Below are 57,671 nucleotides of genomic sequence, written 5' to 3' on the forward strand. Positions count from 1 at the left end.
GGCGGGCTCACAAGGTTGGCACTTCGTGCCTTTATTTTTTTTAATGTCAAGCTATCGCTTGACGTTTTTGTTTGTTTGTTTTTAGAATCTAATTTCGCTTTTCTGGATTCTATGTTTTGATTTTCTATGTTTTTTATAGAATCTTTGCTGTCATTGCAAGAATTTTCGTGGCAATCCACGCTTTTTATAGTTTTAGATTCTATAATTTTTTTAGAATCTAAATTATAAAATTTGATATTTTTATAGAATCTAGATTCTAAGTTTTCTGTCATGTTGAGCGTAAGCGAAACATCTACGTCAATTTTCTTAGAATCCACATTTTTAGATTCTATATTTTCATCGACGTTACTAGCAAAATTCGCAGTTGCAAGATTTGTTTTAATCTTATAAATGGGTGGCTCTTTGGGAATAGATTTATAGAAATCTTGCAACTGCGAATTTTGCGTTTTAGAATCTAACTTTTTAAAATTTTGCAAATTAGATTCCATAACTATTTTAGAATCTAAATTATTAAATTTGATATTTTGATAGAATCTAGATTCTAAAGTTGCTAATTTTATAGAATCTTGTTTTATAGATTCTGTGGAATCTAGTTTTCTAAAGTCGCTATTTTTCAACAAAACGTTTTTTATTTCTTGCGAGTCTTTTGCGCAAAAAAGTGCAAATCCCCCACCTTGCGCCCCCCAAAAATTTCTTTTGTGGCAAAAAAAGTAGCCGCTTTTGTCTTCAAAGGGGGAGAGCCCCGCTAATCTGTCGCTTTGCAAAAAAAGCGGCGAATGCACTTCTGCATTCGCTATTTCGCTTTTTTCGCGACTAGCGACAGGCGGGCTCACAAGGTTGGCACTTCGTGCCTTTATTTTTTTTAATGTCAAGCTATCGCTTGACGTTTTTGTTTGTTTGTTTTTAGAATCTAATTTCGCTTTTCTAGATTCTACGTTTTGAATTTTTATATTTCTAGATTCTATGTTTTTTATAGAATCTTTGTTATTGTCATTGAGAGAAAATTCACAAGAATTTTCGTGGCAATCCACGTTTTTTATAATTTTAGATTCTATAACTTTTTTAGAATCTAAGTTGCTAGATTCAATACTTTTATAAAATCTAGATTCCATATTCCCTAACTTTTTAGAATTAAAACTACGATTTTTAGAATCTAGATTCTGTAATATTTTATTTCTCATTATTTTACCTTAATACTAATCATAAGTTTAACGCGGAATTTTATCATATTTACGCCCTTTTTGCGATTAAAAAATAATAAAAAACAAGTGCCAAAAACACGATAAATGCGCACACTAAAAACATCGCTCCATACCCAAAACCAGACTGCACAAAGCCCAAAAAGAAAGGTCCCACGCCCATTCCAAAGTCTAGGGCGATGTAGTAGCTGCTTGTGGCTAATCCCACTTTGTCCTTTGGAGCGACCTTTATTGCGTAGCTTTGCCCTGATGAGAAAAAGTTGCCATAGCCTAGCCCTGTGAAAACTGCCGCTAAAATTAGCATCCATGAATTTTTTGCAAATGCGATTAAAATTAGTGCTAAAATAAAAAAAACAAGTGCGGAAATTAGGACAATATTATGCCCTTTTTTATCAAAAATGCGTCCCGCAATAGGTCTCCCAAATAGCGAAGTTACCGCATACACGACAAAGAAAATCGAGCCAGCAAACACCAAATCTCGCTGCATACTAAAATCGCCGATAAAACTCAAAACCGCGCCAAAACAAGCCGCAATAAGGCAAATTATAAGGCAGATTCTAGCGCTACTTGGTTCAAAAAAGTCGAATATTTTATGAAAAAAGTTAGCCTTTGAATTTGGAATCTTTATATTTACTCCCCTTTTAATTTCCCTAACTTTCATAGTAAAAATTGCTAATATTGCTAATATTGTAATTATACACATTATAAAAAAGCTAAGTTTATAAAGATTTTGTTGTGCTAAATAAATCGCTAAAAATGGCGCAAGAGCAGAAGCCAAAACAATGCTTAAGGCATAATATCCAATGCCCTCCCCACGCCTAAAACTAGGAATAAGTCTCGTAGCGATAACAGCGCAAATACTAGAGCAGATTCCATAGCTAAAACCATGCAAAAAGCGAGTAATTATTAGAATCCAAAAGTTATAACTTATGAAATATAATAGCGAAATAATTAGATATATAATAAGTGAAAAAAATAGCCACTTCTTTAAATTGATATTATCAAGGCTTTTACCGATTGATAGACGCGCCGCCATTGTGCCGATGATAAACATACCGCTTGCAAGCCCCGCATTACTCGTGCTTTCACCCAAAATATCAATCGCAAAACCCGTGCTAATCACAATGCTAAGGTAAAAACAAAACGAAATGCAAAAATTAATAAACGCAATACAGAAAAAATAAAAATTCAAAATATTGTAATTTTTTTGCATAAAACTTAGCCTTTTATTCATATTTTAAATATTAATTTATTTACAAATAAAATTATAATTTTACTAAATTTATACCTTTAGATTCTATAAACATACAACATTATCTAAAATAAAATATCCATGATAATATAATAACCACATCAATAGTAAGTTAAAAGCCATAGATTTTTCGGGCAGATTCTAAGTCTTCTTGCGTATCAATACCTATGCTTTGGCTCTCTACTATGGCGACTTTTATTTTTTTATTGTAGTAAATAGCGCGGAGTTGCTCTAGCTTTTCGATATTTTCTAACTCGCATTCTTTCAAATTTGAAATTTCCTCCAAACTCTCTTTAAAGTAGCCATAAAGCCCTAAATGCCCTAAAAAGTTAGGCGTATTTTTAGAATCTAAATTGTTAGAATCTAAGGAATTTTTAGAATCTATTTTTGGAGTCTGAAAACTAGATTCTATAAGATTTTTAGAATCTAAAAGAGCCTCAAAATCGCGGTGGTGCGGGATTAAAGCGCGCGAAAAATATATAGCGTTTGAATTAGAATCTAACACGACTTTTACGATATTTGGACTTAACGCAGATTTATAATCAATCACTTTAGCACAAGTCGCCATAAACACGTCCTTTTGCATACAATCCTGCAGGGCTTGTATCACGCTAGATTCTAAAAACGGCTCATCAGCCTGCAAATTTATGATAATTTCATCGCTTTTTAAGCCCAAAATCCTACTTGCCTCAAGGCAGCGAAGAGAGCCATTTGGGATATTTGGGTTAGTTAGCACGGCTTTTATGCCAAATTTTTCCGCGATTTTCATCGTTTCATTAGAATCTAGGGCGAGGACTACATCTCCCACTTTTGCGGCGTTTTGTGCGGATTTGATAAACATCGGCACACCGCCTATATCACTTAGAATCTTGCTTGGGAATCGCGTACTAGCAAGCCTCGCTGGGATTATTATCATTTTAAAGTCCTTGAAATTAGATGCTAATATTCTAGCTAAATTTTAATAAAATCAAAAATAATGCAAATATTTACGCCTTAAAATGTTCGCCAAGATAGTATTTTCTAACAAGTGGGTTGCTATAAATTTCATCTGCATTGCCACTTGCAAAAAGGCTGCCAGAGCGAATAACATACGCGCGGTGGCACACGCCAAGCGTTTCTCGCACATTGTGGTCGGTGATTAGCACGCCGATATTCATCCCCACAAGCGTCTCGATAATTCGCTGAATATCAAGCACCGCGATGGGGTCAACCCCCGCAAAAGGCTCATCTAGCAGGACAAATTTTGGATTTTTGACGAGTGCGCGCGCAATCTCCACACGTCGCCGCTCCCCACCACTAAGGCTAATGCCGCGTCTATCGCGTATCGCCTCAATGTTGAATGCCTCTAGCATTTGCTCAATTCGCGTCTGCATTTCCTTTTTGCTTTTAAACGCCTTTTGCGCGGCAAGGAGCAGATTATCCTCCACGCTTAAGTCCTTGAAAATGCTTGATTCTTGTGGCAGATAGCCTATGCCAAGATTGCTACGCGTGTGCAGCGGCAGGTTTGAGATGTCTGTATCATCCAAAAAAACCTTGCCACCACTAGGCTCCAAAAGTCCGCAAATCATATAAAAAGTAGTCGTTTTCCCCGCGCCATTTGGACCTAAAAGTCCTACCACCTCGTTATTTTTAAGCTCTAAAGTGATGTCTTGGACTATGCGCGTTTTTTTAATTGTTTTGCTTAGATTCTGGGCTTTTAATGTGGAGATTTGGCTCATTTGATTACCTTTTAAATTTAGATTCTATGAAGTTATATGGATTAAATTATTTAAAATATTCTAAAGTTAATTCTTAAAAATTTATTTAAGCTATAGGAGTATAGCACAATTTTGCTTGTATCATTTCTAAACAATACAATTTCTTGCTGTTAATACATTAGGATAAAATTTTGTTTTTGCGAATTCTACACAATATTTTTAATATAATTATAGAATCTAGATTCTAAACCCCATAAAGGACAAGGCTTTGATAGCAAATTCGCGGATTACGACACATTTTGATTATATTTTGATTGCACTCATTTTGCCCATTATTTTTATGAGTTCATTTTTGCTTAGTGAGACATCTCAAACGCTTCTTACAAGGCAGCTTAGCTATGTATTCTTAAGCATTTTTATTTTTTTATTTGTATTTTTTATACCGCTTCGCTACCTTACAAAAAGTATAACTATTTTTTATGGAATCTGCATTTTGCTACTTGTCGCGGTCGAGTTTATCGGCACAACAAAGCTAGGGGCGCAGCGTTGGATTAATATCGGTGGCTTTTCACTGCAGCCTAGCGAGCCTGTCAAAATCGCACTTGTTCTTTTTTTAGCGCGTCACATTAGCAATAATCCGCCGCCAAAAGATGGCTATGGATGGCTTGAGTTTGGCAAGATTAGTTTTTTTATTTTGCTGCCATTTTTGCTGATTTTAAAAGAGCCTGATTTGGGTAGTGCCATAATCGTGCTTGCGATGGGCTATGGGATGCTTTTTGTGATTGGCGTGAATAAAAAAATTTGGATTACTTGCCTTGTGGGTGCGTTGTTGTTTTCGCCGATTGCCTTTAAATTTGTCCTAAAGCCCTATCAGGTCGATAGGATTATGAAACTTGTCACAGGTGATACGAGTTCGCAAGTGCAGCAAAGCCTTATTGCCATAGGCAGCGGCGGCTTTAAGGGCAAGAGTAAGGAAGATGCTACGCAGTCAAATTTGAAATTTCTGCCTGTGGCGACAAGCGATTTTATTTTCGCGCATTTTGTGGAGCGGTTTGGCTTTGTGGGTGCGATATTGCTCATTGCCCTTTATATCGGCATTGTGATGCACTTGTTGTCGTTTTGCTTTTTAGATTCGCAGGATTATTTTTTGAAAGTGATTGCAAGTAGCCTTGCTATGCTTTTTTTCGTGTATGCGAGTGTGAATATCGCGATGACTATGGAGCTAGCCCCTGTGGTTGGCATTCCGCTGCCGCTTTTTAGCTATGGTGGGAGTAGTTTTATGACTTTTATCGTGCTAATTGCGATGTTTGAATCTGCTTTGACTTTCCGCTTTAGCTTTTCTACATTTAATGAAGGCACAAGCCCGTTTAGCTTAAAAAGATTACCTAGGATTAGAAGACATTAGCATAAATGATTAGTAAAACAAATATTTCCTACATTTTACTCAAATTCATCCCAAAAGATTCCATAATTTCCCAAAAGAAAACAAAATAAATGCTAATATTTTAACCTTTAAACTTAAGCAAAAAAGGTTAAAAAAAGTGAAAATTACGCCTGAGACTTTTGTGATTTCGGATACTCATTTTGGCGATAAAATGGCGATAAAAAAATATCCTATCCGCGCTGTGACGCTGAATGCCACGCATTTTAAGAGCTTTGATGAGCTGGCTATCTCGCGATGGAATGAGGTTGTTGGGGAGCAAGATTGCGTGCTGCATTTAGGCGATGTGTTTGCAGGTAGTGGTGTGGAATCTATTGCGAAACTAAATGGCAAAAAAACGCTAATTTTGGGCAATAACGACATCGGCAAATGCGAGAATCTTAACAAGGATTTTGGTTGGAAAGTTATCTCAAAAATCAAATTTAAACTAGATTCTAATGAAAAAAGTGAGCTGAAAAAGGCGATGAAAAAAAAGTGGGGCGAGGAGCTTAAAAACCCTTATGCGTGCGCGCTTGTGGTCGTGGTGAATAACCTTAAGATTATGTTTAGCCATTTTCCTGTTGGCGAGCGTAAAAAAAACGACAGATACTGCAAGGCGCGTGATATTATCGACTATGCGTATGCGTTGGCGGGTTGTGAGATTAATATTCATGGGCATATTCACGTGCGAAGTAGCGTGCAGGAGTATTGCTGCAATGTTAGCACGGAAAAGCTTGATTTTAAACCGCGAAGACTACGCGAGATTCTAAGTGACTGGGCGAATGGGTAAAAGATTCTATAAATTATAGAATCTAAATAAATTTCCATAGAATCTAGTGTGGTATTAACTAGCTTTTTTATTAGATTCTAAACTTTCTAATTCAGCAATTTCTTCTTTTACAACGTTATTAATATATTGCGAATTTAAAGATTCTAAATCTAGTTTTGGTCGCTTTGAAACTATCATTACAACAAGTGGCTTTAAGATTGAATTTGAATAAGGCAACATTTCATTCACCTTAAAATCTTCACTTTCAAAAAACTTAGAATCTGCATTGATTATAGAATCTACTAAATCGCTAAACTCTTGCATTTCATCACTTGATAATTTAAAAAGCATAGCAAGACGCGTCATGTGTCCATAAAAGATTCTATATTTTTTACTCATATCATCTTCTAAACCACTTGTAGCTTTTTCACCCAATATTCCTCCTAGCATTCCACCAAGCATTCCTCCTAGCAAACCACCAGCAAGAGTTCCCACAACAGGGATAAATGACAACGCAAGAGCTCCCACAACAGCCCCAGCCGCGCCCCCTGTAACTTCACTAGCATTTTTAATAAGATTTATAACGCATTGTGTGCCAGAAATCTTTTTCCTTGCCATCTGCATTAATTCTAAGCCAGAAGTAACCGCCATAGTAGCAGCCGCTGTAATCATTGTCCCGCGCAAAGCTGAATTACCAAGTGTAGATTTAGCAAATTTTTTCTCTATTATTTTACCTAAGCCTTTGCCTACCAATTTTCCTATATTTTTTTGCATTGTAGAATCTGATATGCTTTCAACTAGCTTTTCTTCTTTTTGCTTACTTAGAAAATTTGTGCTAAATGTTTTCGAGCCTGTTTTTAACTCTATAATAAAAGCTTGTCTTATAGCCTCTTTTATATCTTTATCTTTAGAATTATTGTAGCAAATTAGAATATTCATTAAAAATGAAATTCCACATTCTAAATTAGTATTTAGTTGGCTTGTATTTTCATTATAAGATATAATTTTATAGCCAAATTTAGCCTCTAACTTAGCTACATCATAAGTAAAATGTCCTGTTTTTATTATTTCACTTGCATTTATATTTGTTAGTTTATTTTCTAGCAAGGATATATATTTTTCGCCTTGATTTAATGGCACTTCAATTTGCTTATTGTTGTATTTAAAGTTGTCATTTTCATCAAATAAAGTTTTAAAGCCTAAATTAGAATCTTTAAAATAAATAGATTCTATATTTTGTGAATTTTTACTATCAATTGCATTTGTGTTATTAATAAAATCAAAATTTGCATATTTTACGCTAATAGCTGGTATTACAATTTGAGCAGCCAAGCCTTTATCCTTGCTATCTACCATAAAGCCATCCATTAATCTATCAAATTCTTTTATATTAGAATCTTTTCTTGCATTATATTCACTTTCGCTTTCATTTTTTAAACGCAAAGGATTTAGCTCCTCGCTTAACGCATTGCAAGTAAATTCTGTTAGCTGACAAGTATCGCTACAATACCATACTTTTGATATATCTTTTTTGTCGCTCTTTTTAGCATTGCCACAAGATTCACAAAATATATATTTGGCTCAAGACAACTTAAGCTCTTTTAAAGGGGCTTTAAGTTATGATTACGACCTTAGAAAAATGGGTTTATAATACGTTCACGAATTTCGGAGGCTAAATTTAGAGAGATTTTGTGGCATTTTTGTCTTGATATTACTAAAGAAACTGCGTTTTGAGGCAGTAAAAATCGCTAAAATTTGCAAAATTTCTAGAAATTCTCTCAATAAAATATTCAAAGAAATTCGTAAATTGATGGCAAAAGAATGCGAAAAAATTTCACAATTAAAAGGTGAAATTGAAGTGGATGAATCCTACTTTGGACCAAAAAGAGTAAAGGGCAAAAAAGGCAGAGGAGCTAGCAAAAAAACGCCTGTTTTTGGCATGCTAAAACGCAATGGAAAAGTATATACACAAATTGTAAAAAATTGCTCTAAAGATGAACTAATACCGATAATAACGCAGTTTTATAGCCTTAAAGATTCTATAATTTATAGTGATACGTGGAAATCTTATGATGCTTTAGTAGATTTTGGAGCGCTAGCCCATTACAAAGTAAAACATAGTGAAAATGAGTTTGTAAATGGTAAAAATCACATCAATGGAATTGAGAATTTTTGGGGTTATGCCAAGCATCGTTTAGCAAAATTTAAAGGCATAAAAAAAGAAAATTTTTACTTGCATTTAAAAGAAACAGAAAGCGTAGCTTCTTTAGAAAACGAAGTTTCTTTAGTAATTTAGATATAATGTCAAAACGAAGTTTCTTTAGAAAAATGAAGGTAAAGATTTGTATAAAATTTTACTAAAATTGATTAGAAAATATCCGCTTAAGTTGTCTTGAGCCATATTAATTATACAAAAAAAAAAAAAAAACATATATGAAATAATTTTTAAGACACACTATGTTTTTTATCCGTTGATACATCACTCAAATGCTGGGTAGCTCCCAAGCCACTTTATTTCATTAGCGCGTTTTTTAAAAATCTTTTGTATATTAGAATCATCCTTATGCCCTAAAAAATCCATATAAAAGCCATATTTAAAGCCATCTTTATCCACGATAGGACGCGAGTCAATCTTAGTAATATTGATATTTTCTTCCTTAAAATCTTTCAATAATTGAAACAATGCCCCACTTTTTTCAAAATCCTTAATTACCACAAAAATAGATGTTTTATTATTTTCACCCTTTTTATTAGAAAAGTCGCTAATTACAACAAAGCGAGTTTTATTTTGACTAGAATTTTCCACATTGCTAAACATAATGGGAATGCGAACCAAGTTTGCCGCCACAGCCGAGCAAAGTGCCGCCCCAGCCTTATCAGCCGCCGCCTTACTCGCGCCAATCGCAGTCGAACTAGTCTCAATTCGCTCTACATTTTGCAAATTATAATCGCGCAAAAAGTCGCTGCACTGCCCAAAAACAATGTCTTTTGTGTAGATTCTTTTCACCTCACTTAGCTCGCACGCACACGCAAAACAATGATGAATAGGCAAAATAATCTCATTTATAATCTTAAAATCATATCGTGCCAAATTGTCGATACACTCGCCAACCACGCCATTTGTGTTGTTTTCAATCGGCACGACACCATACTTTGCATTGCCATGCTGCAGGGCGTCAAAGACCGCGCTAATGCTACTTAGCCCCACATATTCGCTTAAATTCCCAAAAATAGCATGAGCTGCCTCTTGTGTAAAACTACCAAGCGGTCCTAAAAACGCGACTTTTTGCGGAGATTCCAAGTTTCTAGCGATGCTAAAAATCTCATAAAAAATCGCCTCAATAATTTGCGTATTAATGTTTTCAAGGCTGCAATCTCGCGCAGTAGCGGTAAGTTTTTTTATTATTTCTTTTTCTCTATCTGGGCGATAAATGCTAGCGTTATTTTTTAATTTTATCTCACCGATTTCTTTCACATATTTAAATCTAGAATTTAGTAAAGTTATGATTTCTTTATCTATTTTATCAATATTGTTTCGAATTTTAGAAAGTTTAGATTCCATAACTTCTCCTTTACTCATTTCTTAGAATCTTCCAAATCGTCTTCATCCCATCGCTCAAATCATCGCGGAAAATGTCAATGAAACTCGGCACAATGATAGCGATTATCACAAGGGCAATGCCGATTTTGACAGGGAAGCCGATTACAAGCAGGTTAAACTGCGGGTGCGTTTTCATAATCATACCAAAAATAATATCGCTCAAAAGCAGCACCGCGATAATAGGAAACGCCATGCTGAAACCTACCACAATCATATTGCCAAACGCGGTGATAAAGTAACGCAAGGCATCATCAGGCAGGCGAAAGCCCCCAAGCGGCGTGTCATTAATGCTTCGCGCTATGATTTCAAGTAGCATATAATGGTAGTTAAAATGCAGCGCGGCAAGGAGCGCGAGAAAGACGATGACCTGCGAGACAATGGGCTTTGTGCTGCCGCTCATCGGGTCATACGCACTAGCCATCGTTAGCCCCATTGTAAAGCTCGCAAGGTCGCCGGCAAACACAATGCTAGAAAAAATAATCTGCAGCACAAGCCCGCACACAAAGCCTAGCAGCACTTCAAAAATGCCTGCCAACATAAATTCGCTCAAGCTATTATACACGATGACATCTTTCACAAGCGGCATAAACACAACCGCAAGGATAAATGCAAGAGCGGCGCGCACAGAAATCGGCACAAGCTGATTATCAAAAAATGGGAAAAACGCCAAAATCCCGCCAAACCGCAGTAGCAACAGCATAAACGCCATCACATTCGTATTAGTAATATATGGTAGGAAATCTAGCATTTTACCTCGCTTCGTAGAATCTTAATCTAATAAGATGTTATAAAGTGTGTAATATCCAAGTAACTAGAAAGAATAAACTACGCTGAGAAAAACAATATTGACAACAAATTTTTCATCTCACTCAATATTCAACTAAAGATGTAACCTTAGAAAATAAAATTTTTTTACATAAAGTACAAGATATGAGACACTCAATAAAAACACCACACTTTAAAATTTATAATCACAAACAACACAACCCACCACACAAAACAATTAATATAATCAAGAATCTCTTACAAAATCAGAAGCTAATCATCAATATTACGATTGTATGGCTGCAATGAAATCTATAATCATAAAATTAGCAATCAAAACACATTAATATTATTAACATTAAATATTCATACCGCCATAGATTTGAGCCTTATCCGCCTCTCTATCATCAGCATCTAGCTTATCCTCAATAATAGCGCGAATCTCATCGTATTTCTTTGCCTTAGCATAATTCTCAAGCCAACTATCAACCCACTCAGGCGTACTCCCACGCGTATTCCAACCAACAACACCGGTATATCCAGCATTAACCATAGCCGCAAACTCTTTTTTCTTTAGCTTCAGCACCCTTAGCTGATTTTCAAAACTCTCAATAGTCATAATCACCTCTTTATATTGAATTTTCGCTACGAAATAATACAATAAAATACAATTTGTAGCGTTAGGTAAAATTAACGAGTTACATTATATGTAATTTTTATTAATAAAACATTAACTTTTTATAAAAATTTACAAAAATTCTAATTTTTTTTACTTTATGCTATCAAAAATTGTCACTTGTATGAAATTTATAATTTTAAAGGATAAAAATTATTATTTATAAAATCCTTTGTTATATAAGAAGTGAAAATCTCTAGATTCTAATCATGTAGGCTATCAAGGACTGATTGTTTTAGCATTTTGTAGCGCGACATTATGTTGCCATCTAGATTCCCTAGATTTGACGTAATCACTACGCCGCCGCGTGAGACGGCGTTATCGGCTTCGATTTGCACTTTTTCTCTATCTTTTAAGTTTTCTTTCAAATACACATAATCGATAGGATTTACCTTTACGCACACTTGTGTCGCATCCATAATGCTTGAAAGTAGCGAACGTGTAAGCTCTAAGGCGACCTTTTGTGAGTTTTCATCAATTTCTTTTACAATCACTTCTTTTGCCATATCAATGGCGATTGAACTTAGCTCTTTTTCAAGTGCCTCTAAGTGCGTTTGAGACTGCTTTAGTGTGTTTTCTAACGTGATTAAACTCTGCACGATTTTTTCACGCTCCGCATTAATTTCTACCTCCAAAGTATCACGCAATTCATTTTTGCCCTCTTCTACGCCCCTTTTATAGGATTCTTCACGCGCTTTTTCTAGCTCTTCTTGCATACTGCTTTGGGACTTTTCAAACTGCATTTCAAGCTTTGCAAGATTCCCTGACAATTCATCACTTTTATGTAGCAGCTTTTCAATCAGCTCTTTTTCTAAAGACGCACTGCTAGCAGTATTTGGTATCATTGCATTAGAATCTGCCTCGCCCTCTTCGCTTAAAACCTCCGCAGTTTGTGTCCCCGACTTTATGGGCGTGGGGATTGAATGCTCGATTGCCTTAAACTCGTATTTATTCACGGTGTGCTTATCGATTTGCTCTTCTTGGATTAAATTATGACTACGCGACAACATCGTCTTGTTCTCCTAGCTGGATTAGACCTTGTTCGCTCAAGTTCTGCACGATTTCAATGATTTTTCTTTGAGCGGCTTCAATGTCGCGCACTTTTACCGCACCTAAGAACTGAATCTCTTCTGCGAACTGCTCGCTCGCCCTTGAACTCATATTACTCATAAATTTCTGTTTCAACTCATCCGCACTAGACTTCAACGCCAACGCCAAGTCCTTTTTATCCGCAACTTTTAGAATCTCAATAATAGCAGACTTATCAAGTTTAATCATATCTTCAAATGTGAACATCATCTCTTTAATCTCATTAGCCAACTGCTCGTCACGCTGCTCGATTTGTGCCAAAGTAGCCTTCGCAGTTTTTTGTCCCATGCGGTTAAACATCTCGGCAACGGCACGCGGTCCGCCCACTTCGACTTTGTAGCTTGTAAGTGATTCTACTTGTTGCTCTAGCACGGCAGAAACGCGTTTTACAACTGATGGAGAAATATCCCCTAAGTTTGCCATACGAATGGAGATTTCCGCTCTCAATTCATCAGTAAAAAAGCCAAGCGTCTCTGCTGCGCCACCTGAATCCATGTGTGCTAGAATAAGCGCGATAGTTTGCGGGTGCTCATTTACGATAAAGTCGGCTAATTGTTGTGGTTTAACTTTATCTAAGTAGCCAAAGTTTTTCGTAGATTGCATAGTTTTGGCTAGTTTATCTAAGACACGTTTTGCTACATCTGGTCCCAAAGTCCTAATTAGCAATTCGCGTGCATAATCCACACCACCAGAATTTATATACTGATTAGATTGCAAAATGGTGTAAAACTCTTCTAGCACAGCCGCGCCGATTGCCTTGTCCGTGCCGCTTAGCTGCATTATGTGCTTACTTATTTCAGTAATAGATTCTATATCTAAGTGGTGGAAAACTTCGCTTGTGATTTCCTCGCCCACTTGGATTAGCAATATTGCGACTTTTTCGCTCATTGATAGCTCGTCATACTGCGAACGTTGCTTTTGCGTTAATACCATTGCCATGTTTGCTCCTTTTATAGAATCTATTTCATCTCAATCTCATCTCTTATCAATGCTTGGAAAAGTGAAGCGACCTCATCAGGTTTTGCCTTAATCGCCTCTTTAATTTTCTCAAGCAATACATCGTATTTTACCGCATCTTCGTTAAATCCACCGCCGATACCTAGCTGCTCTTCTACTTTTTTACGCATTTCATTAGCGCGATTCAATGTATCATCATCCTCATCATAATCAAACATCGGCTGCTGCTCGGTATCCTCGTCCTCATGCACCTCAAGCATACGCTCTGCAAATGGCGCGATAACCTTTTTGTAAAAGAAAAATAACACGATTATGACAAGCACATATCGCAATAGCGGCATAAATGGACCTAAGTATTTTTCCACTGCCTTAGCCACTTTCTCAAAGTTACTCATCGGTGGAACGCCATCGCCTACGGCATTTAGCTGACCAGATTCTACACTTACAATATCTTGTCGCTCGGCATTGTAGCCTGAAGCGGCAATTACCGTGTTACGCATAGATTCTATCTCTTGGGGCGTTCGCGGTGTGTATTGCATAGTTGTAAAGCCTGTGGCTTCATCCACCACAGGAGCGTAAGTCCCATCGACTACGACTGCAACGGTCATTCGCTTTAAAAGTGGCGTTTGCTGTTTTGTAATCGTTACTTTCTCATCAGGCACATAGTTTTTCACAAAGGCTGACTTTTGATATTTTTCCCTATTTCCAGAATCTAAGTCTTTTGTCTCGGAGATATTATTAATAACGCCTGGCACACCACCTGGGTCTTTCTCACCTTTGCCTTCTCTTAGAATCTCTTCACCTGTTTCACTAACCACAGCAGATTCTTTACTATAGATTTTCTCCGTGCTATCTTGCTTACCAAAGTCATAGTCCATATTGACACTTACTGCAAGTCTATCTTTCCCACCTACGCGTTGCTCCAAAGCATTTCGAATCTTAGTTGCTACTTCTTGCTCGGCGCGGACTTTATACTGCAGATTCCTAAAGGCTTGCTCATTTTCAATCTCTTCAGGGCTTTGCGCTCCTAGTGGCGCACCATTTTGGTCGACCATAAAGACATTATCAGGCGTTAAACCATTAAAAGAATTTGCGACAAGATTTTTGATTCCATAGATTTGCTTTTGCGTTAGGCTCATATTATCCTTTAGAATCAGTGTCACGCTAACGCGCGATACATCCTGCTTACTTACAAAAACATTATCTTTTGGCTCGGCTACTTCAATCCTTGCATCCTTTATCGGCGCTAACGCCATTAAGGTCTTTTCTAGCTGACCCTTTTTAGCGCGGTATTTATTGATTTCAATCTCTTCTTTTGTTTTCCCAAACTGATTATCATCAAAGATTCCATAATCTACACGCCCTTTTATAATCCCTTGCGCGGCTAAGTCGTTTCTAAGCCCAAAAACTTGGTCTTGCGGCACGGCAATCGTATTTTCATTTAGCATTTTATATGGGACATTTTGCTGCTTTAGGTAATTTACAGCGTTACTTGCATCAGTAGGGCTTTCCGCAGAGAGCAAAACGCCGTAGCCATCGGCACTCTCCCCACCTTTTGTGCCTAAAGATGAGACAAGCAAGTATGATAAAAAGCCCACTACAACGATAACCGTTACAAGTATAACGATTTGCTGTTTTCTGTTTAACTTTGTAATTAGACTTTGTAACTGCGTAAATATCGCTTTAAAATCCAAAACCATTCTCCTAGCTTAAATCTTTTAGAATCTGCCCTAATTTTTCTAACAAAATATCATTCTGCTTTGGCGTCCCTATCGTGATTCTAAAGGCATTTAGCCCATAGCTTGACAAATCACGTATCACAATTCCTTTCTGTAAAAGCAAAAAGCTTATTTTAGTAGAATTTAGCTTATTATTCAATAAAAATGTAACAAAATTTGCATAAGATTCTAACATTTCTAGCAAATTAGATTCCGCAAATGCTTTATATTTTGTCATTTCTTTGACATTATTCTCAACACTTTTATTTATAAAATCGCTATCATTTAGACTAGCAGTAGCGGCTTTAAGGCTAAGTGTCGTAATATTAAAAGGCGGTCGCAATTTATGCAACGTGCTTATAATACTAGGATTTGCAATGCCATAGCCCACACGCATCCCGCCTAAGCCATAAGCCTTAGAAAATGTGCCTAAATAAATTACATTTGGATATTTCACAATATCGCTAGGCTTTATCTCGTGCTTTTTGCTCTTGTAAGCACAATACTCCATATAAGCACAATCTAGCACGATTAAGGTTTCACTATCAATTTTTTCAATAAATTTTATTACATCGTCTTTTAAAAGGGCTTCGCCTAGCGGATTATTTGGCGTGCAAAGGAAAATCACACTTGGCTTATGCTCCCTATACATATTATACATAGAATCTAAATTATGATAAAAATCGCTCGTTCGCAAGATTTTCGCATTAAAATGTTTCGCATAAATCTCATACATAGCAAAAGTCGTTTTCGCCATAAGCACACTTTTATGACTATCACAAATGCTATGCAGACAAAACTCGATAATCTGGTCGCTTCCGCTACCTATAATAATATTTTTAGATTCTATATTATACGTTTTAGATAGCGCATTTTTAAGCTCAAAGTAAGAATCATCAGGATACACACTCGCTAAATGCGCATTTTCTTTTATCGCATTTAACGCGCTAGGTGAGACGCCAAAAGGATTCTCATTACTGCCTAGCTTTATAATATCGCACGGAGCGATATTAAACTCACGCATAAGAAGCTCTAAGGGCTTTCCAGCTTCATAAGTTGGCAGATTTTCTACATATTTATGAAAATTCATTAACTTTTCCCTAATTTTATTTTACAAAAATTCTAAATTATCTAACTTTTATTGTATAAATTTATAGATTCTATAAATCCACATATTTATTAAAACTTTTTCAAAGCGAATTGTAGCATATAAGATTTAAATTTTTTGTTTTTAGTTGTTAAATTTTTGTTTATTTGAAGTAAATTTTAAAGCTGTATAAATTAACTGATTATCAAATTTAGTATAATATGCCTTTAAAATCTACAAATTTCAAAAAGGCAAAGAAATGAAAATATTAAGCATAGAATCAAGTTGCGATGATAGCGCGATAGCCCTTATGGATAGCCAAAGTTGCGAGCTTTTATGGCAGGGGAAAATCTCTCAAGAAAGCAGCCACAAACTGCATGGCGGCGTAGTCCCTGAGCTTGCTTCGCGGCTTTTTGCGCGAGATTTGCCCACTTTGCTTGGCGAGTTTAAGGCGAAATTTGGCTTTCCTTGTGTGGGTGCGGTGGCTGTGACTTATGAGCCGGGCTTAAGCACGTCGCTTTTGGAGGGTGTAATGATGGGAAAGGCTCTTGCCTTAAGTCTAAAAGTGCCACTTATTCCTATTAATCATTTGAAAGGGCATGTTTTTTCGCTTTTTATTAATCAAGATTCTATGGCACAAAGTGCGTGTTTTCCGCTATCGGTGCTGCTTGTATCTGGTGGGCATAGTTTGATTTTGGAGTGCAAATCTTATCAAAATATGCAAATTGTGGGAAATAGCCTTGATGACAGCTTTGGCGAGTGCTATGATAAGGCGGCTAAAATGCTTTCCTTGGGTTATCCGGGTGGGCTTATTATCGATACTTTGGCGTCTTTTTGCAAAGATATTTTGGATGGGAAAATTATAGAATCTAGGCTAGATTCTAAACTTTTGCAAAGTTATGTGGAGCAGACAAAACTACCCATTCCATTACAAAAAGATAAAACTATGAATTTTAGCTTTTCTGGGTTAAAAAATGCGTTTAGATTGAAACTTTATGAAAATGAAGAGTTATTAAAATTGATAGATTTATCAAATAAAATTCAAGGTAGTTTAAAGCAAGATTCTAATAATTTTATGGAATCTTTTATAGAATCTAAGGTGCAAGATTCTAAGGTGCAAGATTCTATAAACGCGAATTTAGATTCTATAATACAAAAAATAAAAAACAATCCTTATACACTCGCACTTTGCTACAACTTACAACATAGCGCCACAGAGCATATAATAAAAAAATGCAGAATCTATTTACGCAATCTTAAAGATTCTAAAAATAATATAGAATCTAAAAGGGTAGATTCTAAAAAAGCTAATTTTATAGAATCTAAAAATACAGATTATATAACTTTTAAAGAAAAAAGTTCTAAATTTAAGCATTTTGCAATCGTTGGTGGTGCTAGTGCAAACTCAATGCTAAGAGCCAAAATGCAAGATTTATGCGACGAATTTAGCCAAACATTGCTAACCACAAAGCTAGAATTTTGCAGTGATAACGCCGCCATGATAGCTCGCGCGGCAGTCGCAAAAATCAAAGAAAACCCTAGCAAATTCTTGCAAAAAGATTCTATAAATATACTAGATTTAGACGTGCATCCTAGAAATATAGAAATAAACAAAATCTAAAAATTAAAAATTTTATCTCTCATGCCAAATCTTAGTACGCATTTTACTCTCCCTAAACCTACCAAATTTACCGATGATATGCAGTCCTGTGCGTGTTTGCACTGCGGCGCGTTTAATTGCGAGCAAATTTTTTGGCGAAAAAGTTAGCAAAAGCTCGTATTCCTCGCCACTTTGGCTTATGGCACTTTTTAAAGGCTTAAAGGGCAGAAAATGCAGCCTATTAAGCCGCTCAAGTCGGCGAATTTCAGCGCCCAGCCCATCGCTAATATCCATACAAGAATGCAGTTTATTTTTCACTTTTAATAAAAAACTTTCCCGCAAAATAGGGCTTGCAAACTTGCTATAACTTCCATTATTTTCTAAAAAATTATGCGGCAGTTTATTCACACTCGCCCCAAATCTAAATAGACTTTTTAACGCCCTAAAACTTCGCCCCAAATCGCCACGTCTAGCACTTGTATAAGCCACAAAATCGCCATTTTTAACGCCATTTCGTGCCAAATATTTGCCATTTAACTCGCCAAAAAGAGTGATATGAAAGCTCAAAATGTCGCTACTAGCGGTATCTCCGCCGATAATTTTAATGTTATATTGCCTGCAAATTTCACGCATCCCTTCAATAATTTCTAGAATCTGCCTTGTGGTGATATGTCGCGGGAGTGTGATTGACAAAAGTGCGTATTTTGCTAACCCACCAGAACTAAGAATATCAGAAATATTAACTAAAAAGGCTTTTTTACTCAAATTTTTATAACTTAGCCATTGATTAAAGTTAGTGTAAGTTTTTAGTTTATTATTTGCAATTTTAGATTCTATATTTTTAGAATCTTTTGGCAATTTAAAATGAGTATTTTGTGCGAAACTATCGACAGATACGATATAGTTTTTTTTATTTTTAAAAATATTAGAATCTTTTTTTGTGTTAAAGTTAAGGATTGCGCAATCATCATCAATATTTCCCACAATTCCACTTTTTTTAAGATTGCGTAAAAAAAAAGATTCAATATCCATATTTCCCTACTTTTCGCACATTTTTTTATATTTTCAAAGGCAATATTTTACATTTTTTTTGTGAATATTTTCGTTATAATTTCAAGCGAAATTATAAGTTTTAAGAATTTTAAAGGCTTTTGGTGCAACATAAAAATGATAAAAATATAGAATCTAAAAAGGGTTTGGAGCTTGATTTTAGCACAGATTCTAACATTAAAATTGAAGGCATAGAATCTAGCACAGATTCTAATGGCGTAGAAATTAAGATTATGAAATCTGTAATAGAATCTAGTGAAAATAATGAAAATGCTAACTTAGATTCTAAAGAAATTACAGAATCTGTAGAATCTACAAGCCAAGATTCTAGCATTTCTACGCTAGATTCTATGGAATCTAAAAATATAGAATCTAAGCAAGATTCTATAGAATCTTTAGAGCCAAAATTAGAGCAAGAAAAAAACAAAGATTCCATAAATAGCGTCACTCAAGACATAAAAGAAGAACTGCTCGAAGAAATCATAATAGAAAAACCAAAAAAGGGAAAAAAACAAAAGAAAAAACAGCCAAAAACCCCACGCAAAGCCCGCCTTTACAATCCAAAATGGGACTACATTTTATACTCAAGACGGCTATTTATCGGCGTGTGTTTAATCGCAAGTTTCATCGGGCTTTATGGTGGCTACTTGCTTTTTGCTGGGAACTCGCTAGGTTTGCTACTAGACTTAGAAAAAAAACGCGACATTTTAAGCAAAGAAGTGCAAGATAAAAAAGCCCAAAACGCCATTTTACAAAAAAAAGTCCTAGAACTCCTAAGCCTAGAACCCGATTAGTTGCTTAACTTAATTTATGATAAATTATTGTGATTGGTAAAATCTTGGGTTGCAATATATTCTAATGGTTTATTAGAAAATTTAGAATCTAGGATTTTGCAAAGGCGCATGGAGATTAGGACTACGAGCCATGAGATATAAATCCATAAAAAGACAAACATAATAATTGACATTGAGCCATAAATGTTGCTATAAAATTTGTTGTAGCTCATGTAGTAAAAAAAGGCGATTTTGGAGCAATACCACGCGAGCGCGCCCACAAATGAGCTAAGGAGTAAGACCCACATTTTTAGCGATTTGTTTGCTGCGATGCGAAACAAAATGCCAAAGGATAGCCACGTGCTAAGCATCGGCATAAATGAATAAAGGCTTGAGATTAGGTAGGAATATTTGTCCGAAATGATTGTGTTGAAATATATGCTTGTTACGACAAATAGCGGTATGAGCGTGATTAGCAGCCAGTAAATGATAAATGAGTCAAAGTAACTGCGTTTTTTGGCGGTGAAAATGCGCGCTGATATGTCATCAAAGCTGCGAAAGAAAATAAATGAGCTAAAAAGGGCGACAAGGAAGCCTAAAAAGCCCATTTCTTTCCCATTGGTAAGGAAACTATCAAGCATATTTGAGATGTCTTGCGTGCTGTCTGGCAGGATGTTTGCTAGGATTGTTTGCTTGAAAGTTTCGATATGCTCCATAAATGTGGGGAAGCTTGAAAATACTGAAAATAGCATTAAACAAAGCGGTATGATTGAAAAAATCGTGTAAAAACTAAGGGAAGCCGCGTATAGGAAAATCTTGTCTTTGTCGGTAAAGTCGTGGTAGATTTTATCTAGCGTGGCTAGGATTTTGTGGTATTTTGTTTTTATTTTTGTGATTAATGCGTGGAGTTTTTTGTGGGCGGATTGTGTGTTTGGCGTGGAATCTTGGGTTTTAGATTCTATGATTTTTGTGGAATCTTTTGGCACAGATTCTGTTTTTATAGAATCTATGTTGGCGGTTTGTGTATCCTGCGTGATTGTCACATCTTTGCTAGTCATTGTCCGCCTTAATAATCCAAATACTTCTGCAATTTTAGCTTGCCATAGTAGTATTTTAGGGCTTGGAGCTTGTTATTCTCACTATCGATTAGATATAGCCACTCATGCAGGACGCCGTGTTTGAAGCGTGCTTGTAGCCTGTCATTATCGACATTGTATTGCACGAATTTTCCATCTAACTTGCCATTTTTATATGAGCCACTAAACTGCACATTTCCACTTGGGAAAAATCGCGTAAAACTCCCATGTAGCACGTCATTTTTAAAATTCACAACCCAAAAAGGCATACCATTTGGATGGAATCCTACAAATTGCCCATGCTTTAAAACGCCCTTGCACTCGCCCTTTACCTCGACATTATCAATAAAAGCATTGCAAGGTCTAGCAAATAAATCCATAAAAAAAAGCGTGAAAATAACAAGAAATCTTAAAAGAAAATTCATTAAGACACCCTAAACATTTGAATATGGAATCTAAAGAAGTAATCCTAGCTGCTAGCAAACCTAGATTCTAAAAATGATAGAATCTAAAAATACACAGCCTATAAAAACACAAAAGAGTAAAAGCATAACTCTAGATTCTATAACTCCACTAACTTAAAACCTATAAAATTAGCAACTTTTATAGAATCTCAAAAAACTATTTTACTTTTAGCACCGCATTGATTTTTTTGATTTTATCTTCGTTTAAAAGATATTTAAGATTTTGCTCATCTTGCTTACTTTTTCGCACTTCCTCTTGCTTTTTAGCGATGCGAGAAAGAATGTCCGCAGCACGCGCAGAATCCCTATCAGCCTTAGCTTCTTCTAAGTCCAAACGCAAGTTTTTAATGTCAAACTCAACCGCACTTCGATACTGCTTAAACTTCTCAGTTTGCGCTTTCACCGCCTTTTTTGTGTCAAAATCAATTTGGATGATTTGACGCTTTTGCTTAACACTAGCAGCCGAGTAAAGCTCCTGCAACACGCCCTTTGGCGCTTTTAACACAGAATCATCATCTAGCGGCGGATGCATCTCTGGAAATGCTAAAAGCAACCCCGTGGTAACCGCAGAAATGCACAACAACTTATTCAAAACTTTCATAGTTTCTCCTTTTGAATCTAAAAAATAAAAAATTAAGTGTTATTGTAGCTAATTTTTTTTAAATATTGCTATCTTTTTAGCAAAAAAAATAAAAAATTGCAAAAAATTAGAAAAATTTAGAATATAATTTCGCAATCAATTTATAGAATCTAAAATGTAAAGGAAAGTTATTATGTTTGCAACTTTGAAATTTTCTAAATATAGAATCTTATTAGTTTTTTATTATTTAGTTATAAATTTTATAATGTTAAATATTTCACAAGCACAAGATTTTACAAATATTAAAGTAGGTAGTGAAAATGCCTACAAGCCCTTTGCCTATGTGGATGATAAGGGTGAAGCAAAAGGCTTTGATAATGATGTGGTTAGAATTGTGGTTAGTTTTATAGAATCTGGCATTAAAGATTCTAAAAGTTCTAAAAATCCTAATATTACTTTTATACCTGTTAGCTGGAATGTAATTTTTGTAGGATTAGATTCTAAAAAATATGATGTCGTGGCAAATCAAATTAGCAAGACTAAAGAGCGTGAAGAAAAGTATATTTTTAGCAAAAAGCCTTATTTTTACGGCATTAGTGGGCTAATTGTCGGCGTAGATTCTAAGATTAAAAGCCTAGATGAGTTTAAAAGTGGTGATAAAATCGGCGTTACCATCGGCTCAAACCACGCGCTGAATCTAGAAAATTACGCCAAAACGCACAACGCCCCCTTTAAAATCGTGCATTATAAAACTTCGCCAACGCTGATTGCCGACCTTGCAAATGGCAGGATTAAGGGTATGATAAATGACCCTATCGCTGCCCTTGACTACGCAAAATCGCAGGGTGTGAAAATCCAAACGACTGATTTTATCCTAGAAAAAACGCCGATTTTTTTTATTTTTAGAAAAGATTCTAAAGATTTGGCAGATGCCTTTGATACCGCCTTGCAAAAAGCCCTTGATAGCGGGAAAATAGAAGCCCTAATCCGCGAATATTTCACCCAGACCTATGTTGATTTAATCAAAACCGACCTAGCAAAGAGCGAATAAATGAATTTAGATTCTGAATTTTAAACTTAAAAATAATAAAAATATTTCCATATTCACAAACTTAATGTCACATAACTAAACATACAAATTAAAAAACTTTTAAGAAAGCCTAGAGAAACAAATTCTATTGTAAGGATTTTATTTTTTTGAATTTAATCTCTCTAGGCTTACTTAAAAGCTTCTTTATAGAATTATACATATAAAAACAGACAAATTGTGTCTAGAAATTATTTTATTGAATAATTTATGCGATAAATCTCTTACTCCTATTGCATTGGTAAACAAATATAAATTTTAAGTATAATTTGCCTATTTTATAAACGTATAAAAAATATCCAAATAATAACAAATCATGAGATTCCAAAAAGAAGAGGTTTTATGCAATTAAGTTATAAAAATTTTATTATTTTAGCTATATTACCTACGATATTTGTAGTTTTTGGCTTTGTTTTATTGATGTATCTTTACGACCCGCTGCAGTTTTTTCATAAGCCATATTTTCGCCCTACAACTTTTAGCACGGATATGTGGCTGCAAAATGTGGGGATTATTAAGCATTATGATTTTGATTCTTATATTATCGGTGATTCTATGGTAGAGCATTTGCCGATAAATCGCCTAGATTCCGCCACGAATGAAAAGTGGGTGAATTTGATGATGTATGGCGCGACCTTGAATGATAGGGCTGTGATTTTGGATTATTTGTTTAAACACAAATCGCCAAAAGAGATTATTTACGCGCTTGATTTTAAGGCGTTTGAAACTGAGAAAACTAAGAGTGACACGAGATTTTACGCACCTGCGTATAGTGATAATTTTGGCGAGCTTTTTCAGTATTATAGCGATAGCAAATATTTCAAATGTGCGATAACTTGGTCGCTTGAGCCTAAATGCGTAGGCGTGGCAAAGCCGCTTGATATGTTAAATCGTTCTTTGATTGAGTTAGAATTTTTGGCGAAAAAATTTGGTGGATTTGAGAAATGGGTGGCTTTTGAGGATGCAAGAATTAAGCCTATAATGGATGAGCTAAGGGCGATAAAAAAGGCTAGAAATTCTATAGAATCTAAGTTACAAGATTCTAAAAAAGTTATAGAATCTAAAACAAGATTCTAATATTCCTAATAATTTAGAAAATAAATTACAGAATCTAGATTCTACAGATTCTAAAATAGCGATAAACAGAGAGAGAGAGAGAGCAAATTTATGATAGTAAATCTTATAATTTGAAAGATTACACAGATTATGTGGATAAATATTTGCTGCATTATTTAAAAGAGCATAAAAATACAACTTTTCATCTTATGATTGCGCCTTATTCACGCACTTTTTGGCTTGTGGGTGGTAAGGAAGGTGGGCGTGGAAAGTTGAAATTATGGCAGGATATTTTGCGCTATATTGTACGGCAGACGCAGGGTTTAAGCAATGTTAGAATCTATGGCTTTGATATTTATGATTATTTAGGAAATATGGCAAATTATACGGACGCGACGCATTATAATGTCGATATGCACGAGTTTTTCGCCGATGCAATCATTCGCCGCACAAATCTTTTAAATACGCAAAATATAGAATCTTATTTAGATTCTATGAAAGATAAAACTCTAAATTATGACTTAACCCCGCTTTTAAACCAACTGGGAAATTAGATTCTAAAGTAACATTTATTATATAGATTCTGTGATTTAATAGAATCTTAATTTACTAACTCTAGCTCATTTAAAATGCCTTTTAGCGTTTCCGTGTCGGTTTTGTCATTTGCGGTGTAGTAGTTTATAAAAACAGATTCTAAGATGTGACTTATCATTGTAATGTATTTTTCAAAAAGGGCTATGCGTGTGTTAAAAAGCATTGAAATGTTTCGCTCTAAAAGCAAAAAGTAATACTCAAAGCTATCACGAATAGGCATAATTACAGAATCTTCTTTAATATCTTGCTTTTTTATGCTATTTGGCAAAATGCTATCAAGCATATTTGATAAATGTTCGGTTACGATTACATTAGAATCATCAAAAAGATTTTGCTTTGTAATATGTGAAAATTCGCTCTGTAAAGATTCTAAAATCTCTTTATGCTCCTTTGTCGCAGCAAATCGCATAAATGAATTAGAGCTTTTCACATTTAAAATATCGCTAATTACTTGAAAATCTGGCAGGTTAAAGAAATTCTCTTGTAAGATTTCAGCTAATCCTTGCAGCCCTACAATTAAACTTTCCATTGTAGAAGTTTTTAATCTTCTAACATTAAAGGCAGATTTATTGCGAATTTCATAATTTAGAGATTGTATAAATTGCGAATATAAGTTATCTCGCAAATTTGTAAATGAGCTATAAAAGCTTGAATATTTTGTAGGTAATTTTTTTAATGCTTCTTGCAAATGTTTCTTTAAAGATTCTAATTCGACACCCACATCTTTAGAATCTATTTTGCTAAAATCTTTGCTACTATAATTTTTAGCCATTAAACGCAAAATACTTCGTAAAATTTTAATATTAAATGTATTTATAGGTCGCTCAAAAATGTTATTAAAAAGCGTTTTTTCTAATGTAGGAATGCCGCTTGTAGCAATATCTAAGCCACTTTCCCCTTGCAAGTTTATACCATTTCTAATCTTATAAGCCACATTACTTGCCACATAATGAAAGCTAATTTTTTTAAGTAAAACATCTTTTTTTACATTAGAATCTAGCCTAGATTCTATAGCATTTTTAAATTTTAGATAAATATTTTGACGACGTTTCAAGGTCAATGCAACTTTATCAACCTGCGTATAAATCACATATACAAATTCAATATGCTCCTTATTTATCATCCTTGCTAAAGAGATGGCTTCTTTATCAATTTGTGCTTGTGCGTTTTGCAAGAAAATATCCGCATTTATCATATAAAAAATAATGTTACTTTTTATCACATAATGATAAATTTGCAAATGCCGAAAAGTAAGCGGAATTAGGCTAGGCGTGTTAATGAAATTGACATATTTAAACATATTTAAATGTGAAAAAATATCGATATGCTCGATTATTTGCACTTTATCACTTTTATAAAAGGCTTCTTGTATTTTATTAATTTCTACGCGTTGCTCGCCTTGCTTTAAGTCGTTGTGATAGTTATCATGCAGTTGCGTTATCATTTGAGATACTTTTGGTAGGGGCGATTCTTGCAGACTTTTTAAATCGCTAAACTCTAAATATTTCGCCAAAGCATAATCCTTGCCGTGCATATAGCATATAGGTGCAATAGATTCTAATCTCTCATTACTTTTAGAATCTTTTTTATTATCATGCAAGATTGTGGCAAGGAGTGTAGATTTACCGCTTTTTTTACGCCCTACAACGCATATTGTTTTTACTAATTCACCTTCGCTTAAAAATACTAAATTAGATGCCCAGCTAGTAGATTTTAGAATCTTTTTTGCCTTTTGTATAGAATCTAACTGCGTTTTTAAAAGCGTTTTGTTAGTGTTAAAATTTATAAAAGAAATGTCGCTAGATTCTAAATTTTGCGTATTTTCTTTTGCTTTATTTTGGCTAGATTCTGCATTTAAACTTGCTTCTATACATTTTTCATCATGGAAAGTTATAATGCCACTCTCTCTTAGGGTTTTAATATGCTTTAAAATAGGCTTTATACTTTTAGAATCTAAGTAGTAAAGTAGGCTAGCTTGTAAGCACTGCGTTAAGATTAAAAGATGAGAGCAACTTAGCTCTTTTGCCTGTGGGTAGAATATCTCGCATAGTTTTACAAATGTTTTTAGTTTTATAAATGTATCGATATTTTGTGGATTGCAAGTTAGAATTATGGCTAGGGCTTCATAAGATTCTTGCAGTATTTCGCTTTCAGTTTTTATTTTTTTGTTTTTTTGCAAATCTTTAGAATCTTTTGTATCTTGCGTATTAGATTCTATAGAATCTGTGCTATTTTGCGAAGCTATCCATGATTTTATGTTTTCAAATGGATTAGATTCTAAGATAAAATTAAGCGGTGGTTTTAGATAAATAAGATTAAAAAATATTTGGATTCTATTATTTTGCTTTTTTTTAGAATCTAGTTTAGAATCTTTAGAATCTGCACTAATATTTTTAACGGATAGATAATGACTTAGGACTTCGTATTCTTGTGTTTCTTTTTTTCTTTTTTTGCTTTTCATATATTGCCTTTATAGAATCTAAATTGAAATTATACAAGATTGTTTTGTTATAATGTAAATTTATAGAATCTAAAAAGGCTTTAGTATGAAAAAGATTTTGTTTATTGCGTTTGTGTGTGTTCGCTTTGCCTTTGGTGCGGTATATGAGCCGCTGCAAAGCAAGGGAAATGGGCTTGTGGTAAGTAGTAGCGATATTGCTAATAAGATAGGGCAAGATGTGCTTGATAGCGGTGGGAATGCCTTTGATGCGGCGGTTGCCGTGGGGTATGCGTTGGCTGTGGTGCATCCTGCTGCTGGGAATATCGCGGGTGGCGGCTTTGCACTCATTCATTTAAAGGAAGGGCAGAATCTTGCCCTTGATTTCCGCGAAGTAGCTCCAAGTAGCGCAAGTCAAAATATGTATTTAGATTCTAAAGGCGAAGTGATTGAAAATGCCGCTATTATCGGGTATAAGGCGATTGCAGTCCCTGGTAGCGTGAAAGGATTTAGCGAGATTCTAAGTCGCTATGGAACGCGTAGTTTGAGTGAGCTACTAGCTCCTAGTATTGAAGTGGCGTCTCAAGGTTTTAGAATCTCCAAAAGGCAGAGTGAGACTATGCTTGAAGTGCTTAATGATTTTAAGAAATTTCCAGAATCTAGAAAGTATTTTTTGAAAGAAGATTCTAAAGTATATCAAAATGGCGATATTTTGGTGCAAAAAGACTTAGCTAGAACGCTTAGAATCTTAGCTAGGCAAGGGGAGAGAGCCTTTTATCGTGGCGAGATTGCGCGTGCTATGGTAGAGCAGATACAAAAAAATGGCGGATATTTGACTTTGCAGGATTTAAAAGATTATAAGGTTACGTGGAGAGAGCCTGTAAGTGGCACTTATCGCGGATATAAGATTCTATCGATGCCCCCGCCTAGTAGCGGTGGGACGCATATTTTAGAAGTGCTAAATGTGCTTGAAAACGCTCCTTTAAGCGAGTATGGTTTTAATTCAAGCAAGACTTTGCATTTGATGATAGAATCTATGCGACAGGCGTATGCGGATAGAGCGACTTTTATGGGCGATAGCGACTTTGTAAATGTGCCTGTTAAATCCTTGATAGATAAAGAATATGCGCGTAAAATCTATGAAAATATTTTAGAATCTAAGGGCGTGGCAATCCCTAGTAGTAGGATAAAAGCGGGGCTAGATTCTATAGAATCTAATGGCGTGGAGAGCCCTGAGACTACGCACTATAGCGTGGTGGATAAGTGGGGGAATGCCATAAGTGTGACTTATACGCTAAATAAACGCTATGGAAGTGCCGTGGCTATCGGTGGCTATGGCTTTTTAATGAATAATCAAATGGAAAATTTTACGATAAAAGTAGGCGTGGCTAATCGGCATGGTTTGCTTGAGAGTTCGCTAAATAAAATTGAGCCAAAAAAGCGACCGCTAAGCACGATGAGCCCGACTATTGTTTTTAAGGATGGGCGGCTTTTTATGGTTGTTGGGTCGCCCGGAAGTGGCAAGATTATTAGCACATTAGTGCAGGTTTTAGTGAATGTGATTGATTTTAAAATGGATATAGTTTCGGCTGTCTCACAACCTAGATTTCACACGCAGTGGATGCCTGATATTGTGTATGTGGAAAAATATTTGCTAAATGCTGACACATTGCAAATCTTAGAATCTAAAGGCTATAAGATTCTAGAATCTGATTATATGGGCGATGTGAATGCAATCATTATAGATTCTAAAGGCAGGATTTTTGGCACACTTGACCCGCGCCGCAAGTTATAAAGAATTGTAGGGAAACACGCGTGAAGTTATAATAAAAGATTTATTTTTAAATGTAATCTGTAAAATCGATGTTATGAAAATAATATTGAATCTGTGATTCTTAAACCACAGATAACAAAACAAGAAGACTTAAAGTCTTGCCTAAGTTAGTAGCAAAAAAGATTCCAAATCAAGCCATAGAATAAATTTTTAACTAAATTTAATCACAAATACACATTATTTTTACATGAGATTCTAGCTTATCCCATTCGTAACTTTGCATTTTTACTTCTTAAAGAAAAATCTTAGAATCTAAAACTTATTTTGATTCACATCATCTAGTATTTTTGCGGCGACAGAATCTAGGGCGTTTGAGATTTCGCGGGAGTGATTTGCTATTTCTACATTTTGCTGTGTGATAGATTCTAATTGTGATACGGCATCATTTATTTGTGAGATACCATTTGATTGCTCTTTAATGCTTTCTGCCATATCATTAATTGATTGCACTAAGATATTTGTATTTGCCTCGATTTCACCCAAAGACTTTTGCGTTCGCTCTGCTAATTTTCGCACTTCATCAGCTACCACGGCAAAGCCACGTCCATGCTCTCCAGCCCTTGCGGCTTCAATTGCCGCATTCAAGGCAAGTAAGTTCGTTTGGTCGGCAATATCGCGAATTATACCGATAACATTTTTAATATCCTCGCTTTGATTGATTACCTCTCCTGTCTTGCTACTTACATTTTGCATACTACTTGTGATTTCCTCCACAGCGGTGGCAGTCTGCTCTAAGCTTGAGGCTTGTGTGTTAGAAGATTCTGTCAAATTCTTAATTGCCTCTTGCATTTCATTAGATTTTTCCTCTAGCTCTTTTGCGTATCCTGCGGATGTGCGTAGCATATTTGCAATCGTTTCGCCGATTAGATTCACACCATTTTCCATACCGATAGGATTTTCCACACGCGCGCTAAAATCCTTTTTCTCAAACCTAGCAAATGTCTCCCCAGCCTTGCTTAAATCGCCCCCAACAAGATTATACAACGCTTTAGACATCTCATTTAGTGAATCTTTTAGCTGATTTGCCAACGGATTGCTACTATTTTCTTGTATTGTCTTGCCAAAGCGACCCACTTTTGCTTCACTTACAATATCCACGACCGCATTTACCACAATCGCGTCCTGCTTTAAGCCCTGCTCGACTTTTTGTATATTGCTATTTATCGCCCTTGCCATATCGCCTAGCTCATCATCCGCGGTAATCACTAAAGGCTTTGGCGGCGTATTTGTCTCGTGATTTAAAAACTTAAAAAATGAGAAAAGTTGGCTTTGTATATTATGGATTCTACGCATTACACGCAGTCGAATGTAAAGGGACAAAATCACGCCGATAACGATATATGAAATGATATTACCCGTGTAAAATGTCCATCGCAGCTTCTCCACACTAGCAAGGATAGAATCTGTAGGAATGGGAATGACCACAGCCCAGTATTCATTCATCCCCCAGCCGATTTCAAATGTCCCAACTCCGGCGTATCCTGGCTCATTGTGCATAGTCGTAAAGCTATAAACGCCATCTTGCCGCGCCTTTACCTTTTGCATAATCTCGCGTGTAGTCTCATGCGTATTAATGCTACTAATATCCTTACCTAAAATGCTAATATCGCTATGCAAAGCCACGATTCCATCGCCATTTACCAAGAATCTATAATCATTCTCAAACACGCTAAGTTTAGAATCTACAAGCTTTGGCACCATCACTTCTAAATCCACGAATACACCGACAATCCCCTGCAATTTGCCATTTTTATCAAAAAGTGGGAAATTCATCCCAACACCTGCGCGATTACCCAAGCCTTCGACATTTTGCTTAGTTGGCGAACCAAGTGTAGGCTTACCAGATTCTAAAGCACGTTGAACACTGCGAAAATTTAGCACCGCAGGATTAGCCTGCAAGATTTTTACACCGCCTTCTGCCCCGCCATTTGTATCTTGTGCGATAATCATAAACTCGCCATTTGGCAATTTGTGCTTAGGATTTGCAATATTTTCATTGATATATCGAGTATCTTTTATGTAAAGGTAGCCATAATTGCCCCACATGCTGTTATCCACGAGATTTATAAGGTCTTGCTCCATAATATCTTGCACATTATCATTATCCGCCAAAAGCGTCTCAAATGTATGTTTAGAAAGATTTAGCCCAGTGAAGACTTCGTTAAAATAGCCCTGAATAAGATTAGCCGAACGCATCGAAGCATTCACCGCGATTTTATTAGCCTCTTCTAACTGAATCTTAGATGAACCATTAATGACAACAAACGCAACCGTGCTCATACAAAAAGCACAATGCCGACAACCCAAAGCGTTATCCGCGTCCCAAGTTTCATTTTCTTAAACATTTTCTTCCTTTTTATTTCACATTATCTTATTTTACAAACGCGATTTTACAAAATCTTTGTAAAGTTTTACGAAGTTTTTACGAATAAATTAAATATATTGTAAAAATATGTTACTTAAATTCTTTAAATACCATATAAATTATAAAAAAAATCCAAAATAAATCTAACTATACATTCGCAGTCTTTTTTCCAAAAAGTTAGCCAAAAGGGCGAATGGATAGCAAAGCAAAAAATAAATTATCAAAATACTACCATAAATGATAAAGCTAATGCTAGAATCACTTTTCCCAAAGACTTCAATTAGCTGCTGACCGACCTTCAAAATCTCGACCACACCGATAAGTGGCAACAGCGAAGTAGTCTTAATAATCCTGCCAAAAAGATTTACCATTGAAGGCAAAATGTGAATAATCGCTTGTGGAAAAATGATAAAAAGCTCGATTTGCAGGGCGTTAAAGCCAAGAGATTGCGCGGACTCACGCTGATGTTTTGGCACATTTAAAATCGCGGCACGCACTAAATCGCCCATTTCAGCCACGCCCCACAGGCTAAAAACAATAATCGCACTAAGTGTCGAGCTAATATGCAGGTCAAAAGCCGCCGAAACGCCGTAATACACGATAAAAAGCCACGCGATAAGCGGGATAATACGCACGATTTCTAAAAAGACTTTGCAGCAAAAGCCCAAAATGCCGCGAGCCACCATAAATCGCCCTATGATTAGCCCGCCAAAAACGGCAATCAAAATGCTAACAAATGACACGAAAAGCAGCTCATAAAGCCCGCTTAGCACGCGAAGTAGAGTTGTTAGGGTGAAAAGCTCCATTATTACACCCAAGAGAGTATTGAATTTTCTAGCTGGGAGATTTCATAAGTTTTATTATGTATTTCTTTTTTAGAAAAAAGTTCGGTTATTTTGGAATCTAGTTTTATGTTCTTATGTAATTTAGAATTTATTAGATTCACTATTTTATCTAGGGCGTTTTTTTCGTCCATAGATTCTATAATTTTGGCTGAAAGATTAGAATCTAAAGCGCTTAAAGCTAGTAAAACATTTTTGGCAAACTTGCTAAAATGCGCGGTTGAAATGATGACTTGCACCTCTTTAGAATCTTTTTTAGAATCTCGTGAATCTGGATGTTTCGCACCACTCAACATAACATTAGAATCTGCATTTTTAGATTCCATAGAATCTTCCCTAAACTTCGCAAAAAGGAACGCATTGCTCGTGTGCGGGTCAAGCACATAGCCATTTTCAAACGCCTCTTTTATACCTTGCAAACACTCTTTATCACTAAAACTTCGCGCTTCAAAAAGCTCCTGCAAACGCACTAATTCAGCCTTTTTCAAACAAAACTTAGAATCTTTTTCTAAAGATTCCATAAGCTCCCTAGTGCGCGCCGCACCAAAATAATCAAATAGCAACCTCTCAATATTAGAACTTTTTAGAATATCCATTGCAGGTGAATAAGACATTATTAATTTTTTATTAGAAATATCATAACTTCCTGTAGTAAAAAATTGCGTTAAAATATCATTAGGATTAGACGCAATACAAATTTTTGTAATATTTAGCCCTAATTTCTTAGCATAATAGCAACCTAACGCATTTCCAAAATTCCCACTAGGGACAATAACACTAAATTTAGTAACTTTTTTCTTAAAAAGTTCTTTAGCAATCACAAAATAATACACGATTTGAAAGGCGATTCGCGCGATATTTACCGAGTTTGCCGCACTTAGCTCATAGCCTTTTTTGCCTAAAGATTCTATAAAATGCCTATTTTTTAGCAAGTTTTTTAACGCATTTTGCGCCGCATCAAAGTCGCCATTTATCCCAAAAACCTTCAAATTTGGCGCACTTTGCGTAGTCATTTGCAACCTTTGCACGACACTTGTGCCGCCACGCGGGTAAATGCAAATCGCCTTAATATTTTGCGACCCAGCAAAGCCGCTCAAAGTCGCAGGACCCGTATCGCCACTAGTCGCGCTAAGTATCAAAAAGTGCCTATTTTGCGCCCTTGCAATAGAATCTAAAAGCCGCGAAAAAGGCTGCAGTGCCATATCCTTAAAGGCAAAAGTTGGTCCGTGATATAGCTCTAGGGCGTAAAGGTGCGGCTCTAACTGCACGAGTGGGGCGATGTTTTGGTCGCGAAAATGCGCGTAACTCTCAAGGGCGTAATCTAGCATTTTAGAATCTAAGTCGATATTAAGCTGCTTAAAAACCCGCTTACAAATGTCGGTGTAATCGGCATTATAGATAGATTCTAACTCATTTTGTGAAAAGGGCTTAATCTCCCTAAAAGTGTAAAGCCCGCCAAACTCGGCACTAGGAGATAATATCGCATCAACAAAGTCCTTATTTGTAGGCTTTTCACTACGCGTCTGGGCTAAAAAATGTTTGAGGTTAGAATCTTTTTTAGAATCTTGCATGGTTTTATCCTTAAATCTAGCTTAAAAATTTTTAGAAATATTATAACAAAAAGAGTTTAAGAGTTTGATTTTTATTTCTTTTGTATTAAAAATTGTAAATTTTACACATTATTATAGAAAAATACTAAAAAATAATGCGTTAATATTTTCTTTTAAAGTTAAAAACGATAGAATACAAAATTATTTTTTGTAAAAGGAATGTAATGAAAGTATCAAATGTGTTGTCTTTTGGAATGGCTGGTTTAGCTTCAAGTGTGCTTTTTTGTGGTTTGTTCTGCTCGAACATGTTGAATGCAGCGAGTCTAGAAGAAAGAATAGCACAATTAGAAGAAGATGTTGAGGACCTAAATAACAGGGTGGATGAAAATGAGGTTAATGCTGCCTTAAGTAAAGTTCGATTTAGCCTCGAATTTAATACATCCTATTCAAATATTTATCAAAGAGATGGGAATAATAGAAATTATGCTGGGAATTTCCCTAATTTATGGGCTATGGCGTTATATCTTAATATGAATGCGGATATTAATAAATATACGAAATTCACAGGGCGACTTTCAATGACAAAAGCGTTTGGTGATTTGACTTGGAGTAGTGGCGGAAGTATCAATACAGGCACGACAGGAGGCATAGGCGTTCTTGATGCAGGTCGTGCTGTGGGCGGTGGTCCTACTTTATATGTGGAGCGTGCTTATGTGGATATTTATATGGGAGATCATTTTGCATTTAGTGTAGGACGACTTCCTACTACCGATGGACCTGGTGCTAATCTTAGAAATAGCTCCGTGCGTATGGCGACTTATCCAGCTTTAATGGTAAATGCACTAGGCGATGGTATCGTTCTAACCTATAAACCTTTTAAAGCTAGAAAAAAATCTCTAGCGAGTTCCGCTTTTAGATTTGGCTATGGGCATATTTATCAGCCATTAGGAGCCGATACTACAGGGGCTGGTAATATTTGGGGAAATGTGGGTGCGGCAAATACGCAGCTTGCTTATGTTGGCTGGGAAATGCCATTTTTACCAGCGAGATTAGGCACAAGTCTTTTAATGCTTAATTATGTTGGAATCTTTAATTATACTCTGCCAGGAAATAACGCTACTTTAGCAACTTTTACTGGTGGTAGGGATACAAATATAGGTGATGTACATTACGTAAACTTACATTTAGAACATAGTATGGATATTAATGTTACAAAAAAATTTAAGTTTAAACTTAATTGGTTTGCTTCTGCATCGTTATATAAAGGCGGTAGAGCTAAAGTGTTTAGTTTACCAACCGTAGGTGAAGCACCTAGACTTAATGATAATGCTGCGTTTGCATTGCATGCAGGGGCTAGAGTTGATGTTTATGATAGATACAAGCTAGGCTATGAGTTTTTCTATGGTAGTCAGCACTGGTATGCACTCTCTCGTGTAAATATCAATGACCCACTAAACATTAGGACTACAAAGGGGGTCGTGCAAGATGTCTATTTTATATTACAAATAGATATGTATCAATTTTTACGACTTAGTTACACTATGAGACATGATGCTTATAGAAGTGCTGCTGCACCGCTACTTTCTATACCTATAGCTGGTGGTTTAAGTCAGCCTATAGATACTACAGAGCACAACGTTGCATTATCTTACACATTACGATACTAATACAAAGGAGAAATTATGAAAAAGGTAATTTTATTATTTAGCGCTTTAGGTTTATTTTCTAGTTTCGCACTAGCGGATTGCGCGTCATTAATGAAAAAATACAATGCACCAGACCCTGGCTCAAAAACGATGAATCAAATCAAACGATGGGTAAAAAAAGTAGATGATGCAAGCGATGCTAAAGAATTAGAATCTTGTATGATAGCCCAAGCTGCCGACAATCCAAATAAATCACAGGTGGCAGGAAAATAAGAAAATATCTAAAAATTATCGCGTTATATAAAATCTTAAACATTTTTAATAATAATTCTAACATCATATCAAAAAGGACATATATGACAAACGCAAATAACGGATTTTTTACCAACTTGCAAAATCTTAGCCTGTCAAAAAAGCTAAATATCAATCTTAGCGTTTTGTGTGGGCTTGTTGTGCTTATTGCGATTTTATTTTTTGCCTTTAAGTTTTCATTTTCTAGCTTTGTAAGTGAAGAGGAAAAGAATGTCGAGCAGGTAAATAAGAGCTTTAGCGCGCTAGATTCACTAAGCAAAAACGCCAGCACGCAAATTGATAAAATGCTAGTGTATGTCAAGGATACGAAAAAATCTATGGATGATATGGAATCTTTAATCGAGCAGTTTGAATTTATCGGCACGATTAATACGAAACTTATCCAACTTGCCTTAAACCCCGCTGATACCGCCACGCGAAACCTTATAACGCAAATGACGACAAGCTGGAATGATAGCTTTATCAATAAAGATTCTGATTTAAAAGAGTTTTATCCGCGTATTAAAAACGCCCTAAATAGCGGCGATACAAAGGATATGTCAATGCGTTTGCAGGGCATTTTCCAAGAGATTTATGAGATATTAATCGAGCGTTTTAGCGATATGGCGGCGACTACAAATAAGAATCTAAGCACATCTGCGACTAATCTTGAAAAAATCGCTGATGATATGGAGGAAAATGCTAAGTCGCTATCAGGCGTAATTAAGAATCTTGACTCGCTGAAAGCCGTGCGTGACAAGGCTGTGGTGCAGTCAAATGTGGTGATGTTTATTCTTATTTTGGTGCTAATTGTTACGATTGTGGCGATGGTCGTGGTCTTTATCACGCTTAATAATTTCAATAAAGATTCTAACATTGTCGTGGAATATTTGCAAGAAGTGGGCAAGGGCGGCGAGAAGCTTACCGCTGGGGGCAATTTGAAGCTAAAACGTGGGCAAAAAGATGAGCTATTTATCGTTAGTAAATTTATAAATTCTTTCATTGATAAGATGAAGCACACTATTGAAATCGCCGGTGAGACAAGTAAGGAAATCGTGCGGCTGAATGAGTATATCACTAATCTTAAGGAAAATATGCTAAATATTTCTCATAAGACAAAAGATAGCGTAGAGCAGAGTGGTGCGGTAATCGCAGGACTTGATTCTAATATAGAATCTGCAAATAATTCACAAGAAAAAATAAATAAAAGTAAAGAGTTTATCGATGAAACAAGTGAAAGTATGAATACGTTGCTGCAGGATTTGGAGAGCTGCGTGGCTAGTCAAGATGAGCTAAATACGCGCCTTGACACACTTGGCAAATCTGTGCTTGATATTAAAAATGTATTGAATCTAATTTATGATGTATCAAAACAAACAAATTTACTAGCCTTAAATGCTGCAATAGAAGCAGCAAGGGCTGGGGAGCATGGACGTGGCTTTGCAGTCGTAGCTGATGAAGTAAGGAAGTTGGCTGAAAGCACACAAAAGAGTTTGGGTGAAGTGGAAACCACAATAGGCATAGTAAATGACAACCTAGATAATATCTCGCAATCTGTGCAGAAAAACTCACAAACTTTTGAAAATCTATCAAAAAGTGGCGAAGAAAGTAAGCAAAGCCTATCAAACATACAAGAAAATGTAACAGAGGTAATCCAAAACATTAAAACGCAAAATGATAAAACACTTGATTTAACAAATCAAACAAAAGATGTGATAAGCTCAATGAATGTGATAAATAACCTGCTAGAAGAATCCGAAAAGGTAATAAACACCGTAATGGAGCGTTCACTAAAACTAAAAGAAAATGACGCGGTGCTAAGCAAGGTAATCCACGGCTTTTAGGCACACAACTTTATAGAATCTAATCTTTCCTATATTTATTTATAACTCAATAAATTTATCCTTCCATTACAAAAAGCTTTTTTAGCCTATTATTTTGTAATATTTAAAAATTAAAAGTATATAATGAGAGTGAATTTATAGAATCTAATTTTATGTTCAAAACATATTAGTAACTTATTTAATAAACTAGCTTTTATCTTGCTTGGAGATAAAAGCTTTAAATATCTTAACAATCTTAAACTAGAATTACCTAAGATAGTCCCAAGTGCGTGATAAATCACAAAAGATAGACATTGCATTAGAATCTAAACTAAAACAATAAAGGAAAAAAATGATACTTTTAAAACATATTGCTAGATATATCACAATTTTTATTCTTATATTTTCGTTTAATGTTATAATATTAACTGCACAAGATTCTATAAATATGAGTGTGCAAGAAAAAATAAAAAGCCTTATACCACCGCAAACCTACAGGAGTAATGAAAATTTTATCCGCAAGATTTTTAGCGATGAGTCTGCGTTTTATGCAAATAAAAGGCTAGATGTCCCTAAGATTCTAAGGACACTAAAGGCAAATGGACTTATGAATTTAAAGCTAAATAAGCCTAGCAATGTAATGGTTAGTTTTAAGATAAATCACTTTTTAAATAGCGATGGCGAGCCTAGTTTTATGTTTTTGAGTTACGCTACTAGCAGCCTTTTAAGCAGTATGGGCTACTCGTATTTTTATGTGACAGATGCTAAAAAGGCGCAAAAGCAGCTAAGCCTAACCTACACTCTAAACTCAGAATCTAATATCGACCCAACCTTGATTGTGGATAATCTAAGTAAGCGCGGATATGCGACTTTAGATGTCAAAAAGGCAGCGGAAAATCACTATATTTATGATGTTAGTTTGCAAAAGTCTAACCTAACAAATGCAGATTCTATCCAAAAAGGTAGCCGCGATATAGTTAAAATTAATGGCAAATACTGGCTAAGTCTAAATGGCGTAGGCACGCTAAATATCGCATCGCGCGATAATGTGAGCTGGTATCCTAAAATCTTGATGTTTGATTCTAATATGAATGTGGTTGATGCGATAATGCTAGCTAACCCAACGCAAAACTACACAATCCGCGTAAATGACAAGATTCAATATGTAATGATAACTGATAACTACAATCCAAGCGTGCTACGCAACGGCATCTCGCTTAGCTTTAAATAGTTTTGTTGATTTAATGGAATCTAAATGCTAAAACTCCTATTTATAGATAGAGTGGCAATTATCAAGTGCTTACTTTACCTATTTTATAATATTAATTTGTTTGTTTTAAAGACAATATATTTTATAATTATTAAAATATTCTCACTTTTAAAATATGGTATTTATTTATATTGGTTTTAATACTGCTGTCTAAGTATTTGGTATTTTTATAAAAATCCTAAAAGGATTCTATAAGGAAGAGTTATATATATATATATATATATTCTATTTATGCGTTTCAATGCTACTTATATGTTAGGTTGTTTTTAAGCAAAAGTTTCTTAGGTTAGAATCTTAAGCTTTTGCGGTATTGTCTGTGTAATTTTTTTGTGTGTATTGTATGAAATGAAATTTATCTAGTTGGCTATGACTTCATAGGGATTGTGTTAACAGTTATGATATAAATTAGAATCTAAAGATTTTATAAAACAAGATTCTATAAAAATGTGGTGGCGAAAATATAGAAAATACGAATTTTACCAAACTTCGATAAAAAGATTCTAAAAAATACTAGATTTTCTAAATTTAGTATTTTTTAATCATTAAAATAAAATAGATTCTATAATCTTAGTTAAAAATCTAAATGAATTTTAGGGGGGGTTGTTTATAAAAAAGTGTTGTGTGTTATAAGATTCTATGTTTTCTTAGAATCTAGTTATTAGATTCTATATTTTTATTGATAAAATCTTTTTTAGAATCTTGCATTTTAGATTCTATGTTTTTAAAGTCTTATTTTTAGTTTAAAATAGAATTTAAATGAGTAAGTATTTTTCTCGCTCTTAAACTATAAGGCGCACCACTTTTAGCACGTCTTAGCAAAGTGCGGCTTTGCAACTCCTACCCTTTCGCCCTGCGATAAGTTTAGATAAATTCTACAAATAAAATTAAAGCATAAAAAACAAATGAATTTTAGGGGGGGTTATTCTCTTGCAAATGGTAAATCGTAATTAGATTCTATGTTTTGCTTAGAATCTTTGTTGTTTTATTGCAAAGTTTGCGACTTTTTGCTATCATTACTGACCTTAGAAGTTGATGGCGGTAATGTAGTAGCTCCGGGAACTCGCTTTTGAGTTGGTATTGTAGGTGCAAGTCCTACCGCTTCTAAGTCTTTATTATATAAAATATTATTTTTATCTACACTTCCAGCGGTTACGATATAGTTTCCTTGTTCGTCTTTGTTTATTGCAAATTTTGCTATTTTGCCATTACCTAATTCTTTTGTTATCAAAAAATTATTATGTATTTTGTCGATATAAGCGTGTTTTGCTTGGCTTAATAAGTTCGGTAAATCTTTCAAAATATTAGATTCTACATCTTGATTGTATCCGCTTTTGCGTTGGATTCTAAAATGGTGTAAATCATTCTTGCGTAAATAAATTTTATTAGAATCTAAATTTAATAATTTTACTAAATCATCATTCAAATTTGCGATATATGCGATATTTGGGGCTTCTTTAAGTCTTGCAATATCATTGCTTAATACTGAATCTAAAAAGTGTTGATATTCTTTAGAATCTAGTAATTTTAAATCTTGCGTGTTATATTTTTCAAGTGTTTTGTAAGTTTTTAGATTGTTTTCTTTAGAATCTTTTGACACTTTTTTATCCTTAAAGTTAGCATTTTTAGAATTAGATTCTAACATAGAATCTTGCGGCTTAGATTCTATGTTTTTATTGTTAGAATCTTTGCTGTGTTGGTTCGCGCTAAGCAAGTTGTTATATTCTATAATCGTTTCATTAAGCGGCACGTCCATTGTTTTATGTGGGTGTGGATACGTGATTTTGTTTGTTTTTATGTTATAGAATCTATTTGGCTCTAGTCTATATTGTGTGTTTCTAGCTTCGACTTCGCCGTGCAGTTTGTTGTATAAATCAAATTTAGTTTCATGGCTTCCATTAAAATCATAAAGATTTCCCCCTTTTGCAAAAGATTCTATATCTTGGATTGCGTGTTGTATTTCGTGATAAAGTGTGCTTTTTGCGGTATATGTGCTTAAATCACTATCTATTTCGATTTGTTTAAATGATGGGATGTAGCTACCTTTAATGTCTTGGTTTTGAATACCCACGACTTTAATTTCTTTTAATTGTGGATACGCTTTAAATAATTCTTTATCATCTAAAATTTGTTGCAATGTTAGATAATTTTTGTTTTTGAGTTTAGAAAACGCACCCTTTAATTTTCCCTTGCTAGAATCTATTTCAAATTTCCATTTAGAATCTTTGTCTTTATACCATCCTGTTTTTTGCCATATAGACTCGGCGGACTCGCCTTTAGATTCTAAGTCTTTTGCGGTTTTTAAGTTTTTTATTTGTGTGTTAAAGCCTTTTTGTTGCAAGGCTTTTTCGCCCGCGAAAATATAGTCTTTTGCTTGGATTTTGTTAGAATCTTGCAGTTTAGATTCTATGGTTTTTGTGTAGTTTGGGGCGTAGTTGTCGATTATGTTGTGTAGATTTTTGGAGATGGCGGCGTAGTTGCTAGAATCTTTTCTAAAGCCTAAAAAGTTTGCGATTGCATCTATCATTCGTTGGAATAGATTTCGACTCTTTAGCTTTTCCCTAAAAATAGGGTTGCTTAGCTCGGCTATCATTTCTTTGACGTTTGTTAGTGCGTATTCATCTTTGAATTTAGAATCTAGTTTTAGTCGATTATAGATTCTATTTAGATTATTTATTGCGTGTTTTTGGATAGGTTTCAATGCGATTTGTGGATTGTCAATTGCCCTGCTTGTAACGCTATGGATTAGCTCGTGCAGTATCGTTTCGCTACTAAAATCTTGCAAAGTTATTTTATTTGTAGTCGCGTTATATTGCCCTAAAATCTTTTTATTTCCTAAAATTTCGTTACTATAAGTAACATTTAAATCTTTTGCAACTTTAAAAGCCTTATCAAATAACTCTGCATTAACGCTGTCTTTATTGCCACTTTTAAAGATAGATTCTAAACTTTCTAAACTTAATTTTTGCGCATCCACTTTAATATTTGGTGTAAAGTCTTGCAATATTTTAGAATCTTTGGTAAGATTTTCTTGTAGTTCGCTCAACGCGTTGTCGTTGCTTGTCTTTATAGACTCGCTCCTACTCGGCGGAGTGAAAGAGCGAATAATATCCGCATTTCTTACTTGATTTCGTATATATCCTTTTTTTGCTTTTGGTATGCCCGTTACAAAACTTTTATCATTATTTCTTGTTACTAATAAATAATATATTTGATTGTTTTCAGAATCTATAAAAGATTTTATGTATTCTTTTTTGCCTTCGCCTTTAAAAGTCAATTCTATATCCGCGTTTTTCAGCGTTGGCTCGACTAGATTCAAATATGCTAATCTTACTTCTGCGTTGTTTCGTGTTTTTAAGTGTTCTATAAAGTCGCCTTTATTTTCCACTTCGTTTAAAATTTTTAAAAATTGCTCTACATTTATGCCTTTTGGTAATGGCGTGGGCGTATTAGAATCTAAATAATTATTTATAAAAGATTCTGCGTCTTTTTTGTCTATTGTAATAGATTCTCGTGGTGCATCTTGTTTTAGTGAATAATCAATAGAATCTGTATGTTTAGAATCTTTATAAAAAGCCTTGTAGTTTGCAAATTGTTTTCTCGTCCATTCAATAGTTCGTGGTGTAGTTTTTATTGTTTCCATAAAGCTTATCATATCATTTTCTATTTTGTCGATATTTTTTAAGCCATTTTTCTTAAGCTCTTTTTGCATATTTTTTAGAATCTTAGTGGCTGTTTCTTTTTCAATATGAGTTAAATAATCATGTTCCATATATTTAATCACTGGGTTTTTTATCGTGCTTTCTATCGTAGCCTTTGCATCTTCTGCAAGTTCTTTTTTATTATTTTCTTCTTTTATATTATGGTTAAATGCTTGTTTGACTTGTTCTCTAAAACCTTTAGAAAAATGCTTTTGTGGGTAATATTTCTTGTCTAATTCTAAGTGTTCTTTATATATTTTATTTAATTCTTTTGAAATATTCTCGCCTTTTTTAAATCTCTCTTGCAATTCTTTGATATATTCTTGCATAGAATCTACATATTTATTATATACCGCATTTGCCATATTATTGCGCCTTGCTGCGACAGCATAATGAACGGCGGAATAATCTTCGTCAAAAAATCTATTTGTCGCAATCTTTAAAATATCATCATCACTTAAATCTTTAACATATTTTATTATATCACTAAAGGTATTTATTTCTATATCAGGGCTTGACTTTAACGCATACTCTACTAAATTATAATCAAAATCCTCTTTATTCTTAGCGTTTAGTGTTTTTTGTAAGTAATCTTTTGGTGAATCTTGCGTGGTTTTAGATTCTATGGTTTCTTTTGGATTTATAGAATCTTGTTTTGTGGGGGTAGATTCTATATTAGATTCTAAATGTGGTTTAGATTCTATGGTGTCTTTATCTAGTATGCGTTTTAGTGTTTCTTTTAAGTCGTCATCTTTTATAGAATCTAGTTTTATTAAGCCTTTATCTAGCTTTTCTTTTTCTATGAATAGATTTAAAATATTGCGTAAATTATCATTTATTTGATTGCTATGCTTTGATAAAATGAATGTTAGAAAATCAAAATCATTTGGCATTCTTGCTATTTCATTACTAAAAAGCCCGGGCGTTTGTAAATGTTCCTCTGCGTATTCCCTAAATTCTTTTATTCTATCAAATAATGTTTGACTTGGATTTGCATTATTTTCACTCATTCTTTTAAGCGCGGCTGCAAATATGCTTCCTTGAAAATCTTTTATATAATCTCCACCCAAAGCCTTGCTAAAAGATTCTATATTTCCTTTATTTTTTGAAAAAAAGTAGGCTTCTAAGCCATCAGTTGCTTCTTTTATATGTGATAAAACACTTTGGTGTGCCGTCTTTTTCTTTTGTTAAAGGGCTAGAATCTTTGTGCCATTCATATAAATCTTTTGTTTTTTGTGGATTAAAATTAAATTTAGATTCTATATTTTTTATGATTTTCTCGTTAGTATCTCGCTTTATTTTAAAGTCTATGTTAGAATCTTTCTATATTTTATAGTAACATAACCACGTCATTTTAATTTACCAAAATAAAATCTTAGATTCTATAACTTTTATAGAATCTAGTTGTGTTTTTTAGAATCTATTTCCACAAATATTCTAAATTTTACAATATTTCTGTAAATTTTGGGTATAATTTGCTCTATGGAATTTTTAACGTTGGCTTTTCTTGGTGTTGTCACAGGCGTGATTGCCGCGCTTTTTGGGCTTGGTGGTGGGATGATTATCGTGCCAGCCGTGCTTTATAGCCATTATTTTTTGCCAAATCTTGAATTTAGCGCACATGATGCGATTGCTATTTCTGTTTTGCAGATGATTTTTTCATCCGTTTTTGGCACATTTTTGAATATTTTTAAGAAAAAAAACTTGGATTTAAAAATCGCGTTTTTTTTAGGGCTTGGCGGACTTTTAGGCGCGTCATGTAGCGGATTTTTGCTCTCTTTAGTAGATTCTAAACATCTTACTTTGGCGTTTTTGCTAGTCTCGCTGGCGACATTTTACAAGTTCGCATTTGGCGGGAAAACGGCGGCTAGAAAAGTGCAAATGAGCGCGAATAAACAAGCCATAATTTTGATATTAGTAGGCGCATTAACAGGCGTTTTTGCCATATCTTTGGGCATTGGCGGAGGGCTAATTTTAACGCCACTTTTGGCGTATTTCTTGGGCTTTGACACCAAAAAAATCATGCCACTTTCGCTATTTTTCATCATGTTTGCAAGTATCGCTGGGTCGCTATCATTTAGCACGCACGGACTAAGCAGCGATGCCGTGCTGCACGCGGGTGTGGTTATCGGTTCATTCTCGATTTTAGGCGTTTTAATCGGTAGCAAGATTTTAGATTCTATCTCGCTAAAACACCACAGAAAATTATTAATGGGAATCTATATTATTTCAATTTTAGCGACATTGAATAAAGTGTTGGAATATTATGGAATCTTTAAGTAATTTTATTTTTGGTTAATAATGATTTAAGAATTTTGTAGTAAAATTACGATTTTATGAGTGTTGCTAAGGGGTAGGTGACACATTTTAGGGGTGAAAGATGAGAAAAATACGTGGGGTTTTTAAGTTTTGTAAGTTTAGATTCTATAAGTTTATGGAATCTTTAGAATCTAGATTCTATAATTTTAATAATAAAAAGTTATCAAATATAGAATCTAAAAACCTAAAAGATTCTAAAAAAATAGAAAATATAGAATCTAGATTCTATAAATTCCTACTTGCTTTATTCATTTTACTAAACCTAACACATATAATAAATGCAAATGGCTTTAAGATTCAAGAGCAAAGCTTGAATGCTACGGCTTTAAGTTCGGCTTATGTAGCAGGAGCAAGGGGCGCTGATGCAAGTTATTATAACCCCGCAAATATGGGCTTTTTAAATGATTATGGTGAGAATAAGCATGAATTTGAGTTTGACTTCTCAATCATTAATATCCCCGGCTTTAAGTTTAAAGTGCCTAGCACAAATCAAGGGCTTAGTTCTTTTACATATATGGAATATGATATAGCACCTTTAAGAACATTGAGAGATAGTTGCCGTGTTAATGGTGTGCCTTTATGTCCTGGAGTAGGTCCTGCTATATACAATGGAGTTATGGGTGGGAATCTAATACCCACTACGGTGCCACTGCAGCATAGCCCACCTGATTTACAAGTAGTCGATGGTTCAACGGGCGATACTAATTTTATGCTACCAAAGTTTTTTTATAAGTCAAAAAATTATAGCGGTTTTACCTTTGGAGCGAGTTTCATCGCACCTAGTGGTTTGGCTATGAAGTGGAATGGTAAAGGTGGCGAGTTTCTGCAAGATGTTATGATTTTCTTAATTGAATTTGCCCCTGCTATTAGCTACACTTATAAGGATATTTTTAGCGTTGGCTTAGGTTGGCGGATTTTATATGGTATGGGGACTTTTAATAATATCGTGTATGTCCCACTTGGCATATCAAGCGAGCAAAGTAAAAATGATATTAGCACAGATGATAAGCAAAATAATATTTGGCTACCAGAGCAAAAGCCTGTAAGTGGTAAAAACTGCACTCCTAGCTTTGACCCTGATATTTTACAAAGTTTGCCGGGTGGATTAATACCACCAGAAATGGAAAGTATGCTAGATATGGTTAAGGATAATCCTGTGTTATATCCTATTTTGGGCTTACCACCGAATGCTTCACAACTAGATGTTATAAAAGCAATGGTGGCTAAGATTCAAACCTGCCTTGTTGGTACAGCTCAAGTTATCCAGCAAAGCAATGGTAGCGATTTAAGTATTAAAGGATGGCGAATAGGTGCTAGTGTGAAAGTAGGGAAGGGTGGTATGTTTTCTATTTTGTATAATAGCGATGTACCGATGAGATTTGAGGGAAATGTGGTCGCTGATACCGTTATCGGTGGTCCTGTGGGAAGTGTGCGTATGGAAGCTCCATTATATCTATATGTAACAATGCCACAAATCTTAACCGTTGCTTATGCACATGAGTTTAAATTGCCAAATGAGGCAAAATTAAGGCTTGAAGCGGTGTATGAGCGCACTTTTTGGAGTCAAGGGCGTAAGTTTGATACGGAGTTTGGCTGTGATAGCAATCTTTTTGGCAAGGATGTATGCACGAAATTCCCATTTGTCGATATGCCCGGCTCAAAACTTCCTTTCTTTACGGCAAGTCCTGGGAGTGTGCCCGAGAGTTTTGAGCAAGCACAGCTTATGGGAATGGTCGGTCTTGCCGACTTTACCGCGGTAAAAATGGGAAATGGCTGGGTTGATACGGATACATTTAGGCTTGGGATGAGCTATATAGGGAAGAAATTGCGGCTTATGGTATCGTGCGCGTATGATAAAGCACCCGTGCCACAAACCGCAATAGGTATCCCAGATAGCGATGGCTATATGATAGGCGTGGGGGCGAAGTATAACTTTCGTGGATTTGACATAGGCGCAGGATTATCGCAAACCTTTAAAGATAGCTCAAGAAGCGTGTATGCTGGCACAGGCGTGGGACAACTTCGCATCGCGACATTCTCAATTGGCTATCGGTGGTAGGTTCTAAGATTGCATAACTTACAAATCCGCATTATTTGGCGAAATTATTGCTTTTGGCGAAAAATTTGTCGCATGATATACAAAGGTATTATAAGCACGTGCATAATATTTTATAATCATTTTTTGCATAATAGCCTGCGTGCTAGGGGCAAACCACGCGTTATTACTACCCATAAGAATGTATTTTGCGCCACTTTTATAAGGCAAACTCATCGTCCCTTCAAAGCAATTTGCAATAGCAAGTTTTAAGCCCTTAAACTCAAATTTTACCACGCTATCCCCAGCCCTAAAGCCAAAATCCACGCCAAAATACCTAAAAATACTATCAAAAGGCAGTCGCTCACCAAAGGGCACAAGCTCGATTTTATCCGCTATAATGCTCTTCCCAAACGCAAAAACATACATACTATTATAATATCCGCTAACTTTACTCGGCAAATTTATTATACTTTTATCGATAATATCAAAATTAGATTCTATATTTTTAGAACTTTTAGAATCTAAAATACTAGATTCTATAACTTCATTATTTTTCAAGTTATCAAGCTTAATAAAGGTATTAGAATCTATTTGCGTATTAATATCCCTAAAATCACTTTGCAGTCGCATACCGCCTGTTACAATAACAATTTTTTGGCTTAAATTTAGCAGTTTTTCATACACTTCTGCATTTCTATTTAGCGTAAATGGAAAGGCAGACTCTGGCAATAAAATCATATCAAAGCCCTGCTCTATCGCACTTTCAATCGCTTTAAAATTCTCATTTATACTTGCTTGTTTGTTTTCCAAACTCCACTTTTTATCTTGGCTAAAATTTGTTTGAAGCACATAAGCATTTAGCTTAGAATCTTGCACGCCAAAATTATAATCAAGGCTAACTAGAAAAAATATAAAGCTTAAAAAATAATATCTTTTTTTTAAAAAAATTAGAAATATCATAAGTAAAGCAAGTGAGCCAACACTAAAAATACTATACGCACTAAAATACGCTAAATTTAGCCAATTAAAACTAAAAGGGGCAATAAAAAATAAACAAAGACAGCTTAAAAATCTAAAAAAAAGATTATTAAAATACATTAAAAAATAAAAAATAATGCCATAAATTAGCCCAATGCCAATGATTGCAAGGGGGATAAACGCACTCAAATCATCAAAACGAAAGCTTAAAGGTATCCAAAAAAAGCCAAATACGCCAACAAAAAAGCCAAATAAAAATCTAAACTTACGCTTTAAAAATAAAAATATAGCAATGCTAATAACATAACCAACGCTAGATAAAAAATAATGATTTTTGTGTAAAAATGAAAAAATAATTATAAATAATATAACTAATAAAAAATAAAAGATATATTTTTTGCAATCTTTAATACTATCTTGTGCGGTAATTATAACGCTAGACTTTTCACCTTTAGAATCTTTTTTAAATATTTGCATTGTAAAAAATGGCTTTATAGATTCTATATTGTTAGAATCTTTTAATATAAAAAAGCCAAATAAAATTATAATAATGCTAAGAAAATATTGTAAAAAATTATAAAAAATAGTATTTGTTGTATCGCTAGATTCTAAAGCTAGATTCTGCAGCACTACCCCAAAAAAGCTAAGCCAAAAAAGGAGTGCAAAAAATGCAGAAATTAGAATCTTTTTTGGCGTGAAAGCCCTTTTAATAAATAAAAGTATTTTTTTTATTTTATTAGATTCTATGTTTGTTTGTGTAGAATCTATAATATTAGAATCTATTTTTGTCTTTTTCATAAAATACCCTTAAAACTTTTTACTTTTTTTCCATATTTTTCAAAATCGAAATTATATTCTCATTATTTTAAGTTTATATTAATAATTTTTATATTATCATTTTGCCTTTAAAATGACTTTATGTAAGGATTTTGTCATGAGACTTTTTGTTAATATGAGATTAGGAGTTAGAATCTCACTGGTTGTAGGGTTGATTTTAGGGCTTTTTTTAAGTGTGGTGATGACACTTGTAGGGTTTAAATCTTCTAGTTTGCAAGTGGCTGAGGCGGAGAAATTACTGCAAAATGTATCAATTAGACGGGCAAATTATATGCAGGGCTTATTTAACGAGACGATTTCATCTCTTATGCTGCTTTCGCAAAATATGGAATCTTCGATAAATACTAGAAATGTGGAATTTGGCGATTTTCTATCTCGTATTTCAAATGCTGCTAATAATATGAGCTTTGTTTCGTATGGTTACATTTATTTAGAAAAAGATTTTGCTAATAAAATGCAAAATGTAGATTCTAAAGCAATGATACGGGGGGGGGGGGGTAACTCCACTTCTTATAATATAGGAGAAAATGATAATAGAATCTTAACTACCATTCATAGCATAGATGGAGCTGCAAGTCTAATAGACGCACAAGAAAATATACTACAATTTGAAAGCGTTAAAAACGCAATAAATACAAAGAAAATAAGCATAGGCAAACCTAGCTTTAGAAATATAGAAGGTAAGCAAAAGCTAGTCGTAGCGATTTCACTACCATTAATAAACTATGATACTAACACCGCACAAGGCGTAGTAGGAGTATTAATCGATTTAGATGTAATAGATTCTATAATGCAGGCTAGAGCGTCTAAAACGCAGGTATTTGAAAATAGCTTTTTATTTTTACTAGATAATGATGGCGATATAGCATTTCACGCAAATAGAGAGCTTGTAACCAAAAATATCACTAAGGTAAATACGCATAATAGTGCTAAAGAATTGCAAAATTCTATTAATCTTAGAAAAGAAGAGGTGACTAGCTATAGCTTAATTGATAATACGCAAGGCTACATAGGCATCTCACATTTTCAGCTAGGGCATAACACAGGTGTGTATTGGACTTGCGTAGCATTTGCACCGCTTTCATCTATATATGCACCTATTTATGAGCTATTAAAGACGATTATTTTAATAGGCGTTGTAGGCTTTATTGTAATTTATTTAGTGATATATTGGTTTATTAATAGCTTTTTAGTCTTTAGAATCAAAAATATTCTAGCTAAGATGAATATCTTTTTTGATTATATAAACTACAAGACAAATACGCCACCACCGCCCTTGCAGCCAAAATATAGAGATGAGTTAGGCAACTTTGCTTTAACATTAAATAAAAATATAGACTACACAAAAGAGGTCTTTTGTAAAAATAAGCAAGTGATACAAGAAGCAAGTGATATTATACAAGAAGCAGAAAATGGGAACTTGAATGTAAAGCTAGATAAAGATTCTCAAAATCCTGATTTAAACACATTAATACACAAGCTAAATGAATTGCTAGAAGTATTCCAAAGCAAAGTAGGCAAAGATTTAAACATAATAGATGATGTGTTTAATAAATATAAAAACTTAGATTTTACACAATCAATACCAAATGCAAGTGGAAATATAGAATCTATCACAAACGCACTAGGCAATGAAATAGTAAAAATGCTAAATCAATCGCTAAGCTTTGCAAATACATTATCTAATGAATCTAATAATTTACACGAAATAGTGCAAAAAATAGATTCTAGCTCAAATGCACAATATAGTGCACTAGAGCAAAGCAGCGCCGCACTAAATGAAATGACTAGCTCAATGCAAAATGTATTTAGCAAAACTCAACAAGTAATAACCCAAAGTGGCGAAATAAAAAATATCACATCAATCATAAGTGATATAAGCGACCAAATAAACTTACTAGCACTAAATGCTGCAATAGAAGCCGCAAGGGCTGGAGAACACGGACGTGGCTTTGCTGTCGTAGCTGATGAAGTAAGGAAACTAGCAGAGCGAGTGCATAAATCTCTAAGCGAAATAGAAGCAACGGTAAATCTACTAACGCAATCACTAAATGATATGCAAGAAAGCATAAAAGAGCAAACACAAGCAATCGAGCAAATAAATGAAGCCGTGGCACATATAGAATCTATGACGCAAGAAAATATGCAAATCTCAAATAAAGCCCTAAATGTTTCACAAAATGTAAGTGAAATATCAACAAATATTTTAAATGATGTGAATAAGAAAAAGTTTTAGATTCTATAGAATCTAGCCGCTAAAATTGCCATTTGCAAGGAGTTCTAGCACTAGATTTGCCTCATGGGCAGCACAAAGATTCACACGTGGGGCAATTAGCCCATTTCCGGGACTAGCTGCACTTTTTAAATCGCCACAAATGTAGAAATTATCCGCAATTTTTTGCGTTTTTATAGCATTTGAGTTGCCAAAACCAGCCAAACCACTAGCGGTTATCAAAATCTTTTGTGGGAAAATAGTATGAAAATGCTGTGCCAACATCGCCTTAGCCACAGCAGAGTCAAATGCCTCACACACAATATCGCAGTCCTTAAAAATAGATTCTATATTTTTTTCGCTGACCTTTTTTGTGTGCGTTTTCACGCGTATAAAAGGGTTTATTTTTTTTATATTTTTTTTCATCGCACGCGTTTTTAATTCGCCCAAATCGCCCACATTATAGCCTTGCCGATTAAGATTGCTAGGCTCAATCACATCAAAATCAACGAGCGTAAGCCGCCCCACGCCACTTCGCGCTAACATTATGGCAATGTGCGAGCCAAGTCCGCCAAGTCCGGCAATGCCGACATTTGCACTCTTTAGTTTGTCGTGCAGCTTTGGCGTGTGGCGAGCGCGCATCATTGCTTCTAGTGCCTTTTTGGGCGGAATTTTGTTGCGTTTGATGTAAAAAAGCTCGTCATTTTCTTGCAATTTGATATTGTCTTGCGTGGCAAAACCATTTATAATCCACACATTTTTTTTATTTGCGTTGATATTTGCGAAAAATTCGTGGGTATCTTTGGCGTTTGTTTTTATCGCCTTTCCGTTGAAAAATATTTGCATGTTTGTCCTTAAAGTTTTTAAAGATTTTAACCTAAAAATTTTAATAAGTCTTTTGAAATGACTTTTAGAATCTAGATTCTAAAACACAATCGTCTTGTTTCCATTTAAAAAGATTCTATCTTCTAGGGCGAGATTCAAAGCGCGGGCAAGCACGATTTTCTCAATATCACGCCCTGCCTTTTGCATATCTTGCCACGTATAACTATGATTGATTTGGGCGACATCTTGGCAAATTATCGGTCCGCAGTCAAGCTCATCGCTTACAAAATGCGCGGTAGCCCCGATGATTTTTACGCCACGCTCGTAAGCTTGTTTATAAGGATTTGCCCCGATAAATGCGGGCAAGAATGAATGATGAATGTTGATAATTTTATCTTTGAATCTAGCGACAAAACTCGGCGACAAAACGCGCATATATTTTGCTAAAACCAAAAAATCAGCGCTAAAATTCTTACAAATTTTTAGAATCTCTTTTTCGTGCTTCTCACGCGAAATACCGTTACTATCGATAAAATAGTAGGGTATATCAAACTTTTTTACAAGAGATTGCAAAACATTATGATTGCTAATCACACACAAAATTTTAGCGTTTAGCTCGCCGCTGCTATGGCGGATTAAAAGGTCGCCTAGGCAGTGATTTTCCTTTGTAGCAAGGATTATAATGGATTTTTTATCCTGCGTTTTAATGCTAATTTGGGCGTTATTATTTAGGGCAGATTCTATCTCTTTTAATAACTTATTAGAATCTAAGGTTATAGATTCTGTAATATTAGAATCTATTTTATTAGGATTTATAGAATCTTGCTGTTTAGATTCCATAAAAGCCGTAGATTCCATAGAATCTAGCCCACTAATCTCAGTTCGCATAAAAAACATACCGCTACTTTTATCGACAAACTCGCTATTTTGCTCGATATTTAGCCCATATTTATACAGCACAGAACTCACCTTAAATACCAAGCCCTGCGTATCTTTGCACTTTATAAGTAGGATAATTTTTCGCATTTTTTAGCCTATTTTTGTATAAAAAATTTTTGTTTGCAATTCTAGCATTTTTTTATTGTAGAATAGAATCTCATTTTAATTTTAAGGAGTTTTTAATGAAAACGAGTGTATTGAGTATGGTGGCGAAAGGCTTGTGTGTCGGCGTGTTGGCTACTTTTTTGGTTAGCTGTGGTGAGAAAACACAGAGCTTAACACCAAACAAAGACGAACCAAAGTGGGTGAATAATATCAGTGAAGCTAAAGAACGTGCAAAGTCTAATGCTGTAGCTGTTGGCAGTGCAAAAGTATTAGATGGTAACATAAACTTTGCTACAAATCAAGCTACAATGCAAGCAAGAATCCAAATAGCACAAATGATTAGTACAAAAGTGGAACAAGCAATAAAGGAACTAGCACAAAGTGATGGATTGAAAATATCAGAAAATAGTATACAAGCAGCTAAGCAAAAAGTAGAACAAACGTTGCAAAAAACCGAGATGGTGGAAAGATGGATTGATAAAGATTCTAAACCAAATGTGCTCTATGTTCTCGTAGGTATGGATAAAGACGCTTTTGATAATGCTATGAAAGGTGGTGCTCAAGTGTTAAATATCAATTCTTCACAAGCATTAGAGTTATCTAATACAGTGGAAGCATTATTAAAATAAATGACTCTGTCTATTTTTGATGCAAATGGTATAAATCTAGGCTTATGATTCTTTGTTAATTATTTGCATTGTTATGTTTTTCTTTAAAACTATGTTTTGAAGAAAACTAATTGAGTAAAATCTACATTTTTAAATCTATTTTGATAGAATCTATTTTTTAGTTTAACGTTTGATTAAAGGCAAAGGGCGGATGATAAAATCTTTTTTTATAGAATCTATTTTGTTTTTCTGCTTGTATTCTAAAAAACACAATATTATAGAATTTTTCTCTAAAAATATTCTAAATTTTATAGAATCTATTTTGCAAGATTCTAAAAAGATTCTAAGTTTTAAAAAATATAAGATTATAGAATCTAACATTATAAAATATATAATTTTTTTGCTATTTTTATCTATTATTTCTAACCTAAATGCGAATGCGTTAAAGATTGTCGGCTCTGTGCCTTTTGGTAGTTCTAGCCTTAGAATTGAGGCTAGTAAAAATCTAACAAAAAAAGATATTAGCGTGCATAAACTTAATGAAACCACCGCATTTATCGACATTTCAGGCACTTGGACACCCAAAAATAAAAAGGAGTATAATTTCCCAAACAATACGCAGATTGTGATTGCTCAAAATAAACCTGGGCGCGTGCGTGTGCTAATTACGCTAACGGCTAAAACCGAGTATGAGCATTATCTAAAAAATCAGTATCTCTACATCGCAATAAAAGAAAAAACTCCCCCCAAAACAACGCAAAAGCTAAGTACAAGCAAAAATCAAGCCGCAAAAACGCAACCGCAAAAAACAGATTCTAAACCCACCGCGAAAACAACTCCAAAACCCGCAACCACCGCACCAAAAGTAGCCCCAAAACCAGCTAGCAAAAAATCCCCTTCCCCCATCCTAGTTAGCAAGGCAAAACCGCCCGCAAATGGCAGGAAAATCGTGATTTTAGACCCAGGTCATGGCGGCAAAGACTGCGGCACAGCAGGGGTCGCGCAAATGTGCGAAAAAACTATCGTTTTAAGTGTGGCAAAGTTGGCTGCCGCCGAGCTTGACAAACGCGGCTACATCGTGTATATGACGCGAAATAGCGATGTGTTTATCGAGCTGCAGCGGCGAACTGAGATGGCGAATGAAATCCACGCTGATTTGTTTATCAGCATACACGCAAATTCTATGCCAAAAGGCACGAGCAAGCAGCCAAAGGGCGTTGAGACCTACTTTTTATCGACTGCTAGGAGTGAGCGCGCCGTGAATGTCGCGGCGAATGAAAATCAGGGCATGGCGACTGAATATTCGCCCACGATGATTGCGTCCTTTTTGACATCAAATCGCATTATTGCTTCTAATAAGCTAGGAATGGACGTGCAGGCGGGCATTTTAAAGCAGGTAAAAACGATGTATAATGAGAATCTGGATGGCGGCGTGCGTGAGGGTCCTTTTTGGGTGCTAGTGGGCGCTTTAATGCCCTCTGTGCTTGTAGAAATCGGCTATAATTCGCATCCTGAAGAGGCGATTCGTCTAAAAGATTCTAAATATCAAGCCTTGATTGCAAAGGGAATCGCAAATGGAATTGAGAGCTATGTGCAGAAAAATCCGTGAGGGTAGAATCTAGATTCTAAAATTAAAGTATTTTGCAAATACTTTGAAATATAATTAGTATAAAACTGAAGTTTATTAAGATAATTTGTTTATAAAAATTGTTAAAGTTTATTCAATATTTAAAACATATTATTTGCCACGAATTTTATTAATGATTTGTTTTAGTTTTCTACTAAGTCTTTTACGTATATTTTGTTTGGTTTCCAAGATATTAATCTTATTTTCAAACTCTTTTAGAATCTTCTGCATAGATGTAGCATATAAGCGTAATTCATTAGAATCTAAATATATCTTTCTCTCCATTAACACATCACTAAAATAAGGAGTTTGAGCTGCCATATCCCACCATTCTTTTGTGTATTGTATATCAAATGTTGGTATGTAATTTTTCATCATAGTATATGGGCTACTCCATGCCTTTTGATTACTATTGTAATGGATAATGCGTAAGTCATTCATACTTTCTTCATACTCTTTGCGAGTGTAGGGCATACTAAATGTATCGCTTTCATCCGTGCATGTAATTTCTTGATTAGTCAAATACGAACAATTATATTTATATGGAATCTTAATCGTGTCATTTACTGCAACGTTTATGTAATCTTGGTCGCCTGTATATGAGCTGTGTGTGCGGATTAAATCAAATATTTTAGATTCTATATTTTGCTCTCTCCATTGTTTAATATTAATTAGCATAAGGCTTACTGTGTAATGTTTTAGTGGGTCTATGGGGATATTTTTATGTGTGTTTGGATTGCGTGTTAAAATCTCTTTTTTACAATACGAATGATAGACAGCACCCATAACCTTATCTTTTAAATCAATATCAAAAATATCTCTAATATCTTTAATCGCTAACATATCTACATCTAAATATAGAATCTTATCAATATCACGTGGCATAAATCTATCAAAAATAATACGACAATATGTTGCATAACTCTTTGGCTTCTCATCTTGTCCCCATTTTGGCAGGTTTAGCTTTTCAAACTCTGTATCATCAATAATGTGAATACGTATTTCGCATGGATAGATTCTATTTAGCTCTTCTTGCATAAGATTTACTTTCTCTATGCTTTCAGGCTTTAGAAAATCGCTGATAACATGGAAACAAAAAGGTTTATTGTTAGAATCTATTACGTTAGATTCTATGTTTTCTTTGGAGATTATATTATCTGTGCTTTTGTTAGTAGCACAATTTATGTGGCTGTTATTACCCCCCCCCCCCCCATTATTATCTAATTTATCGTTTGTTTTAGCACATTTTACAATACTTGTAATCAATACACTTGTATATGCCAAATAATCTTCGCTGGAGCTAAAAACGATATGATACATGGTTTAATCCTTATGATAAAATTGTATGTATATTGTACTTGAAAAACATGAAAAATATTATATTAAAGCTTTAAATCAAAACAATCTAGGAAAAAAGGTTGATTTTGATAAGAAATTTAATAACGACTTGTCACCACAAAGATTATTTATTTAGCTCTTTTCACACAGAAAATTGCTATGTATTATTGATATTAATGAATGATACCTAGTAATATTGCTAGAGTAGCTTTCATACTAAAAAAGTTTTATGATTTGTAATTTTTTTGCGATATTTTTGAGATCTCAAAATATAGATTCTATAATTTCTACAATATATTTTTCAAGAATAAACCTAAAAAGAGAAATAGAAAATGCTAGATATAAAAATTCTACACAAACCCTGCAAGTATTTTTAGATTCTAAGGTTTTAACAATATTAAATTATTCAATCTTAGAATCTAGTTTAAATATAAAGTTAGAATCTAAGTCTAAAAAAGCAAAAAAGATTCTACAAAAACAAATAGATTGCCACGAAGCTAAAGCTTCTCGCAATGATAATGAAGCTTCCTACTCTAAGTCTAATAATGATGATAAAGCTTCCTACGCTAATACTCGAAACGACAAAATAGATTCTATAAAAATTAATTATAGCTATGAAGATTTTATTGATGTATGTGAATTGTGCAAAAAAATAATATAATATACACTCTAGTTTATTAGACTTGTAAAGGTGTGTTAAATTGAGTCGTTATACAAAAGAACAGATATTAAAATTACTGAAATATGCAGAACTTGCTTGGGCTAGTTATTCTACAAAATTAAATAATGGTATGTTTGGAGAAAATGATAAAAAATGGGGTTTAAACAAACAAAAAAAATATTTTAATAAAGAAGAAGCAAAGCAAAACAATCAAGTTGCATATAAACAAGCATTAACTAATGAATTATTAGTTTTTATGATGATACTAGAGTGGATTTTACAGACAAACAAGCTACAATATTTATTAATCGTTATAAAATAATGGCATTTGTAGATAAAAAAGATTCTGGATTTTCGGCGACATTATTTTATGATATTCAAGATGATGATATAATATTAGCTTTTCGCGGGCTTGATATATTTAGATTAAATATACTTGAGTTGCCTAATCTTGAAGGATTAGGTAATAGTTTAAAAGCTAATGTTCCTTTAGAGATTTGCAATGATATGTTTAATTTTTATATTGAAAATATTAAAACTTTAAACAAACAAATTATTGTTACAGGACACTCCTTTGGTTGATATTTAGCACAACTTTTTAGCATAAGCTATTCTAGTGTTATTAAAGAAGTTTATACTTTTAGTGCACCTGGTGTTGTGGCTGATTGGAGCAATAATATTATAAATTATGTATTGCCAATAACCTTTACACCCAATCCAAATAATTATGATTTTATTGAAATTAAACAAGAATATAAAGATTCTATAAGTTACAAGATGAATTAATTTATATATCGCAAACAAACAAAGAATTAGACTTGTTTATACCTTATTATCTTAAAACTAAAAGTCCATACTCACTTAATCACATAAATTCTTACCTGCAATCTAGTCAAACTCCAATAGCAGAGAAAGCAA

The 57,671-nt window shown here is 34.6% G+C and carries 45 protein-coding genes and 1 pseudogene; 21 read left to right on the plus strand and 25 right to left on the minus strand.

What is annotated here, in order from left to right:
• The 4 genes from LS64_RS09475 to lptB all read right to left on the minus strand — a co-directional run.
• Positions 1-1,181, minus strand: a 1,181-nt coding sequence (locus LS64_RS09475) for a hypothetical protein (RefSeq protein ID WP_138127322.1), incomplete at its 3' end; no start/stop codon positions are given.
• 49 nt (positions 1,182-1,230) lie between these two features.
• On the minus strand, positions 1,231-2,412 hold the full coding sequence (locus tag LS64_RS09480; protein WP_052062688.1) for an MFS transporter: 1,182 nt from the start codon (positions 2,410-2,412) through the stop codon (positions 1,231-1,233).
• A gap of 151 nt (positions 2,413-2,563) precedes the next feature.
• A complete protein-coding gene (gene kdsB / locus LS64_RS09485; protein ID WP_034573605.1) occupies positions 2,564-3,367 on the minus strand; it encodes a 3-deoxy-manno-octulosonate cytidylyltransferase in 804 nt (267 codons plus the stop codon).
• Between the two features lie 70 nt (positions 3,368-3,437).
• Positions 3,438-4,160, minus strand: coding sequence for an LPS export ABC transporter ATP-binding protein (gene lptB, locus LS64_RS09490; protein WP_118949452.1), 723 nt, complete (start codon positions 4,158-4,160; stop codon positions 3,438-3,440).
• Between the two features lie 256 nt (positions 4,161-4,416).
• Between lptB and LS64_RS09495 the strand changes: the two genes are divergently transcribed.
• Positions 4,417-5,553, plus strand: a complete 1,137-nt coding sequence (locus LS64_RS09495) for an FtsW/RodA/SpoVE family cell cycle protein (RefSeq protein WP_034573599.1) — start codon at positions 4,417-4,419, stop codon at positions 5,551-5,553.
• A gap of 136 nt (positions 5,554-5,689) precedes the next feature.
• Entirely contained in the window at positions 5,690-6,358 is a 669-nt protein-coding gene (locus LS64_RS09500) for a metallophosphoesterase family protein (protein ID WP_034573596.1), read from the plus strand.
• Between the two features lie 54 nt (positions 6,359-6,412).
• On the opposite strand, the gene LS64_RS09505 is transcribed toward LS64_RS09500, so the two are convergent.
• Positions 6,413-7,780, minus strand: coding sequence for a hypothetical protein (locus tag LS64_RS09505; RefSeq protein WP_034573593.1), 1,368 nt, complete (start codon positions 7,778-7,780; stop codon positions 6,413-6,415).
• A gap of 204 nt (positions 7,781-7,984) precedes the next feature.
• Between LS64_RS09505 and LS64_RS09510 the strand changes: the two are divergent.
• Positions 7,985-8,733 (plus strand): annotated as a pseudogene (locus LS64_RS09510) (IS1595 family transposase).
• An 83-nt stretch (positions 8,734-8,816) separates the two neighbouring features.
• Here the strand turns inward: LS64_RS09510 and LS64_RS09515 are convergent.
• The 7 genes from LS64_RS09515 to hisC form a co-directional block, all read right to left on the minus strand.
• Positions 8,817-9,899, minus strand: coding sequence for a bifunctional chorismate mutase/prephenate dehydratase (locus LS64_RS09515; protein WP_034572486.1), 1,083 nt, complete (start codon positions 9,897-9,899; stop codon positions 8,817-8,819).
• Positions 9,900-9,909: 10 nt separating this feature from the next.
• A complete protein-coding gene (fliR, locus tag LS64_RS09520; RefSeq protein WP_034572489.1) occupies positions 9,910-10,686 on the minus strand; it encodes a flagellar biosynthetic protein FliR in 777 nt (258 codons plus the stop codon).
• A 375-nt stretch (positions 10,687-11,061) separates the two neighbouring features.
• Positions 11,062-11,322, minus strand: coding sequence for a hypothetical protein (locus tag LS64_RS09525; protein WP_034572490.1), 261 nt, complete (start codon positions 11,320-11,322; stop codon positions 11,062-11,064).
• Between the two features lie 260 nt (positions 11,323-11,582).
• The gene (gene fliH, locus LS64_RS09530) at positions 11,583-12,389 is read right to left on the minus strand and encodes a flagellar assembly protein FliH (RefSeq protein ID WP_034572493.1); all 807 of its coding nucleotides are present in this window, start codon (positions 12,387-12,389) and stop codon (positions 11,583-11,585) included.
• Positions 12,376-13,407: a flagellar motor switch protein FliG gene (fliG, locus tag LS64_RS09535; protein WP_034572495.1), complete on the minus strand. Its 1,032-nt coding sequence runs from the start codon at positions 13,405-13,407 to the stop codon at positions 12,376-12,378. Before fliG ends, fliH begins: the two co-directional genes overlap by 14 nt.
• Positions 13,408-13,427: 20 nt before the next feature.
• Complete coding sequence (gene fliF / locus LS64_RS09540) at positions 13,428-15,119, minus strand: flagellar basal-body MS-ring/collar protein FliF (protein ID WP_034572498.1); 1,692 nt, start codon at positions 15,117-15,119, stop codon at positions 13,428-13,430.
• Between the two features lie 10 nt (positions 15,120-15,129).
• Entirely contained in the window at positions 15,130-16,233 is a 1,104-nt protein-coding gene (gene hisC, locus LS64_RS09545) for a histidinol-phosphate transaminase (RefSeq protein ID WP_034572501.1), read from the minus strand.
• A 256-nt stretch (positions 16,234-16,489) separates the two neighbouring features.
• Between hisC and LS64_RS09550 the strand changes: the two genes are divergently transcribed.
• The gene (locus tag LS64_RS09550; RefSeq protein WP_034572504.1) at positions 16,490-17,851 is read left to right on the plus strand and encodes a tRNA (adenosine(37)-N6)-threonylcarbamoyltransferase complex transferase subunit TsaD; all 1,362 of its coding nucleotides are present in this window, start codon (positions 16,490-16,492) and stop codon (positions 17,849-17,851) included.
• Between the two features lie 12 nt (positions 17,852-17,863).
• On the opposite strand, the gene LS64_RS09555 is transcribed toward LS64_RS09550, so the two are convergent.
• On the minus strand, positions 17,864-18,862 hold the full coding sequence (locus LS64_RS09555) for a thiamine-phosphate kinase (protein ID WP_052062538.1): 999 nt from the start codon (positions 18,860-18,862) through the stop codon (positions 17,864-17,866).
• Positions 18,863-18,984: 122 nt separating this feature from the next.
• Here LS64_RS09555 and LS64_RS09560 point away from each other — a divergent pair, with 122 nt between their 5' ends.
• The gene (locus LS64_RS09560) at positions 18,985-19,674 is read left to right on the plus strand and encodes a hypothetical protein (RefSeq protein ID WP_118949190.1); all 690 of its coding nucleotides are present in this window, start codon (positions 18,985-18,987) and stop codon (positions 19,672-19,674) included.
• Between the two features lie 14 nt (positions 19,675-19,688).
• Here LS64_RS09560 and LS64_RS09565 read toward each other — a convergent pair whose 3' ends face one another.
• The 3 genes from LS64_RS09565 to LS64_RS09575 form a co-directional block, all read right to left on the minus strand.
• Positions 19,689-20,711: a YihY family inner membrane protein gene (locus tag LS64_RS09565; protein ID WP_118949191.1), complete on the minus strand. Its 1,023-nt coding sequence runs from the start codon at positions 20,709-20,711 to the stop codon at positions 19,689-19,691.
• A gap of 8 nt (positions 20,712-20,719) precedes the next feature.
• Entirely contained in the window at positions 20,720-21,154 is a 435-nt protein-coding gene (locus LS64_RS09570) for a toxin-antitoxin system YwqK family antitoxin (RefSeq protein WP_034571914.1), read from the minus strand.
• Positions 21,155-21,350: 196 nt separating this feature from the next.
• Complete coding sequence (locus tag LS64_RS09575) at positions 21,351-21,794, minus strand: hypothetical protein (protein WP_034571911.1); 444 nt, start codon at positions 21,792-21,794, stop codon at positions 21,351-21,353.
• Positions 21,795-21,966: 172 nt separating this feature from the next.
• Here LS64_RS09575 and LS64_RS09580 point away from each other — a divergent pair, with 172 nt between their 5' ends.
• The 3 genes from LS64_RS09580 (at position 21,967) to LS64_RS09590 (ending at position 24,470) form a co-directional block, all read left to right on the plus strand.
• Positions 21,967-22,824 (plus strand): transporter substrate-binding domain-containing protein, encoded by an 858-nt coding sequence (locus LS64_RS09580; protein WP_118962155.1) that lies wholly within the window; start codon positions 21,967-21,969, stop codon positions 22,822-22,824.
• 378 nt (positions 22,825-23,202) lie between these two features.
• Entirely contained in the window at positions 23,203-23,937 is a 735-nt protein-coding gene (locus LS64_RS09585; protein ID WP_052062689.1) for a hypothetical protein, read from the plus strand.
• A gap of 110 nt (positions 23,938-24,047) precedes the next feature.
• A complete protein-coding gene (locus LS64_RS09590) occupies positions 24,048-24,470 on the plus strand; it encodes a hypothetical protein (protein ID WP_034573624.1) in 423 nt (140 codons plus the stop codon).
• A gap of 47 nt (positions 24,471-24,517) precedes the next feature.
• Here the strand turns inward: LS64_RS09590 and LS64_RS09595 are convergent, their stop codons facing one another.
• Positions 24,518-26,971 carry a hypothetical protein gene (locus LS64_RS09595; RefSeq protein WP_034573622.1) on the minus strand — a complete coding sequence of 818 codons (2,454 nt, stop codon included), beginning with the start codon at positions 26,969-26,971 and terminating at the stop codon, positions 24,518-24,520.
• A gap of 85 nt (positions 26,972-27,056) precedes the next feature.
• Between LS64_RS09595 and ggt the strand changes: the two genes are divergently transcribed.
• The gene (gene ggt / locus LS64_RS09600; protein ID WP_118949193.1) at positions 27,057-28,742 is read left to right on the plus strand and encodes a gamma-glutamyltransferase; all 1,686 of its coding nucleotides are present in this window, start codon (positions 27,057-27,059) and stop codon (positions 28,740-28,742) included.
• A gap of 291 nt (positions 28,743-29,033) precedes the next feature.
• Here the strand turns inward: ggt and LS64_RS13690 are convergent, their stop codons facing one another.
• The 3 genes from LS64_RS13690 to thrC all read right to left on the minus strand — a co-directional run bounded on the left by LS64_RS13690 (position 29,034) and on the right by thrC (position 33,559).
• Positions 29,034-31,061, minus strand: a complete 2,028-nt coding sequence (locus LS64_RS13690) for a methyl-accepting chemotaxis protein (protein WP_052062557.1) — start codon at positions 31,059-31,061, stop codon at positions 29,034-29,036.
• Between the two features lie 228 nt (positions 31,062-31,289).
• Positions 31,290-31,952, minus strand: a complete 663-nt coding sequence (locus tag LS64_RS09610; protein WP_034572627.1) for an amino acid ABC transporter permease — start codon at positions 31,950-31,952, stop codon at positions 31,290-31,292.
• Positions 31,953-31,954: 2 nt separating this feature from the next.
• Entirely contained in the window at positions 31,955-33,559 is a 1,605-nt protein-coding gene (gene thrC / locus LS64_RS09615; RefSeq protein WP_034572630.1) for a threonine synthase, read from the minus strand.
• Between the two features lie 491 nt (positions 33,560-34,050).
• On the opposite strand from thrC, the gene LS64_RS09620 reads away from it, so the two are divergent.
• From LS64_RS09620 to LS64_RS09635, 4 genes are all read left to right on the plus strand, one after another.
• A complete protein-coding gene (locus tag LS64_RS09620) occupies positions 34,051-35,205 on the plus strand; it encodes a DUF3373 family protein (protein ID WP_160659307.1) in 1,155 nt (384 codons plus the stop codon).
• A 15-nt stretch (positions 35,206-35,220) separates the two neighbouring features.
• Positions 35,221-35,457: a hypothetical protein gene (locus LS64_RS09625; protein ID WP_034572633.1), complete on the plus strand. Its 237-nt coding sequence runs from the start codon at positions 35,221-35,223 to the stop codon at positions 35,455-35,457.
• An 83-nt stretch (positions 35,458-35,540) separates the two neighbouring features.
• Positions 35,541-37,319 (plus strand): methyl-accepting chemotaxis protein, encoded by a 1,779-nt coding sequence (locus LS64_RS13385; RefSeq protein ID WP_034572636.1) that lies wholly within the window; start codon positions 35,541-35,543, stop codon positions 37,317-37,319.
• 331 nt (positions 37,320-37,650) lie between these two features.
• A complete protein-coding gene (locus LS64_RS09635; RefSeq protein ID WP_052062559.1) occupies positions 37,651-38,529 on the plus strand; it encodes a hypothetical protein in 879 nt (292 codons plus the stop codon).
• A gap of 1,021 nt (positions 38,530-39,550) precedes the next feature.
• Here the strand turns inward: LS64_RS09635 and LS64_RS09640 are convergent.
• The gene (locus tag LS64_RS09640; protein WP_034572639.1) at positions 39,551-43,336 is read right to left on the minus strand and encodes an LPD23 domain-containing protein; all 3,786 of its coding nucleotides are present in this window, start codon (positions 43,334-43,336) and stop codon (positions 39,551-39,553) included.
• Positions 43,337-43,748: 412 nt separating this feature from the next.
• On the opposite strand from LS64_RS09640, the gene LS64_RS09645 reads away from it, so the two are divergent.
• Positions 43,749-44,549, plus strand: coding sequence for a sulfite exporter TauE/SafE family protein (locus tag LS64_RS09645; RefSeq protein ID WP_034572645.1), 801 nt, complete (start codon positions 43,749-43,751; stop codon positions 44,547-44,549).
• A gap of 97 nt (positions 44,550-44,646) precedes the next feature.
• Positions 44,647-46,644, plus strand: a complete 1,998-nt coding sequence (locus LS64_RS09650; protein WP_052062560.1) for an OmpP1/FadL family transporter — start codon at positions 44,647-44,649, stop codon at positions 46,642-46,644.
• Positions 46,645-46,662: 18 nt separating this feature from the next.
• On the opposite strand, the gene LS64_RS09655 is transcribed toward LS64_RS09650, so the two are convergent.
• Positions 46,663-48,399 (minus strand): nitrilase-related carbon-nitrogen hydrolase, encoded by a 1,737-nt coding sequence (locus tag LS64_RS09655; RefSeq protein WP_034572648.1) that lies wholly within the window; start codon positions 48,397-48,399, stop codon positions 46,663-46,665.
• 136 nt (positions 48,400-48,535) lie between these two features.
• Here LS64_RS09655 and LS64_RS13695 point away from each other — a divergent pair, with 136 nt between their 5' ends.
• Complete coding sequence (locus LS64_RS13695; protein ID WP_160662235.1) at positions 48,536-50,674, plus strand: methyl-accepting chemotaxis protein; 2,139 nt, start codon at positions 48,536-48,538, stop codon at positions 50,672-50,674.
• Positions 50,675-50,686: 12 nt separating this feature from the next.
• On the opposite strand, the gene thiF is transcribed toward LS64_RS13695, so the two are convergent.
• Positions 50,687-51,496 (minus strand): thiamine biosynthesis protein ThiF, encoded by an 810-nt coding sequence (gene thiF, locus LS64_RS09665; RefSeq protein WP_034573236.1) that lies wholly within the window; start codon positions 51,494-51,496, stop codon positions 50,687-50,689.
• A gap of 78 nt (positions 51,497-51,574) precedes the next feature.
• Positions 51,575-52,501, minus strand: coding sequence for a formyltetrahydrofolate deformylase (gene purU / locus LS64_RS09670; protein WP_034573238.1), 927 nt, complete (start codon positions 52,499-52,501; stop codon positions 51,575-51,577).
• 95 nt (positions 52,502-52,596) lie between these two features.
• Between purU and LS64_RS09675 the strand changes: the two genes are divergently transcribed.
• Both LS64_RS09675 and LS64_RS09680 read left to right on the plus strand, forming a co-directional pair.
• Positions 52,597-53,148, plus strand: coding sequence for an LPP20 family lipoprotein (locus LS64_RS09675; RefSeq protein ID WP_034573239.1), 552 nt, complete (start codon positions 52,597-52,599; stop codon positions 53,146-53,148).
• 190 nt (positions 53,149-53,338) lie between these two features.
• Positions 53,339-54,736: an N-acetylmuramoyl-L-alanine amidase gene (locus LS64_RS09680; RefSeq protein ID WP_081948372.1), complete on the plus strand. Its 1,398-nt coding sequence runs from the start codon at positions 53,339-53,341 to the stop codon at positions 54,734-54,736.
• A gap of 129 nt (positions 54,737-54,865) precedes the next feature.
• Here the strand turns inward: LS64_RS09680 and LS64_RS09685 are convergent, their stop codons facing one another.
• On the minus strand, positions 54,866-56,074 hold the full coding sequence (locus LS64_RS09685; RefSeq protein ID WP_118988388.1) for a glycosyltransferase family 8 protein: 1,209 nt from the start codon (positions 56,072-56,074) through the stop codon (positions 54,866-54,868).
• Positions 56,075-56,321: 247 nt separating this feature from the next.
• Between LS64_RS09685 and LS64_RS09690 the strand changes: the two genes are divergently transcribed.
• The 3 genes from LS64_RS09690 to LS64_RS09700 are packed head-to-tail and all read left to right on the plus strand — an operon-like array spanning position 56,322 to position 57,335.
• Positions 56,322-56,753, plus strand: a complete 432-nt coding sequence (locus LS64_RS09690; protein ID WP_118949198.1) for a hypothetical protein — start codon at positions 56,322-56,324, stop codon at positions 56,751-56,753.
• Positions 56,754-56,793: 40 nt separating this feature from the next.
• Positions 56,794-57,075, plus strand: coding sequence for a hypothetical protein (locus tag LS64_RS09695; RefSeq protein WP_034571852.1), 282 nt, complete (start codon positions 56,794-56,796; stop codon positions 57,073-57,075).
• Positions 57,024-57,335 carry a hypothetical protein gene (locus LS64_RS09700; RefSeq protein WP_138127324.1) on the plus strand — a complete coding sequence of 104 codons (312 nt, stop codon included), beginning with the start codon at positions 57,024-57,026 and terminating at the stop codon, positions 57,333-57,335. The genes LS64_RS09695 and LS64_RS09700 overlap by 52 nt, the downstream gene beginning before the upstream one ends.
• Positions 57,336-57,671 lie beyond the last annotated feature (336 nt).

The organism is Helicobacter saguini (assembly GCF_000762875.2).
GTDB lineage: Bacteria > Campylobacterota > Campylobacteria > Campylobacterales > Helicobacteraceae > Helicobacter_A > Helicobacter_A saguini.

Excerpts from the sequence above, each read along its gene's own strand:
- LS64_RS09480 (WP_052062688.1), bottom strand. The coding sequence starts at position 2,412 with ATGCAAAAAAATTACAATATTTTGAATTTTTATTTTTTCTGTATTGCG.
- kdsB (WP_034573605.1), bottom strand. The coding sequence starts at position 3,367 with ATGATAATAATCCCAGCGAGGCTTGCTAGTACGCGATTCCCAAGCAAG.
- LS64_RS09515 (WP_034572486.1), bottom strand. The coding sequence starts at position 9,899 with ATGGAATCTAAACTTTCTAAAATTCGAAACAATATTGATAAAATAGAT.
- fliR (WP_034572489.1), bottom strand. The coding sequence starts at position 10,686 with ATGCTAGATTTCCTACCATATATTACTAATACGAATGTGATGGCGTTT.
- LS64_RS09525 (WP_034572490.1), bottom strand. The coding sequence starts at position 11,322 with ATGACTATTGAGAGTTTTGAAAATCAGCTAAGGGTGCTGAAGCTAAAG.
- fliH (WP_034572493.1), bottom strand. The coding sequence starts at position 12,389 with ATGTTGTCGCGTAGTCATAATTTAATCCAAGAAGAGCAAATCGATAAG.
- fliG (WP_034572495.1), bottom strand. The coding sequence starts at position 13,407 with ATGGCAATGGTATTAACGCAAAAGCAACGTTCGCAGTATGACGAGCTA.
- hisC (WP_034572501.1), bottom strand. The coding sequence starts at position 16,233 with ATGAATTTTCATAAATATGTAGAAAATCTGCCAACTTATGAAGCTGGA.
- LS64_RS09550 (WP_034572504.1), top strand. The coding sequence starts at position 16,490 with ATGAAAATATTAAGCATAGAATCAAGTTGCGATGATAGCGCGATAGCC.
- LS64_RS09555 (WP_052062538.1), bottom strand. The coding sequence starts at position 18,862 with ATGGATATTGAATCTTTTTTTTTACGCAATCTTAAAAAAAGTGGAATT.
- LS64_RS09565 (WP_118949191.1), bottom strand. The coding sequence starts at position 20,711 with ATGACTAGCAAAGATGTGACAATCACGCAGGATACACAAACCGCCAAC.
- LS64_RS09570 (WP_034571914.1), bottom strand. The coding sequence starts at position 21,154 with ATGAATTTTCTTTTAAGATTTCTTGTTATTTTCACGCTTTTTTTTATG.
- LS64_RS09575 (WP_034571911.1), bottom strand. The coding sequence starts at position 21,794 with ATGAAAGTTTTGAATAAGTTGTTGTGCATTTCTGCGGTTACCACGGGG.
- LS64_RS09580 (WP_118962155.1), top strand. The coding sequence starts at position 21,967 with ATGTTTGCAACTTTGAAATTTTCTAAATATAGAATCTTATTAGTTTTT.
- LS64_RS09585 (WP_052062689.1), top strand. The coding sequence starts at position 23,203 with ATGCAATTAAGTTATAAAAATTTTATTATTTTAGCTATATTACCTACG.
- LS64_RS09595 (WP_034573622.1), bottom strand. The coding sequence starts at position 26,971 with ATGAAAAGCAAAAAAAGAAAAAAAGAAACACAAGAATACGAAGTCCTA.
- ggt (WP_118949193.1), top strand. The coding sequence starts at position 27,057 with ATGAAAAAGATTTTGTTTATTGCGTTTGTGTGTGTTCGCTTTGCCTTT.
- LS64_RS13690 (WP_052062557.1), bottom strand. The coding sequence starts at position 31,061 with ATGAGCACGGTTGCGTTTGTTGTCATTAATGGTTCATCTAAGATTCAG.
- LS64_RS09610 (WP_034572627.1), bottom strand. The coding sequence starts at position 31,952 with ATGGAGCTTTTCACCCTAACAACTCTACTTCGCGTGCTAAGCGGGCTT.
- thrC (WP_034572630.1), bottom strand. The coding sequence starts at position 33,559 with ATGCAAGATTCTAAAAAAGATTCTAACCTCAAACATTTTTTAGCCCAG.
- LS64_RS09620 (WP_160659307.1), top strand. The coding sequence starts at position 34,051 with ATGGCGTTATATCTTAATATGAATGCGGATATTAATAAATATACGAAA.
- LS64_RS09625 (WP_034572633.1), top strand. The coding sequence starts at position 35,221 with ATGAAAAAGGTAATTTTATTATTTAGCGCTTTAGGTTTATTTTCTAGT.
- LS64_RS13385 (WP_034572636.1), top strand. The coding sequence starts at position 35,541 with ATGACAAACGCAAATAACGGATTTTTTACCAACTTGCAAAATCTTAGC.
- LS64_RS09635 (WP_052062559.1), top strand. The coding sequence starts at position 37,651 with ATGATACTTTTAAAACATATTGCTAGATATATCACAATTTTTATTCTT.
- LS64_RS09645 (WP_034572645.1), top strand. The coding sequence starts at position 43,749 with ATGGAATTTTTAACGTTGGCTTTTCTTGGTGTTGTCACAGGCGTGATT.
- LS64_RS09650 (WP_052062560.1), top strand. The coding sequence starts at position 44,647 with ATGAGAAAAATACGTGGGGTTTTTAAGTTTTGTAAGTTTAGATTCTAT.
- LS64_RS09655 (WP_034572648.1), bottom strand. The coding sequence starts at position 48,399 with ATGAAAAAGACAAAAATAGATTCTAATATTATAGATTCTACACAAACA.
- LS64_RS13695 (WP_160662235.1), top strand. The coding sequence starts at position 48,536 with ATGAGACTTTTTGTTAATATGAGATTAGGAGTTAGAATCTCACTGGTT.
- thiF (WP_034573236.1), bottom strand. The coding sequence starts at position 51,496 with ATGCAAATATTTTTCAACGGAAAGGCGATAAAAACAAACGCCAAAGAT.
- purU (WP_034573238.1), bottom strand. The coding sequence starts at position 52,501 with ATGCGAAAAATTATCCTACTTATAAAGTGCAAAGATACGCAGGGCTTG.
- LS64_RS09675 (WP_034573239.1), top strand. The coding sequence starts at position 52,597 with ATGAAAACGAGTGTATTGAGTATGGTGGCGAAAGGCTTGTGTGTCGGC.
- LS64_RS09680 (WP_081948372.1), top strand. The coding sequence starts at position 53,339 with ATGATAAAATCTTTTTTTATAGAATCTATTTTGTTTTTCTGCTTGTAT.
- LS64_RS09685 (WP_118988388.1), bottom strand. The coding sequence starts at position 56,074 with ATGTATCATATCGTTTTTAGCTCCAGCGAAGATTATTTGGCATATACA.
- LS64_RS09690 (WP_118949198.1), top strand. The coding sequence starts at position 56,322 with ATGATTTGTAATTTTTTTGCGATATTTTTGAGATCTCAAAATATAGAT.